The following is a 57043-nucleotide window of genomic DNA, read 5'->3' as shown; positions in this document are numbered from 1 at the left end:
TTGGGGTGAAAGCCGTTTCCACGTGTAATACAAGAAAAACAAATACCTTTCTTACAATAGAAACCTGTCTTTTCATAGGAATTGCGACCTCCACATTTTGCTAATCTTCCGATCCAGTATTTCTTGATCTCTCTGTATTCTTCTTTCTTATTTCCGGATTCGATCATTTCATACCATTTTGCTTTTAATGGCAGGTCAAGGATTTTCATATTAACCATAGTCTAAAAGAGTTGCGGATTCTGTTTGTCGTGAAGGATTTTTTGAACACGTTCAATTTCTTCATCTACTTCACGCTCAATTTGTTTACTTATTCGTAAATCTATCTGTCTCTTATTTTTTAAATATTCTTTTTGGCAACGGCGCATTTCCACCACTTTGTCGAAAAATTCTTTTGGAGTCATAGATTTAAAAGGTATGGAAAAGGCCGCTTTGATGCGGCCTCCCCAGTGTGATTACTTTTTTCCAATCAGAAAGTCTTTCCACAATTCTTTGAATTGTTCTCCAAAGTAAATTGCGATTTCACTTGATTTTACAGCAAGGCGAGAGCCGAAATACGCATTCGAGTACGACCAATCGTTATACGAGTACGCAAAAGCGAGGCCGCAATACGCACCGTTATCCGCATAACCGCCCCAAAGAACCAGCTGATTACGATCCTCTTCGTCCATTTCATCAATTTTTTTCTGATTATAAAGATAAAACCACGGCGTATAACGGTATTCATCTTTAGTAAATCGTGGAAAATCAGGATCGTTGTTCAATGCACGAGCAATTGTGCATAGTTTGATGTAGGCGAGGTGTGCAATATCAGCCACTTCTTCTTTGTGTCCGTCTTCATCCTCAACAAGTAGGCGAACAATAGGTTTTACACCTATTGCTTCACAAGCATCTTCGTAGGTTTTAATATTGTGATAATCTGTATAATCCGGCTTTTGCTTTCCGAATAGGGCTGTTAGAATACTAATTGCTTTAGGACAGTCGTTTGCTTCACTAAAAGCGGCTGTTACCTTTTCTTGTGTGATTTTAAGTTCTGACATAATGTAAATTATTTATTGTTAATACTATATCCGAATAATGCAAAATCTCCCCGGCACGGATCATCCGGGAAAATTGTTTTCATGTAATTGGTTACTTGTTGAACCATTTTCCAGTCCTCTGTTTTGCGTGTTGTTATCCCAAGCTGGTGTGCCATTTTTGCAACATGTGCATCCAATGGTATGTATAATTCTGTCGGGTGAATAATATTCCAAATACCTAAATCCACCGGCGATTTTCGTACTACCCACCGTAGAAACAGACAAATACGCTTGCATGGAGAATCACGCTCCAATTTTGGAATACCTTTTACGCCACCAAAATCTGTTTGTATTTCACGGATAACATTGTTGTAACCCTCATAAAATACTTCCAAATCATCCCATTCCTGATATATGTTGTACAACCGCTGGCAAATGCAGAAGAAGTCATGGTAGGTGAACATACGGTAGAAGGTATTTGTATTTTCTTTGTATTGTTCCCATACTTTGTTCATAATGAAGGCATAAGGAGAATTACCCATTAGATTATCCAAAATTTCTGCTTGCTGCATTATCAGTTTGCGATTCCCGAAAGCTATCCATGAAGTAAGAAAGGCACTGATTTCTATGTCCTTTTTATCATTGTACTTATGTGGAAAAAATATAGGATCATCTTTTATAAAATCAGGTGTTTCAAATTGTTTCGCCCAGTCAAGTAGTTTGTCTCTTAGTTCTTCCATAATATTCTTCTTTCCATTTTTTGAAAGCGGCTTCTTTATCATTTGATTTCATCCTTTGTATGAATGATTGATGGGATTCCAATAATTCTTTGGCCTCTTCATCTCCATTTTCCGATCTTTCAGTTAGATGTTTGATATATTCTCCGTAGAACATTCCAGTGCTGTTATTATTTTGTTCATGGGCTTCATTAATTGAAAGAGAAGAAACAATTTCATCACGCTGTGCATCGTATTCATTTAACCAGCCGAGAATGATATTACCGTCCAGTCTATCGTAAATCTTACCGGAAGCCATAGCATTACGGAAACACAATTTGATTTCCTCCAATTTGAGATAATAGAATCTGTCTATTATTAGATCAGCGGTAAGTGCCACTTGAACATCATTCATCGTTTTTCCAACATTGAAAAAAGACACAAGCTCGTTAATCGCAATTACCAGTATGGCTCTTGCGCCAGCCAATGTGATTTCTTTTCTTATAACGGAGAGTGGTAGGTTAGGAGTGTTGAGAACAGCTTCTTTAATCGAACTTACGTGCAATCCCTTGTAATACTCCGCTTGCAAGGTCAGCAAGTCTTTCAACGCTTTCTTTTCGGTTGCCGGGAGATTGCTGTTGACTTGAATTAAGTTGTTTCCCATACTTGTTAAAATCATTATTAGACCATCTGACTAAACGTTTGGAAACTTCAAATGTACGTTCCTTCTCAAAGCGCATTTTCCGTCCTCCGCATTCAGTCCAATACTCGAAAAAGTCCTTCAACATATCATCAGGATATTTCCCTCTATACATGAGGACTTCACTTCTGAATTTGTCTTTCCTTGCAGAAAGAGAATCCTTATTCATATTCATCTTATGGCCTAATCCGGCCATGAATGCTTGTTCCAATGTTGCATCAGGATGATCCCGACACCACTGGGTTGCTAATTCTTCTGATTTCATTTGATTTATAATTTAGATAACCAATATTTCCATATTCGTGAGGCTACGTGCGCCATCATAACGGGTGGTACACTCATTCCACAGATATAATGTGGGGATTGGTTGAGGAAATGATAATCTTGTGGAAATGTGGATATATTACATACTTCTGACCGTGATAAATATATAGGCTGCTTAAAAGGAATAATTGAGTCTGCATGAGTTGTTAGGGTGTAGCTTACTTTGTTCTCATATAGATATTGTTGATTAAAAAAGCCTCGTTTTCCAGTTTGTTTCTTATAGGCCTCTGCCAAAGCAATATCTCCTGCCACTCTCTGCTCAAATAACTTTCTCATTTTTACACCAATAGGCTTTCCCTTGTAATCCGCATATTCCCCATAATATATTTCCGATTCATTAAATTCCATGTCGATGTATGGCTCAACATTGAAGAGGTCTGAAACTTTTAGGAAATGGACTCCCAAATCATGCCTGATACATATAAAGAATACACGTTCTCTTTTTTGAGGTACTCCCATTTTAGAAGCATCAAGAAGAAAATGCTGACAATAATAACCAGCTTCCTCAAAGTCTTTGTATATACGTCTGACATAATCAATCGCATTCCCTAAAAGAAGTCCTTTCACATTTTCAGCAATAACGACTTTAGGTTTTAAGCGTTTGGCAAGTGCAATAAAATCAAAAAAGAGCGTGTCTAAAACTTGTGTCTTTTGACCTTCCTTGAATTTCTTTTCTTTACCCCACGCATCTTCACGTAATCCCGACATGCTAAATGTACTGCAAGGTGGTGATCCGTCCAATATATCTAAATGGTACAGTTCCTCGGGAAGATTATTCCTTTTCACTAAATCACGAATATCTTCCAAATAACTATACTGGGGATGATGGTTTGTTTCATAGCATTTCATCATTCGTGGATCAATCTCATTACAGCCAATAACATCGTAACCTGCTATTTTGTAACCCATAGTAGAGCCACCGCCACATGCAAAACAAGAAAATACCTTTCCTTTATCTTTAGTAAAAACAGCATCTTCTAAAGACCAGCGATAAGGATAGAGATGTTGTGTATGGGGGGGGGGTAATTACATCTTTCATCATTCCACCTCCCATAATTCAGCTACTCTTTTGAACTCTTCATCAGCCGGAACCGGGCAATCTTTGATCCATTGCATATCTTTTACTTTCCATAACGAAAGGTCTGTGTTGTCAGGAATATGCTTTTTAATATCAGGAAAAAGATTGAGCCGAAGAGATTTACTTTCCATAAGTTCATCTTTGTAATCCAACAAAAAATTATTGGCCTCCAATAAACTATGAACATCATTAACAGAATGTGGAGTGTAAACAACTCCATCGAAGTATCTGATATAATTGGGGAGCATATCAGCCAGTGCCGTATATAGAAATAATTTTCCTTTATTGCCATAGGCCAATTTTTGAACGGTTTTGATACTTTCAGCCAAATTTGCCAGTTTTTCAGGAAACAAAAGTGGTTCTCCACCAGTTATCATGATCTCTTTGTAATTAAAGTGCTCAACAACTGGTAATTTTGAAAAATCCCATGAGTTGTTGCAACACATAGGACATTTGTTCGGACATTTGGTTGTAACCAATAGACGTAACTTTTCCATTTATAATGATATTGTTTGGGTGTATTTCAATTCTCCGGTATATCCACGTGCTTTCAATTCTGCGATAAGTTCCCGTGGAGAAAATTTTGCCAATTCAGGATTGGAATATATTTTCTTCAAATTCCCCCCCCTCCCGGAGTTTTCTTACGGTTTCTGGCATAAACATTACCGCACTCTTTACAATATGTCTGCAATCCATCTTCGGTTGAAGCATTTTTCCAAAACTCACTGACCGGAAGTTCCCGGCCACATTTGCTACATTTTTTTAATTTTTCCATTATTCCTTTTCTTTAATTCTACCATATTCACATATTAGTAAAGCATCCGAAGTTGCCAATGTAACTTTTGCATACGGGAACAGCTGTTGGGCTTTCTTCTTTAAGATGTTTTTCCATTCTGTCTTACCCAATTTGTCTGTATTTCGTAATCCTATAGTTTTTTGCCAAGTTTGTGGAGATACTGTTACTGTCGGAATCCCACAAGCTATCAATCCCATAGTCAGCTGTCCGTAACCTTCTCCAAAAACAAAAGAGGCAGAAGCACTTTGTCCGGTCATGCCATTCACTCGTTCCAAATAACAAACGCTATTTTCTTTGTATATGGAGAGAAAATCTAATAAGTCTTTGGGAGTTGGTGGCATTTTGATACACTCCAATAATTTGTTATTCTCGGTGTCGTACACTACAATTCCACCGTTTTTGCCAACATCTATACCTATGATCCTTCGTTTCATAAATTATACTTTTTTGTTTATAAATCTTTTGAGCTTAATTACATCTTTCTTTCCAAGCCTTAGTGCTTCACTGGTCTTGATGTCAGAAGGTGAAGCTTTACAATTCTCGGTTATCCTTTCAAAATGTCGGATAAAGGATTTTAGGAAATAGTCGGGGATTTCAACTTTCATAATGATTGATTTATGTGGATAAGCCCGGACTCGAACCGGGAACTGTTGCAATCAGGATTTTCGTTTCTGCTTCCGTTTGTACGTATGTCAAGTGTTAATAGCATATTACCTGACTCGTGATGCTATTCGTGCATTTTTACCACAGAAACTAAGCGTCTTCCGATTTCGCCACTTATCCGTTTGCCTCTACAATAGAGGCATTTTACATGAACAAAAAGACTCTTTGTAGTATCTACCGTCGTGGAGCGTATGCAGCGTACTCGACTCGACTTGCAAAGAGAAGAAAAAAGGTGAGGCATGATAGTTCCCGGATAGGCGGTCAAGCCACACCGGGAGAAGCTGATTATTAATCGGGTTGATAATTATTATTTTAGGAATTTAGCAAAAGTCTTGATTGAGCCTTCATTATTACTTTTTAAAGAGGCCAATTCTGTATTTTTAGAAGTTAGTGTAGAAATAACAGATTTATTCTTTTCGATTTCTGCATCAATATCACTATTAAGTGTTTCCAAATCGGCTTTTGCTTGTGCAAATTGAGACAATATCGTATCTCTTCTTTGTTGAAATGTCAGCATATTATTTTGTCATTTTTAAAAATTCAGGAGCAATGCCATATAGAGGTGTCTTCCCGTCCCACTTGTCTATAAATTGTTTATATAAAATCTCACGGGTGAGTCCACGGGACGCAATTAAAGCTTGTTCTGTTTTTAGTTGCTCCAGTTCGTTTTGCTTCTTTTGTTCTTCAATCTTCTGATCAAGTACCGAAATATTAGTGTTTACCTCGTTACGGCTATCTATTTTATCGCGGACAGCTCTTGAAAATTCCAATTGTGCGGAGAAGGTCAACAACTGCAATCCCCGTTTCTCAAATTCTTTATCAACGATCTGTTCCAGTCTCTTTTCAAATACCAATGAACCACCGTCAGCCATCAGACTGTCTGTTTTATGTTTGCGACTTTCTTCTTTGATAAGATCATATATACGTGGCTCCAAAATATTATCTTCTAATGATTGCATAAAGCCATCTTTTCCCGATGGGGTGTCAGCCTTATCAATATGCTTGTTATCAAATACAATATCAATAGCCCTGTTTTTCATTACTTTATAAGAGTAAGTTGGCCGGGCTGTAAACTCTGTATTGTCGGCTGCCTTTAGTGTGACTGGATCAGAAAATTCTCCGCGCTGATCGAATAGCGGAACTTGAAAAAGCTCTGTGCCTAATTCCCATGTAGATACCTTACCGGCAACGATTTTAAAATCTTCTTTCCCTTGTTTGCCGTAGTTCTCCATAAGGACACCGGCATAATTGGGAGCAACTCTTTCGCATGAAGCAAACAAAACAACGGCAAATAGTGCCACAATCAAAAAATCAATCTTTCTTTTCATTTTCTACTTTTTTTTAATGATATTATAAACTATAAATGCTACTGTCAGCATAATTATTGAAATTCCCAACCACGCATTTATGTGATTGAATACGCGGTTGCCAATGAAGAAAGCCGATACGACAAGTACCGGCTTCCAGTATTTCTTTACAGTCTTCATTGTTATTGTTCGATAATGGCAATATCCGGTGCCAATTTACGGATCAACAATAATTGCTCGTCAATGGCCTTGTTGCGTTCCTCTTCCACTATCACTTCTGCACCAGGGGAGCAAAGGGACAATCGAATATTACGCCCGTCCACATCTGCAATGATTTCCACTTCAATCTCTTCTGCAGGGCGACCTTTGAAAATCGGGACAATAAGATTGAATGAGGCCGGAAGATTGGAGTTGACAACTTGGCTGTAATTGTCAGTGCGACTACCGTTGTCTTGTCGGGAGTTTTCCACTTTTGAGTCAATGCTGGCTTTGAAGTTCTTCAAGACTGTTACCAGTTCCATGTTGTATTGTGCATCCTTGAAGAAGGCACGATTCATTTTGAAGAACTTTGAAAGCTGCACCGGTTCCCATGTCTTGCTTGTGTTAATACCAAATTCAAGAAACTTGGGATAGTATTTCAACTCACCTCTTACAGTAGCTTTATTCCTACTGTCAGTTTCATTGGTGACAAGTTTAAGTGTCATTTTCTCCCGATCAACAAGAATATAGCAACGTTTCTGATTGATCTGTTCTTTTTCAGAGATTCTTTTCAAGAGAAATTCATGAACACTTCCAATTGTTCCGGCTAATTCTACCTTATCAGGCTCCAGTACCGGTAACTCATTTTCTTCGTGAAGTTCAATAACTCTAAGGGTTGCTTCGGTCACACCCGGAGCAAAGTTCACTTGCATCTTTTCGTTTTCCATGTTGTTCTACAAATTTTTAGTTCTGTTTTTAAATGATTTGGCTGGTTTGAAGTGTGGAGTATAATGCTCCGCTATGACAATAGTCTCGTTTTTGTGTATGTTACGAGCAACTTTTCGTTTATAGTGTTTGGGTGACAGTGTACCAAAACCTCTGATATAAAGAGTTCTTCCATTAGCTACTGCATCCACGGTTTCCTTCAATGCTGCTTCTATAACTGTTCGGACTTCGCAAATAGCAATACCGGTTGATTCGGCTACTTGCTTGATAAGTTCTTCTTTTCTCATGGCTTATCCCTCCGTACCAGTAGATTCAATGTCCTCGAAGACCGTTTTTTGCATCTCTTGTGCCTCCATCGGACGTTCTTTAACCAAATCGCCATTACCATTGTAATATCCGGTGGTACGGGTGCTACGATCCATAAACTTAAAGCATTCATCCGTAATTTCCTCATAACCACGTTTTATATCGGTAAGCAACGTTTTTTTACGTTCCTTTTTAGGTTTCAGTTTGTCCTTGTATGCTTGCATGAAAGCTTTCTTTTCTTCTTCCAGTGCGGCCATGTCAAGGTCAATATTTGCCAACTCCGTTTTCCGTTCACCCATTTCTTCCTCGCTGAAAGGAGAAGTATAGGTAATTCTTTCAACTGCTGCGCAATTGTCTTCCAACATTTGTCTGCGAAGCAATGGATTCTTATCTTTAAATAGTTCTTTATCCATATCATAAAGGTTTTAAGCCATATCGGGCAGAACCGACAAATGGCTGTGGGTTAGTCCTTATGTTTGCTTTGTGTATATCATCTGTACGATGATTGAATAATCGGGGTAATCCCGTTATTTTGTCATATACAACCAGTTCAGACGATACATAACAAATAAAGCCTTTCAGTCGCTCTTTCAACCATGCGTTCTGATAGGCTCTGCGTTCACGATATTCTTGGTAGCTCATTCCCTTTGGGCGAGCTGTGAGAAGGGGAGTGTAATTTCTCGCCCCCCCCGATTTAGATTTACTCTTTCCCATCAATCAAATTTTTATATTGTTCTTCTGAAACGAACTTGTCGCAGTTCCCATACCAAGTACCATCATTTATCTTGTATGGCCTGACTGTTTTATCCATTTCATTCATAACACCGACTACCGCATTTTCTTTGCTATTATCATCCCATACAATAACAACATCGCCGACAGTCGGGATATATTCAGGCTGTAACTTCTCAAAATTGAAGGAGTAATGTTTTTCTTCCTTCATGGCGGCAAGCATCTTTGCCTTTTCCTCTTCCGTAGCTTTACGGAATCCCTTCATGCCTCCGATACCAGCTTCGGGTGTGAGTCTTACAAAAACTCTGTCACCTTCATCATTGGAAAGAACATAGGCGACAAGGCCGAAAGGTACTTTAATTGCCGGTAAAAAAGAGAGTGGCCTTTCTTCTCTAATTTCAGAGAGAATCATCATGCTGCCCCCTCCGCGATTCGGATTGATAATTACGTCACCGGGGATGAATGTCTCACCCTCAAATTCAAATTTACCCCCCCCCGTAACTTTTTGAGTAGGTTGCATACTTTCTTCTTTCACGATTTTTACCATGTGTCCTTCGGGCACTTCAACTGTTACTGTTCTCATTTTAATTTGATTTTAAACTGGTTATTGTATTCTATGTATTTTTCCGGGCAGGTTGTTTCTATAATTCCGTTCATTGTAGGAATACGAAACAACTTGCCGGATTTATGAAGCTCTTTTTCAAGCTGTTTTGCTTTATGTAAAGCAGCCAAAGAACGTGTTTCATTTTCGATCAGTTCTTTAGCCGCTGTGATACTGTTACTAATTTTTTCACATGAATCCATTACTTGACTTCTTCTGCGTATGGAGTATCGTCTTCCTCAAAATCGTCCGGTTTCTGACCTTGTGCCTTTTTCCAGTCTTCAAACATTTCATCATCCAACTGGCTCTCTGTTTCAAGAACTTTAATCATGGAATCTGAAATGCCGGTTTTGGGCAGGAATTTGAAAGCCCAGTTCACGATTGTTTTTCGAGCCATTTCTTCAAAGTCTGTGTCCCACGGAGATTGCTTGCCTTTCTTGACAGCCTCACTACGACTTTTTATTTCTTCAATACGTGCTTTGGGCATTGCATCGAATTTTACAACACCGGAAGTCAAGACTGCAAAATAGTAGCCTCCAAGAAGATCACCACGTTCTCCGAATACATTGGGTTTGTGGATGATAGTGCCACCGGTACCTTTTGTCATGCTGAACTCGTCATTAGCATAAACCAAATCAGAATAAATATCTTTTACAACGCCGGTGCGGATCAAAATATCAACTTTCCCCATATATGAAGCTTGGAACTTCACTTTGCCTTTGTATGGTACAAGATACCCCAATCTTAGTTCAGGATTGAGTGTCAGACCGGTAAGAGAAACGTTTTTGATTGCTTCGACAAGATGATCGGGATATTGCCGGGCACAGTCAATCAAATAAGGATTATTCAACATTGCCTGCATAGCGAAATTGACTTCACGGGCAAATTGCTGTTCTGTGCCACCAGCTGCTATAAATGCCTTTTTAGGGGAGATAAAACAACTTTCCAATCCTTTCAGTTGTACTGGAAAGGCTGGTGGGGCAGAAGGAACGGGCGGTTGTGGTGTGGAAGGTGTTGGGGAGACCGGTTCTGTTTTTGTTGGTGAAGGAGCATTGTGTTGTTCCATTCCCAAGTTCCCTTGTTGGGGGGATTGATTCTCTGTTTTACTCATTGCTCTTGATTATTATAAAAGTTAAACATCTTGTTCTTTTCAAATGCAGGTGTGTCCGGCACCATTATTCTTCGCCCTTTGAATCCCGGCTGAATAAATATCTGTGCACCGTCAAAATCATTGTTTTGTGTACAGTAAACATGCTGGTCTAACAATTTCTTGAATGCCAATGCACTTGCACCCATTTTCACAATTCCGTCTTCCAAATGGAAAGCCCAGTTAGCTGCACTGACAAATACTGCGTCATAGGGAGCTATCTTTTGTTGCATAACCCAGTAGAACTCCTTCCATACTCCAGTACGTTCATGTTCAAAAAACTGGTAGAAGGCTGCCGAAATACCGTAATGAAATTTGGCAATAGTCCGGTTAACTGTTTCTTCATGAAGATCATCAACCGCCAATGTTTTCCAGTCGACAATTTTCTTGGCCGTTTCCACATCAGGGCGATATTTGAACTTGCATCCTTCGTATTCAACGAAATGGCTGACTTCGGCTTTTCCCCATTTTAATATCTGCCTGATCTGTTTGGAGGTGTCCCGGCAATTATTAAGAAGCTCATAAACCATTGTTTCAACCAATTGTATATCGGTTGTGCTTGTCAATGTTTTACCGGGATTTGATTCTTTGGACTCTATTAGTGCAATCTGATATTTTTGGGTGTCTCGTCCATACGGACAGCCGGTTTTAGGATTTATAGGCGGCTCAAATACAAGAAGGTTGTTTCGCCACTTGTCAAGTTTTCCAGTATTAACAAGGCTTTCCATTGCATCATGGTACAGTGAACCTTTTTCAGAGGCTTCAATACTTATCTCAAATAATTCTGGGTGCAATGCCTTGTATCGGGCAAACTTTGGGGACACCATATAATCTTTAATCTGCGTACTACTTAGGAAATCTTTGAATCTTTCTCCACGGTGGTATTCTTCATTTGGCAGATCGTAAATTGTATCTTCTATATTACTCATATAATGAATTTGGAGTTTTACAAAAAACTCCCTACTTTCGCAAGCAAGGAGCCAATAACTAACTAAAAAACTTATTCATCACTTGTGGATAGTAATTCTTTGTAATTCTGTAATATGTATTCTTTTTCTTTATCTGTAAAAGAATAGGCTTTAGCCATAAATTTCATTGCCATATCCTCATTGTGATCGGAAAGGGGATAATAGTCAGTAGCGAATTTGTAAGTAAGCCTATTCAATCGCTCATACTTAACTTTGACCTCCTTAACCCATCCGCTTATCTCCGAGATGATGCCGGACGCTTCTTGCATCTTTTCGTCATATTCCTTTTGGTCTTTTGCTGCTTGTTCTTTCATAACCTTGTTCTGTGCGGCAAAGTTTGAAATCTTAGCATATAGTTCATCCGAATAAGCCCATCCTGAAATGATGTCAAAATCAGAGTTCCCATTAAACTTGTATTTCTCACTCTTTTTAAGGAACTTGTAATCACTCCCAAGTTTATTCCAATCGTAATCAACCTTTCGCAATGACTTCGCGCTTTTCAGAATTTCAGCAACCTTAGTCGCTTCATTAATGTCAGTAAACGCAAAACCATCCAAAAGCGGAATTGAGAAGTACTGAATATCAGCAGGCTCAATTTCAAATAATTCGGGAATTTTGGGTTTATCCATGATTTTGATACCTTCCTCCATCATGCGGAGTTTAATCAATTTCTGTACATCTTCCTCCGTTAACGCAAGAATCTCTTGATCGGTCATTTCTGTAAATCCTTTCATACTTTTAGCATTTAAAATGTGTTCCCGTCCGCGTTCCGATGGATTGTTGGCCGTAGCTTTTTAGCGGTGACCGCTTCTTGCGAAGCACGGGTATATATATCATTTAAAGTATCTATTCAGTTAAGAATGTATTTATAAACGCCCTACGTTTACTTTGTCATAATATAAGTTGTTTTTGATAACTTAGTGATTCGTGTGCTGCATCTTCTTATTGGCAGTCCGTATTCACACTCTTTTCACTAATCCGCTTTGGCTACTTTGTCGGTCTATTTCGCCCTTTAGATAAGCAGTAAACCTTGTTTTAAGTCTTTATTTGTTCAGACTATACAATATGTCAAAGAACGTTTTGTTAGTTCCCGGAAAGACGGCCAAATCCGTCCGGGATTATTTTCTTTCCATGAATTTTCTCAAAGCTGATTTGGTAAAAATGAGACTCTTGCCATTTTTGGTGTGAGGAATATCATGTATTCGATTGTATAAGGTTTGCAACTTCCATCCGAGAAATACAGCAGCTTGTTTGGCATTCAAATACTCTTCGGTTTCAGCAGTCGCCATTTCAGTTACAGCCTTTCTCACATCATTGCGAATAAACTTGTGCAGTTCTTCTGCAATCATTTTGGCATCTGAACGGTTCATTTCTTTATCGCTTCGATGGTTATCTGATTTTTATCTTTGTCGATGGATATTGAATATCTTTCAACGTCTTCACGGGGATCAGTAAAAGCTAATTGATAGGCGTAGCTTCTTGCATTGACGCAATCCTTGTAAGAATCCAGCTGCATTACTTTGGAAGAACCAGCTTTAATGCTTAGAATATCTTTCTTTGTTACTTTCATATTATTTTCTATTTTATACTTAAATTTTCCACAAAAAATTTGCATAAAAGAAAGCTAACAACTACATTTGCCAATGAGATATGTAGTAAGTGGCTTTTGAAGTCGCCAGCTTTCTTGTTGTTCAAACTTACACTCTTTGTTTGTTTGACGTTGCAAATATACTTCATATTTTCAGAAGTACAATAAAATACTTCTTAAAATTTGTAGTATTTCGTATGTTATAAAACATGTTTTAATGTAAGTTGTTGGTTTATAAAATGTTATACAAGTGAGGTTTGCGTAAAAAGAAAGCTTTCTGAAAAAAAAGTAATGTCGTTCTATTAGTATTGTAATAATTGAAGAAGTAAAAGACGATCTCATTCGGTAAGGTGCTGGATTGCTGCATAGTTAGCCCTTAGACGGTTTCCCGTTTTTGCTATATGCAGCATAAGAAATGTCTCGTTCGTATAAGTACGCCGTTCTTAGCTGGCCGGGCATTAACAAGTTACCCGACTTCCCGGATTTTTCGCTTACTTGTAGCTGTGCAGGCATCCCGGTTTCGTTTGCCTCTCAATATCGCACGCCCTTCGCAGTATTGAGTTGTAAGAGTGTAACCCTCTGTCTCTCCGCTATGCGGCCTACCGCCGATTACACAATGTGGAGAAAAAGAAAATCCGCAAATAGGTAGCAGCTATTTACGGATTTCTATATATAAACTCCAAGTAGGATGTTTAATCAATTTATGTGGTAATACTGCTACTATTACGGATGCAAATATACTACTTAATTTATGAAGTATGCAAGAAGTTGACGATAAAAAATTGAGTGATCTCTCAAAAAGGTTTTTGCAAGCAATTTCATATTGTGGTTTGAGTGGATATAAATTAAAGAAAGACAATATTATATCCAGTGAATCAACCCTTACCAGTATAAAAAAAGGGATTCAGTTGCCAAGTAAAAAAACAATTGATGCTTTTTGTGAGAAGTATGATGTGAGCAGAGCATGGCTATATACTGGAGAAGGTTTGTTTGCAAAGACTCCATCAGGACAAATAGAACCTTCGGAGAAGGATATTAGGGATGCTCTGAAAAATGCAAGAATGCAATCAGACTCTACGATTAGTAAAGTAGCTCCTTATCTTCAAGATATTCTTGTAAAAGTAAAATATGTTCCGATGGATGCTGCGGCTTCATTTGTCGAAAGCTTATATAATACAGCTTATGAAATTGATTCTTATGGTGTCATGCCGGAAGAAGGTGAAGTGCTTGATGATTCTTATATGGTCTTTCAAGTACGTGGTGACAGCATGGAGCCAACTATACCGGACGGAGCTAAAATTCTTGCTCGCAAAATAGAAGAAGGTTTGTGGGAAAGCGCGTCAGGAGTTGTGAGTATTGTATATGGGAAAACACTTTCAGTCAAGCGGATATTAAAAAACAGTCTTTTCTTGGATAATGTGCTGACTTTAAAGGCTGATAACCCCAAGCATGGCCAGTTAGATGTCGAGAGAAGAGAAATAAGGGGGATGTGGCAAGCATTACGCATAATAAGTCAAAAGATTATTTGATATGGAAGAAAGGGCTATTGACAGATTACGAAAATTTGCAAGGTATGCACGTGATAAGGGAGTTGTCAAAGGCGAGAACTCGTTTGAGGCTTATTGTGAATTATCAAATAGATACATTTATAATTCCATAAGGAACGGGAAGGGGGCTATTGGAACTGATATAATAGCTCGTATTGTGGATAAGTTCCCGGAATTGAATGTGAAGTGGCTTTGTACTGGCAAAGGGAATATGATTGAGACGGATATTGATGCGAATGTCAACTACAAAGCAGCTTATGAAGGTGCGATGATGCAGATAGAAGCACTGCATAAAATTATAGAAGAAAATAAGCGGAGATGATATAAATATGATACCATTAATATATTTTTAATAAGTATTTTATTGATTATCAGTATAATAGTAAAATGTGTTAGTCCCGTACGCACCGCTTCTTAAGAAAGTAAAAAAGTCTTTGATTACATTGATAATCAAAGACTTTTTTTTTATGCATTACACGAAACCAAGATCGCTAACAGCTACAGTCTACGACTAAGACTGACGGATATCTTAAACATTCTGTTACCCGCCATCGGACATCAGACCTATAAAGTCATATATAAAAAAGATAATAATTCACTGCATCATCTGGGTTATTCAATTTTAAATAGCACCTTTGCATACATAAAGAAAATAGAATGATATATGAAAGAAGTAATTTTTGTATTATTAAATGAGTTCGCCGACTGGGAAGGCGCATTTATAGCTGCCTGTCTAAATCAGGGTGTTATGCCCGGAAGTCCTGTTCCTTATAAAGTGAAAACCTTGTCTATAACCAAAGAGCCTGTCTCTTCAATAGGGGGATTCAGAGTATTGCCTGATTATGATTTGAAAGATATGCCGGAAGATTATGCAGGTCTGATATTAATTGGCGGCATGAGCTGGTTTTCACCAGAAGCTGAATTAATAGTCCCGCTGGTAGAAAAAGCTATCAAAGATAAGAAAGTGGTTGGCGGAATATGCAATGCTTCCGTTTTCCTTGCTATGCATGGATTTCTCAATAACGTAAAGCATACGAGTAATACAATCGATTATCTGAAACAACATGTCGGAGAGAGATATACAGGTGATTCGAACTACGTTGATCAGCAAGCTGTAAGAGATGGAAAGATCATAACCGCTAACGGAACCGGACAACTGGAATTTTGCAGGGAAATACTATATGCATTAGAAGCTGATACAGCCGAAGCAATAGAAAAAAGTTATCTGTTTTATAAAAACGGATTCTGTCCGGAGTAATAAAAGCAAGGTTAAGTTTAACAATTACCGGATAACTAACATTAGATATAAAAATAGCCTCATACCCAAATAGACAAAACATACGGAGAACATCGGGATAATAAAGTTCCATTTTTCGCTACGTTCCAATATTCCGAATCGTCAGAAGAGATTAATCTTTCCTGACGATTCTTTTCTAAACATCTTCCGCCTACATATTCCCTCTATTATAAATTAATCAGAAAGTTAACCATTTCAGGGTCATAATGGGAGAAGAACAGACTTTCTTTTTTATCGAGTCCGGCAATCTCTTCCATATCCTTTACGGACAAGGTGAAGTCAAATACATCGAAGTTTTCTATCATGCGTTCCTTGCGAGTCGATTTCGGGATAACGATGATATCACGCTGAATAAGAAAGCGCAGAGCTACCTGTGCAACCGATTTTCCATACTGTTCTCCGATTGCTTTCAATACTTCATTAGAGAAGAAATTATTGCGTCCTTCTGCAAATGGCCCCCATGACATGACCTTCGTATCGTATTTCTTCATAATCTCCTGCGGTTTCACTTGCTGGTTGAAGACGTGTGTTTCAACTTGATTCACCGCCGGTTTAATCTCACAAAATTCTGCCAGATCAATGAAACGGTCCGGATAGAAATTGCTGACACCAATGGCACGAGCTTTTCCGGCCTTGTAAGCCTCTTCCATGGCACGGTATGTACCATAGTAATCATTGAAAGGCTGATGAATAAGCAACAAATCAACATAATCACTTTGGAGCTTACGCAAGGATTCGTCAATAGAAGCTTTTGCTTTTTCGTATCCACCGTTCGAAATCCATACTTTCGTTGTGATAAACAGTTCTTCACGTGGTACACCGCATTTCCTGACTGCATTACCCACTCCTTCTTCATTATAATATGCCTGTGCAGTATCAATAGAACGATAACCGACACTAATAGCATCCAGCACACAGCGCTCACACTCTTCAGGAGTTACCTGATATACACCATAGCCTAAAATCGGCATTTCAACACCGTTGTTCAATCTTACTGTTTCCATAAATGCACTATTTTAATTATTAAACTCAATACCTCCATACTTATCAATAACAAGATCAATAGTTGAATTGATTTTATTACAGTACAAAATTAAGGAAGAAACATACATCTGACAGTAGATAAATTACGGGTTGTTCAACCATTATTACTGATTCTATTCAACAGCGAAACTTTCCGACTTAAAGTTACTGTAAAACCTTCCGGAAATCGCTGTAAATTTTAAAACACAATAATCGGGGTCCGTCACTCCTTCGGGATAGTACATCGTATCCCCTTCCTGCCATATCATCTCTTTACTGGCAGGATCGGTCAGCACTTCCATAGTACCGCGCAGCATCACCCCTCTAAAGAACCGCGTATCACAAAAGTAAATACAGGCATGATTGTTCTCACGATATTGGGCCACACGCATTGACGAAGTATTTGTAGTCAGATAAATCGTCTTTATCCCTTCCCTCTTTCGGGGTTGTAACATAGCTTTCATATTAGGAAATCCTTCACTGTCTATGGAACCGATAAAGGCCGTTTTCAGCTTATCAATCATGTTCCCTACTGTTTTTTCCGCATCTCTCATCGTTCAATAATTTTAATTGGTTATTATCTGATGCGAAAGTAGGGATATAGAAGACAATCAGTGCAACAGAAAGAAAGGGAGAAATATCACTTTTTACGGTTTATGCGTTCTTCGATAAAGTAATGGCGTTGTTCCAGTATATTGCCGGAAGCTACGGATAAAATAAGAGACAGTTGAGAAATGAAGTTCAAACGCAATATCCGATATAGGGAAATCTGTATAAGTAAGCAGTCTCTTAGCCTCATCCATTACTTTATTCCGGATATATTGCTTCGCACTAATCCCTTTTGTAGAGGTTACAATCTCATTCAGATAATTCGGGGTAATACAAAGTTTATCCGCATAATATTGAACAGAATGCTGCTCTTTCAGATGGCTCTCAACCAACTTCATAAATTTGTCAATATGGATATTACCAACCTCTTTGGATGTAGTTTCTTCTTCCATATTCACTTTCTTATATTCCCGGTCCAACAACATCAGGACTTCATAAAGTAATGCCCTTAATACATACACATCATTCTGTCTGTACGAATCAATCTCCGTTTTAATATTGTGCAATATCTGAAGGATACGCATATAAAGTTCATCCGGCAACTGTAATTTGGATGATGTCTTTCCCGACTGGAAGAATGAAAGATGCTGCACAAAGAGAGAATCCTTAAAAAGAGAAGATAAAAACTCATCTTCAAAGATCAAAGCATAACCATTGACTATGTGGCGGGTATCCCAGTTCCGAATCTCTCCCGGTTTAGAGAAAAACACATCACGGGAAGCCGCCTCGTTAGTCTGATTATCTATCGAAAACTTGCCCTCCCCTTCTGTGACAAACGTGATATCATAGTAAGTCAGCGTGTGGACAGAACTCTGAGAGAGGAACTTCTTTACGTATTTCAGTTCGACGACATCTATCAAAAGTTCACTTCCATACTTATTCTTATAGAAAGTATATCGGGGAATCAGATTTTTCATTTCAATTACAAAAATAATATTCCTTATCAAATGATCCAAAGACTTTCCGGTTTTGAGAAGCACCGGGGTAAGAATAGACTATTCAACAAGGAATATCTTCAAATATAGAGAATGAGACATTTCTTATTTACAGCTTCCGGCCAGATATCCCAGACTTGTCACATCGGCCCCTAAATAATAAGTAATGTACTTCAAAGGGACTCTGTACAGAATATCGGGAATTTCTGATAATAAAGAAAGGTATCTTTCCCTGATCGTCAGTTTACGTGCATTCACACTCATTTCCTCTTTAAGGTAAAACTGATATTCCATCATCTGACGAATCAGATTGGAAAACGTGATGGACGTTGCACACAATTCCTCGATCTCATCTTCGCTGATGTAATAGGCCACACACCTTGTCAGTGTTTTGACAGAATGCTTACTTGTATTGTAGCACAATATAGCGTCACCTTCGGACAGGAATCTGACGGTTTTGTCCTCTCCCTGCTGGGTAGTAAATGTATGCAGGATACCGGAAACGATAATGTACAAGCTCTGCTCGGGCATTGTAGCAGAAGCAATCGTTTCTCCTTTATCCAGATACACTCTTTCCATGCGAGCCAACAGCTCTTTCACTTCCTTTTCTTCAACCTGATACTCAAAACAGAGTTTCTTCAAATAAGCTTCCATACAAATTGATTTTAGTTAATATATCCACTTAAAACACCTAATTCGACATAGCAGGCATCATGGTGCCTTTCAAATAAACTTTCTTCCGGGTATATCTTAAATACCAGATACAGATCAACAATGAAACCACTGTTGAAAGAGGTGGTGCAAAGCCCATGATAAACAAGGAAGAACTGTCTATCTGACTAAACCAGTACGACAACGGAATCCGGAACAGGAAAGTCGCTATCAGACTGTGAATCATCGGGAACAATGAATTTCCCTGTCCGCTGAAGTAAGAGTTTATACAGAACACAAAACTTACAACGATACAGTCGATACTATATCCCCGCAGATACTCCGCCGCCATTGATACCACCGCCGCATCTTTGGTAAAGAACGCGGTAAGCGTTTCCGGCAGGAATTGTGAATACACACAAACCGATACACCGAAAACAAATGCAATTCCTATCCCCGAAGCCAGACAGCGGTTCATCCGTTGTATAAGTCCGGCTCCGTAGTTCTGTGCCGTCATCGTCGCTACTGCCGATGAGATTGCCATCGGAGGCAGCATGGCAAACACTATAATTTTCTCTACGACACCCAAAGAAGCCGATGCGATCACTCCCATCTGATTGACTATAACGGTGATGATCAGAAACGAGATATTGATCAGCGCATCCTGCAACGCAATAGGCGCTCCCAATGTCATGACTTTCTTGGCCAGGTTCCGGTTCAGCCGGATATCTTTCCGGGTAAACTCAAAATGAAATCCGTGCCGATATAAGAACCAAAGAGAGATCATGAAGCTGACTCCCTGCGCCGTTATGGTGGCAACTGCCGCTCCTGTGGCTCCCAAATGGAAATATCCTACCAGTATAAAATCGAGTACAATATTAATCACACACGCCAGCGCTACAAAATAAAGCGGCGTCTTGGAGTCTCCCAACCCGCGCAAAATACCGCATACGACGTTATATCCTACTATAAACAATATCCCGGCCGAACATACAAGGATGTAACTTTTCGTATCCGCCATCGCCTCTATCGGCGTATGCATTAACTCTGCTATCCGACCATGAAAAACCACCATGACCAAAGTAAGCAGCACCCCGATTATTGAAAACAACCATACAGACGAACCGATGGTGAAAGCTACTTTCTTGTCATCCTTTGCTCCGGTAGCGATGGCAATCAAAACGGTTGTTCCTGTCGTAATGCCAAGAATAATCCCCGTGATTGTCTGCATCACCTGACTGCCGATGGCTACAGCCGCCACACTTGCAGAATCATCGTATTGTCCCACCACAAAAAGGTCGGCCCCGCCATAAAGTGCCTGAAGCACATTGGCAATCAGAAAAGGAACCGCAAATTGCAGTAATACTTTCGGAACACTCCCTTGTGTCAAATTTAACTCCTTCATAGTTTTTCAATACTTACTCCTCTTATCTTACTTGTTACAAAATAAAAAAGTGCCGGACAAGCTGAATGATTCACACCATTCATCTTATCCAGCACTATAATTATCTATTATAGCACCCTCCGATGAGGATTTTCTATGCCTGTCCCTATTTTTGGGGTGCAAATATGGGCTTTGTTTTCATAACTACCAAATTATAATCGATAATTATTTTTTTATGATACCATAAGGTATCAATGTGATACCAATTTCAGACCTACAATGGAGCAAATCAATGTGAAGATGAAGAAAATTCTGCCCCAGCTTGCCGGCTCTTTAAAGAAAAAGATACCGATCAGCACCGTACCGGCGGCACCGATACCGGTCCATATAGCATAAGCCGTACCAACGGGCAATGCTTTGGTAACCCTTATCAGAAGGAGCATACTGACACACAGGGATATCAGCAGTCCGAATGACCACATATATTTCTCTGCTCCTACTACTCTGTTTATTTTTCCCAGACAGAAAGTAAAGACCAATTCAAGGCATCCTGCCAAAATCAAAAGAATCCAATTCATAACACTTCTTTTTTTTGATTGCAAAGGTCATGAATTTCCGGCGCCCTTCATTTTACATTTGTAAAAAAGGGATTTTACAAAGTTTAAAAAATCATCTTATCTTCGCACGGATTCTGCTTAGATTGACCTGTGAGATGCCTAAATAGGAAGCTATAATACCCAATGGCACACGTTGAAGTATATCGGGATATTCGGATATCAGTTCCTGATACCTCTCCAATGAAGTTTTGAATTGCCTTGATATAAACAACTTTTCCGATTTGATGCATTCTCTCTCGGAAAACTTCCGTCCCCAGTTGGCTATATGTATATCTTCCAGATAGAGATTGTGCAATTTATCGACACTGAGTTCATACAGGACACTGTCTTCCAAAAGTTCAATATTCTCATATCCTGCCCGATTATCATGAAGAGTTTGCAGAGGGAAGATTGCATCCCCTTCTTTCCCGAACCAGAAGGTAACCTTCTTATCCGACTGATAGGTATAGGCATGCAGCATCCCTTTCTTCATCAGATAGAACTTAGAGTTTTTATGATTTGCCCGGAACAGATGGAAGCCTTTAGGATAGGCTACTTCGGGAGCATCACTCAGTAAAGCCTCCTTTGAGGCATCCGGCAACTTGTAAATAGAGTCTATGATATCATTTATATCCATAAGCTGTTTTATTTCAATCGTTTTGCTACCCTTTTCAGCATAGAACGGATGATGACTTTATGAAAAGGACGAATAAAGAAGAAGTACAACCGGCCCAGTCGGTTATTGAACTTTACAACGGTCGTGATTGTAAACGTCTGCCCGCCGGGCTCCTTCTCTCCACACCATAATGAAGCATGAAACGTCAGGTGTTTATCGGGCATACCGAAAACAACTTCCTGTGCATTCTGCTCACATATCGTATCGGCAAAGCGCATACCAACTTCCAGACCTAACGGTTTGACTATCGCATTCCTTAACTTCATCAACCCATTCACCCAGCCCGGAGAGTGATTAAAAGCCATATCAAAGAACTCGTCGGAAGTGATTGCTTTTTCACTGACTACGTTCCTTGAAAAAGAATCGCAATAATCTGCCGGAAGATAGCCGGCTATCAAACTGTCTTGGGGTATATTCTGCTCTTTCATCATCTTCGGCCATACCTTAATAGTATGGTTTGCCAAAAGTAGTCACTTTAGACAGACAAACAATGACTTTGCCCGATTTTCTGCTATCACCTCCTGTCTGGACGACAGATATTACTATTACTTATTCACAAACAGAAGGGCATAAATGAATATATACAGCAAGGGCTGCCCTTTTACGGAGCAGCCCTCACCATTCTATTTACATCTCTTGTTTTTAGTCTTCAATCGTACATATACTTACACGATTCCAATCCGGTTCGGTAAACATGTCACCTACGCCCTGACCTTCGGCAGTGATACGAGAAGCATTGATCTTGTATTTATTGACCAGAATAGTCTTTACGGCTTCCGCACGTGCAGCGGCAATTCTTGCATTGACTTCAGCACTACCTTCCGGAGAAGCATACCCCTTGATGACTACTTTTGCATCAGCATATTTCTTCAGATAAGAAGCTACGCGTTCCACATTCGGCAACTGTGAAGCATCAACCGATGATTTACCCTGTCTGAAAGTAATGATAGATTCAGGAACACGGGCAGTTTTCACTACAGTCTCCACCGGAACGACCTTGGTACGGCATTCTTCCAGTTCTTGCTGCAATCCGCTGATTTTTTGGTTGGCGCTGTTGAGTTCGCCGTCCTTATTGTTCACTTGTCCGCGGAGAGCATTGATAGAAGCATTCAAATCGTCGATTTCACCCTGATTGTAAACTCTTACTTCGGTGAAGTAACGGTTTCCTGTACTGCTCTTGAAGTGATAAGTCAGTCCGGCAGTCAGTTCAAATGCTGCATTATTGGCATTGAAACGGCTCTTTGCCTGATTAAAGTCCCCTTGCATATCATATACGATGGCAGGTTTCAGTCCCAATGTCCAGGCCTTGCTTTCGCCTAGATTAAAGTTCAGATTCAATCCGAAACGGGTTGACCATGAGTTCTGGTCGCCATCACCATTCACATAATAATGTAACCATCCCGCACCGGCTACTGCCTCCACTTCAAACAAACGAGGAGTGCCGTTGTAACCAGCAAACAGGTTCATCAGATTCACTTTACCCAACAGGCTGACATCTGAGGCATCAAAAGCTGTTTTACTTGGAGTGGTATTGATATACCCCATACCCTGAAATCCTAAACCGAAGACAGGAGTCAACTGTTTGGAAAGACCAACTCCGAAAGCCGGACGTGCATTCTTAAAGAAAGCGCTGTGAGTGAGAGGAGTGATTGCACCTGCATTTACTTCTACAGACCAATTATCTGCAAACTTTGTACCTTCTACAACAGATTGGGCTTTTGCTGTAAATGCGCCCAATACCATAGCTAATAGAATAATAGATTTCTTCATAATCATACGTTTTAAATTGTAATGTTTCATTTGCTAAATCATTAGAAATGTTTTATTTGCTCATGCCTAACTTTTTAGTTCATCATTTATTTCGTTATTCACTTTAAACAACATACAATATGAATTATTAGTTCACGGAGCAAGAGGCGAATTAACATCTATTTTGTTTCTTAGGAATATTAAAAATAGACCTATAGATGAGATAATGAACATCATACAAGCTAATAACACAGAATATGCAGTGAAAGCAGAGGTACAAAAATAAAATCGGCTGCAATTTCCATCAGCAATTATCGAAAGAAAAACAATAAGGGTCATGATGCAGCAATAAGATGCAGTCCGGTCATAATTTCATTCACGAAGAACAGTAGATACGAAAAATGGATTTCATATTAACAGTTTAAACTTATCCATAAAAAAGAGGTTTCCAGCACAAAGTAGCACTCAAAAAGAGGTTTTACTCCATTCTTTTAAAGAAATGAACGCTCCCTCACCGACCAACGGTCCGTTGGTTTAAAACCAAGGCAGGGTTTCATTTAAAGGAAAGACGCTTACCATTGCTTGTTATAATGCATATAATGATTATTTAGATGCAGAAATATGTCCGAAAGCTGCATATTATTTCATTATTCTATGCACTTTTTTCTCTATTTGATGGAATTTATACTCATCGAGGCCAATGCAATTATTAAAAATGGAACATACATCATATTTATCCTTCCTCCACCAGCCAGCGACTCACGTTGCGTTCTTCCTTGCTGAACTCCGCGCCTATTTTCACCATGCGGCATCCATCAGCCCTCCCAACTACATAGTTACAATTCAAGTCCATTTTTCAGTCCTTCAATATCAGAGTAATCCTCAGCATTAAAATTGAAATTAAGATGCAGTACAGCATGCTCGTTCCATTCAGTTTCATACTGCTCGATGGCTAGTCCTTCAAAAAGTTCTTTCTTTCCACAAAAATACGCTTCCAGTGTGGAAAGCAACAAACTTTTGCCAAAACGACGCGGGCGACTCAGGAAATACGGATTGCCCGTGGAGGCTAGTTCGTAGACAAATGCTGTTTTATCAACATATAAATAACCGTCACGACGAAGTCTTTCAAAACTCTGTATTCCGATAGGAAGATTGCGGCGAAGGCCTTTCAAACGGTCAATGATATCCATAATTTCTTCTCTTTAATAAGTGAGTCCTTTGTAAGGATAACAAATCTTACAGTGAATCGGTTATCCGACAACGGTTTTATTATCCTGCTCTACGAAGTTCCCGACAAACGGGAGATATGCATAGAAAAATTACTTAAGCATAACATCAGCTATTATTACCATAAGTACGTGGATTTCTGTTCTTCAAGGAAAGAAGATACGAAAAAAGGGAACAAGTTACTACATAAACATAGATCACGTTTATTATAAATTCTGTGACCGTTTATTATAAACGTCCCCTTCGTTTATTATAAACTCAAAAATAAAAAATCATGGGAAATGAATTAAAATTATGCAACAAAAAAGGTTGCAAACTCCATAAAGTTTGCAACCTTTGCTCTATATTTATCCTTCTGATCTCTAGAACGAGCTAAAGAAATATGTTATATTAGTCCTAATATTATACCATTTATCATTCGTTTTACACTCATATTTTATCTATTTTTTCATTCATTATTCATTGGTTTCATACTTTCCCGAACTACAAATATACAACATAAAAAAGCATTTGTCAAGTCCCAAACAGATTTTAACCGCCTGCTTTCCGGGAATATGAACGTCTTTGTTATTTTTCCGGAATCACTTCATTCAGGCAGGCTATAGCGTTGAGAGTACGTGGATAGCCGATGTAAGGCAAAAGCTGCGTCACGACAGCCAGCAAAGTATCTTTATTATTACCTACATTGACATTTCCCTGTATGTGCCCTTTCACCTGTGATTCACAGCCTCCCAAGGAAACAAGGATGGAGAACGTCAGTAGTTCCCGTGTCTTCACGTCCAGTCCACCGCGTGTCTGGTAGTCTCCGAAGCAGTTGGCGGAGAGATAACGCTGGATATGCTTTTGGTTTTCGGGAGCATTTTTATGCATTTGGTCGATCCGTTCGCCGAAAATGGATTTCTGCAACGCCAGTCCTTTGTCGAAACGGGTTTCGGCAGAAACGACCGCTTGTCCCTCTAAAGGAAGACGTACACCGTGGGCAAGCAGCGCCTCATTAGTGATGCCGACAAAGTCCATCACTTTAGCCATGCCTGCATAGGCTACTGCCTGGTAAAGGATTTCCTTTATTTCTATCGGAGTAATACCTGCATTGAGAGCGCTTTCAAGCATCATCCGGTATTCGGTCTGTGCCTGTGAGGCAATATTGGATGCCAATGTTACCATGAGCCGGGTTTTAGTATCCAGGTTGCCGTATTGCTGCACCTCCTTTGTGAAATTGCCGAATATTGCATCCAGTTCGGGGTCGGTGGCGCTTAATCCGGTTCCTCCGTTATCTTTCGTAGCTTCGGCATACTGCTGGTCGTCTACCTGTTCCAGCCAAATATTCTTGTTGGTCTGCGGATTGCAGCCGATAGCCAGATGCGAAAACCAACTATCGGGGGCGGCACCGTGCCAATGTTCTATGTCCGGTGCTATTTCAACCACATCACCGGGGAGCAGGCGGCGTGCCGCTTTGCCACGTTCCTGATAATACCCCACACCCCCGACAGCAATGAGGATTTGTCCGCCCGTATGGCTGTGCCAGTTATTTCGGCAGCCGGGTTCAAAAGTAACGTTGGACATGGGTACATTCAAGTCTTTATTACCGGTCAGCGGTGCCAGCCAGGATTCTCCTGTAAAATATTGCTTGAATCCCGTATTTTCCTTTCCCAACGGAAATGCGCTGATGTTCTGAGGTACTTCTTCTTTCTTCATACTCTGTGCATTTATAGATTGCATCGGAATTTGCAGAAATCCGATGACTGTTACAAAAATAAAAAATAATTTTCTCATACTGTGACGTCCATGGTTTATTATTTAAGAACTCTCTGATAATGCAAAGTTAGCTGTTCTGATCCAACTCTTTATAATACAAATTACGGATATAAAAACCAAAATTACAGATTTATAGTACTGCCTATCATTTACTTCATCTTCAGTCCGGGAATGAGTGGCGTAGCATCAATCAGTTCGAGCATCTGCACCATATCAAGTGTACCTTCTTTGTACTTCTTAAAATGAGGTGTGGCAATATGACTCTTATAGGCCGCTTCATCGGCATAGATTTCAAGAATAGTCACGTGGTTGGGGCGTTCTTTCTCCGCTACGGCATACAGTACCAATACGCCCGGTTCCAACCGCATCGAGACTTCGATCTCCTCTTTCAGATAAGCATTGTACTCTTCCAGCCGTTCCGGATCGATTATGATGCGTGACAACCGCACCATATTGTTCTCGGCGGCGGATGGTTCGACCGGTCTGATTACGTTTGCCGAAGCGGTTGCTGCAAACAATAGAAAAATAATCAGTAACTTCTTCATTTTGCTAATTTATTGTCGTTCGAATTTCACTGCCACATTGCCCGGAACGTTCAATGCATCTATTCCGTTACCGTCAATGCGCCCAATCTTTATCAAGTCATTGCTTTGCGACCCGCTTTTACAGAAGATCGCCACATTATTCCACGGCACATAGATTGTAATATCACCGGGCACAGGTGCACAGCCACGGGGCACTCCTGCCGTAGTCAGTGCAGGCGACGGATAGAAAATTTTCTCTGTGATATTATTATAATCATTCAGCGTCACTTCAAGCGGCAGACGTGAAAGAAAGTCCTGCGCCGCGGCATTGTCTTCCATCGTAGCAGTAATGGTACGGTTACCGACTGTAATCTTCACATTCGTAGAAGTAGACGGATAATTGTTTTCCCGACTCGCACCGAGTGTTTCGAGCCATGTCCGTATCCGGTTTCCCATCTGCGAAAGTGTCGAAGAAGTCAGAAGCAATGTTTCGGTGAAAGTGGCACCGGAGCAAAGTGTCCGCGCCTCGTCAACTGATGCAGAGATGCCGCTGCTGCCACTGCTGGCAAAAAGAGCGATACGCTTACCTGCAAGTTTCGAAGCATGATTATGCAGGAATGTCTGCATCGGTGTGGCCATGCTACCGTACCAAATCGGATAGCCGACAAACACGATATCATAGTTGCCGAAATCTTCAACCGAAGTTTTAATCGCCGGATAATTCCCCTGACGGATAGCAGCCAGTTCTTCCTGTGCACGGTTGAGCATCCCATTATAATCGCTTTCATAAGGTGTTTGCGGTTCCACTTCCAGGATATCGCAATCGAGTGTTTGCTGAATCTGTTGCGCCATACGCTCCGTGCTGCCGGTGCGCGAACAGTAAAGTACCAGATATCGCCCGTTACCGCCCGGAATGGGGTTTGTCGGGTTTGTAGAATCGTCCTCGTCTCCACCGTCGGAATTTCCCGGTTGTCCCGGCTGTTCCGGAAGAATCGGATCAGCGTTTGAGCCGTCGCAAGCCGCCATCGGCATCATCGTCAGCATCATCAATGGAATTAATAGAATCTTTTTCATATTACTATCTCTTTTCAATGTTAAATTACCGGTTACAAAGTTACGGGGAATGGTCCAGCCCGGATGTAGACGATTTACGGATATTTATACCCCAATCATGGATTTTGATGGGAGAGTAAAAATTTTAAAGAGAAAAGAATTATATTTGTAACGCATTAAAAAAACAGATTGTGATATGGAAGAGAATACTAAAGAAATGATTGTAATAGACAGCGTTGACCGTTACAACGAAATCTTCGGGCTTGAAACCAGACATCCGTTAGTCAGCATCATCGATCTGGCCAAATCCACTACGTGGCCCACACGTGCGTGGTTTCGTTACGAAGTATATGCACTATACTTGAAAAATGTAAAATGTGGTGATATTAAATATGGGCGCCAATATTACGACTATCAAGACGGAACCATTGTCTGTTTCGCTCCCGGACAAATCACCGACCTGGAAATGCTGCCAAATATTCAACCCAACGCGCATGGTATTCTTTTTCATCCCGACCTTATACGTGGCACTGCGCTCGGACAAGAAATAAAGAAATACTCCTTCTTCTCCTACGAAACCAACGAAGCACTCCACATTTCCGAAGAAGAGCGGCAAACAGTGATGGACTGCCTGCAAAAAATCACCATCGAACTGGAACATTCCATCGACAAACACAGCCGCCGACTAATCTGCGCCAACATAGGATTGCTGCTCGACTACTGTATGCGCTTTTACGAACGCCAGTTCGACACACGAAACGGAGTAAACAAAGACATCATTGTCCGCTTCGAACATCTGCTCAACGAATATTTCGAAGGAGATGCCCCGCAAAACCAAGGGTTGCCATCGGTCAAGTACTTCGCTGATAAAGTATTCCTTTCCGCTAACTATTTTGGCGATATGGTGCGCAAACAAACCGGTAAAACCGTCTCCGAATATATCCAGGATAAAATGATTGAACTGGCAAAAGAACAACTCATGTCTTCGAACAAGACTATGAGCCAAATTGCTTACGAAATCGGATTCCAGTATCCGCAGCACCTTAGCCGGATGTTCAAACGGATTGTGGGGATGACGCCGAATCAATTCCGCTTAACGGGATATTGCCGTTGATTTCATTTTGTTACGTTTCCGGCTAATCAACATCACCCCCAGCAGAATCACCAGCAAACCGGAAAGCTGAACGAAGGTAACTTGCTCATTTCCAAAAGATACTCCTAAAAGGACTGCTATAAAAGGATTGACATAAGCATGTGTACCCACTTCTGCCGCCGGGCGTACTTTCAAGAGCCAGACATACGCCGAATATGCCAGTAAAGAACCAAAAGAAATCAAATAAAGCAAGGAGAACCAGCTTGTGACCGAAACTGTACTCAAATCGGCTTCCCGAACATCTCCGTTCACAACAGCACAAATCCAGAACATCACACTGGCAAAAAGCATTTGCCACGCAGAACCTGCAAAAGCATTCACTTCTTCCTCACGGGAAGAACGGTACTTGGCATACAGTGTTCCCAAAGCCCAGGATATACATCCGAAAACAAGGAGCAAGATACCACGCTCACTTTGCGGATGCAACCATTCTGCATTGAGCTGCTCCGCATAAAGCATTACTACTCCGCCGAAGCCAATCCCTCCGCCTGCTATCGTAAGGGGATTGCGGAAATTAGTACGCCACATGGGGACATCCAAAAGTAAAATCCAAAGTGCCGTAGAAGAAGCTATAATAGCAACGAGGCTACTTGTCAGATAGCGCTGTGCCAGCATAACGACAGCCATATCTACAAACAACAGAACAATACCGCTAACGGCAGAACGCTTTACCAGGCTTTTCTTAAAGATTTGTTCTCCCCGTAAATAACAGATTCCAAGAAGTATCAGCCCTGCAGTCGTAAACCGCAGTGCTCCGAGCAGAAAAGGTGAAAAATCTTTCAAAGCCACCCCTATAAAAAAATAGGTGGAGCCCCAGACTACATAAATGAGGAAATAAGCGATGATAACACCCGGCAAATTCCTCTTTGAGGGATTCTGACTTTTCATATCACTTCTTTTTATTTGTATTTACGGGGAGTGAGAAGGGGAACCTATTAATAAACTGACAATTATTTTATTATTTCAATGCCCGCCTCAATCTGTTTAATCCTTCTATCAACCGCTGTCGCGGACACGCGATGTTAATACGGATAAACCTTTCGCCAGCCTCTCCATACAGATTGCCTTCGTTTACCCAAAGCTTTTCCTTCTCCAACAGAGTTTTCACTATATCCTCCGACGATTGTTTCAAAGCCGAGCAATCTACCCATACTAAGTAGGTACCTTCCAATGGCAGCACCGGAAATTCGGGAAGATATTCATCAAAGTAAGCCCTTAAATAATGGTAGTTGGCAAACAGGTATTGGTTAAGTTCTTCCAGCCATTCTTCCCCGTCATTGTAAGCAGCTATCAAGGCTTCAACGCCAAACGGATTTACATCACAGACTTCATTGATATTGATTGCCTTGTCTATTTGCATTCGTATATCCGTATCAGCAGAAACAATATTGGCAATCTGAAGCCCCGCCAAATTAAAGGCTTTACTAGGCGAGGTGCAAGTAACGGAATGCATCAAAAACTCTTCTGAGACAGATGCAAAAGGGATATAGGTGTGTCCCGGAAAGACAAGTTCGCAATGAATCTCGTCCGCTACTACCCATATATTATTCCGAAGACAGATTTCTCCCAAGCGAGTCAGTTCCTGCTTTGTCCAGACTCTTCCGGCAGGATTGTGCGGATTGCATAATAGCAGGACTTTTACACTCGGGTCAGCCGCCTTCCGTTCCAAATCGATAAAGTCTATCTGATACGTTCCGTTCATGTAAATCAATGGATTTGCAACAACCTCGCATCCGTTATTGCGGATGGAGGAGAAAAAGCAGTTATAGACAGGTGTCTGCACGATTACTTTATCACCGGGAGTTGTCAGCGCCTTGATGACAGCTGACAGGGCCGGTACTACTCCGGTCGTATAAATAATCCATTCTTTTTCAATCTGCCAGCCATGACGTCCGGCAAACCATCTTGTTATCGCCTCATAGTAAGCATCGGGCACACGCACATATCCGAAGATACCATGTTCCACCCGCCTTTTCAGTGCTTCCACCACAGAGGGAGCTGTACGGAAATCCATATCAGCTACCCACATTGGTAATACATCCGCATCTCCGGCAGAATCCCATTTATAGGAATTTGTACCTCTGCGTGGAACAATTTCATCGAAGTTGTACTTCATATATTTCAATCAAAACAAGTCAGTCCGTCCCAAAGTTTCAATTCGCAGTTTCCCGGAGCTTTGAGGTTCTCGTCCAGGATGATTGTCCCGAAACTTTCGGCAACAATGTTTCCCGTACGGGGATTCTTCACGCTGTGAACCGGGCCTTTAATCGTTGCCTTCACACTACTGTGTTCGAAAGCAAGATCGGCATCATCCGCCATTGTGCAGTTTTCCATTATCAGGTCGTGTGCATAACAAAGTGGCTGCGTGCCCGAGATCTTACAATTCACTAAACGTAAGTTTTTAGAATGCCAGCCCAAATATTCACCGTCCAATACAGAATCATATACAGTCACATTCTCCGTATTCCAAAATGCATCCTTCGAATGGATTTCAGCATGGCGGATTTCTACGTTCTTGCAATATTGGAAGGAGTAATTGCCATTCAATACAAAATTCTTGATGCGGATGTCTTCCCCATGTATAAAGAGATAGTCTCCTTTATCTATCTTCACATTGTTCAGTTCTACATTCCGGCAATACCAGAGTGTTTCCAAAGCATTGGGCAACTGTACATTTTCGAGTTCGACTCCGTCCATTTCGCGAAACATCTTCGGTGCTTCCACTAATGTATCCTTCATCTTCAGATTTCTGGAATACCAGAGTGCGGCACGTGCTCCTTCGGTAAAAAGGCAATTTTTAACTACAAAACCGTCATTATGCCAAAACGGATATTTTCCCTCGAAACGACAGTTTACCGCTTCTATATCACTGCACTCTTTCAGTGCCGATTCACCGGCATGAATGGTTACTTCTTCCAAATAAAGCCCGTGGGATGCGAACAAAGGACGTTCGCCTTCGTAATGTGTATTTTTAATTTGTTTCATGATTCGATTGTCTTTTATTTAAATAGTTATCTGTTTTTCCTGTTCATACTTATTTCTTCAGATATTCCTTAAAAAAGGATTCCAATTTATCAAATGGTATAAGCCCCACACGGTCGTAAAGGTCTACATGACCTGCACCAGGTACAATGTACAGTTCTTTGGGGTCGGCAGCCAGTCGGTAGGCATCTTCACTAAATTCGCGTGAGTGGGCATTTTCTCCGGTTATAAAAAGCATAGGACGGGGCGAAATAGTCTCAATATCTTCGAAAGGATAGAAATTCATGAATTTCACGTTGCTTGAAAGTGTAGGGTGTGTGGTAGTTGTCAGGGTTGCTCCTTCGGGAGTAAACTCTCCCCTCTGAGTGCGGTAGAACTCATAAAATTCGCGTTCTATCGGACCAGAGTTTTCTGTTATTTCATGTACAGTGCCGCCAGTATATTTAGTTTCTCCGCCCAGAAATTCCGCATAGCGCTGTTCTGCTGCCTCAGCCATGATTTGTTTCCGTTGTTCCAGAGTCAGCGCATGTTTCAGTCCGTTGCGGCTGGCTGTACCCATGTTGTACATGCTGATGGTTGCAATCGCTTTCAGACGAGGGTCTATCTTGGCCGCACTGATAGCGAAACTTCCGCTGCCACAAATTCCGATTACACCTATATTATTTCGGTCGATGAACGGACGTGTACCCAAAAAATCTACTGCGGCACTGAAATCCTCCGCATATACCTCCGGCAAAACAGCATTGCGCGGCTCACCTTCACTTCCACCCCAGAAGGATAAATCAATGGACAGCGTAACGAAACCACGTTCCGCCATTTTAGTAGCATACAGATTCGCACTCTGTTCCTTGACCGCTCCCATCGGGTGTCCGACAATGATGGCAGGATATTTCTCTCCCTCTTTCATGGTCTTCGGCAAAAACAGGTTGCCGGCTACTTTCATTTTATACTGGTTAGAAAAAGAAACCTTTTCTACCTTTACCCAATCACTTTTATAAAAGTTATCCGCATCAGCCTGTGCGAAAGAAAAACTGGTTCCAAGCATCATAATAAATACAACGGTTAATAATAATATTCGTTTCATATCTCTTACATTTAATTATTAATGAATTGATTGTCTACTTTCTACATTACAAAAATACGGTGAAATAAAGAGAGTGTTTGTAGATGAATTACTGACATTATTACCCCAATTACGGATTATATATTTTTCATCATTCCGTTGCCATATTCATTTTAACTTGTTTCTGTGAATGAGCTACACGAACTCTCAAATAAACAAACACAATACTGGCAATCAGGAAAAACAATGCACCGAATACAGAATAGCGTGTGCCCATTTCCGTGATGAAAGCTCCGCATACGGCTGTACCGATCGTTGTCCCCAAATTGGCAGAAGTCAGAAACATTCCGTTGGCAAAGTCGGGAGCTTCGGGAGCAGCTTCCGCGATCATATATTGCATATTATTACTTGCTATACCTGCCAATACACCTAAAATTAAAATAATGATTACCATAGCTGTAATCCACTCTCCTGTTATAAAGAGACATATATAGGAAACCAGCAATGCAAAAGGCATGATAATAATTGAACGCCGCGCATTTATCGATAATAGTTTTCCGGCAAGTACGTTACCTACAATATTAGCCAGACCATAGACCAATAATACAACACTAATCACACTGTATGATACTTCCGTCACTGTTTTCAGATAGTCCGACATATAACTAAAGAAACCGAACATAGCTCCATTAATCAAGGTGACGGCAATGATAGAGTTCCACATCACCGTTCTCTTCAATACGCTGAGTTGTGCACCATAAGATACTTTCTCCTTTACCGGCATGGAGGGGATAAACAAAATCGTAGCTATAAGAACCAAGGCATTTACAACTGTGAAAAACAGCATTGACATAGAGAATGAGACCTCACTAGCTATAAAGCTGGTCACCGGAACACCCAGCACCATACCGGCAGACACACCGACAAAAACCCTTGAAACAGCCTTTGGAGCCTTTTCCTTGCTGACTGATGCCGCCGCTACTGTAAAAGCCATCGAAACATATACCGGATGAAGAAAGGCGGGAAGTATCCGCGCAACCAATAGTACTGTAAAATTGGTAGTGAGCATGGATATAATATTACTCAGTGTAAACAATCCCAATGCCAGCAACATGACTTTCTTCCGGTTTACTCCCGAAAACAATAACGGAGTGACAGGAGCCGATGCAGCTACCACCAGTGCAAAGATACTCACCGTCCAACCTGCCTGCGGCACCGAGACATCAAAAGTTTCGGCTATTAGAGGCAGGATACCCACTACCCCCATTTCGGTATTTATAATACCAAACACACCGACCGTGAGGATAAATACGAGCAAACCGCCCGAATGAAGTTTTGATTGATTCTTTTGTTCCATATTAAATCTGCTATTTACAATTCCAATCCCATTTTATAGACATTTTCAAGATGTACCTTATCTATTTGCCGTGCCAGCTTTTCGCATCCGGTACAACCGCCGGCACAATATATTCCGACTTCATTCCAACCCAATGCCTGGCTCAGAAGCCGGAAATACTGCTTGGGTTGGTCAAAGGTGTTCTCATTATCGTCACCGGCTGTCATCAGTAATACCGTATCTTTCTGCGGATACTTGTCGTCGGCAGAGATGGCGTAAAGCCTGTCTATAAAAGCTTTTAACTGTGACGTGATTGTCCAGAAATACAAAGGTGAAGCCATGACCACTGTGTCACATTCTGCAAACAAAGGATATATATCCTGCATACCATCCCGAACTGCACATTGATGAGCGAGCCGCTGGCATACGCCGCAACCTCTGCAGCCTTCTATCCGCATACTGCCCAGATATACTTTGGTTACCGAATGTCCCCGTTCCACGAGTCCTTTAATATAAGCGTCGGTCAACCGGTCTGTATTACCGAGTTTTGTCCCCGCGCTCATTATAACAAGTACCTTTTTCATATTTCCACAATGTATTTTTTCTATTGTCCGGGGAAACGGACCATCTGCGGGTTCTTTATCATTCAGAAACCGACAAATCCCCGCCCCGCCTAACAGTAAACTTCCGGTTGCTATCATCGTACTTTTCAAGAAGCCTTTTCTATCCATATTCTTTATATAATTAGTTCCATATACTCAAGGTGATTCGACAGTACAAAGGTCGGAAGAATTAAGTGAAGGGATTGTAGACAGATTACGGGTATAATTACCCCAATTACAGATTATAGGTTTCCATCTTTCTATCACACAAGAACAGATATTATTATAGCATCCTATTTTGCTATTATATAATGATTACGCGTGCGCGATACCTATTACAACAGTATATTCAGGTAAAAAGAATCAAGCTTGCAAAAGAGCATATGGTTGATATAGAGGAAGTCGTATTTTATGTTTTATCAAGCCCATTTTTAGCGGAACTGTAATATAGGTAAAAGAATCCGTAATTCATATACAAACAGATTTCAAATCCGTCAGTATCTTTGCAGTGAAATAAAAATATAGGTATAAACATAAAAAAACAAATTGATATGTATTTAGAAAATATTTACTCTCCCGCAGACGTAAAGAAGTTATCGTTTCAGGAACTGAATGATTTAAGTCATGAAATCCGTGCATCACTCTTACAAAAACTGAGTGCACACGGTGGGCACTTCGGCCCTAACTTCGGAATGGTAGAAGCAACCATTGCCCTGCACTATGTTTTCAATTCGCCGAAAGATAAAATTGTATATGATGTGTCACATCAGAGTTATGTACATAAGATGCTAACCGGACGCAAAGATGCTTTTCTCCATCCTGCTGAATATGATCATGTATCCGGCTACTCAGAACCACAGGAAAGTGAACATGATTTCTTTGTGATCGGTCATACTTCTACTTCTGTCAGCTTGGCAAGCGGACTGGCAAAAGGACGTGACCTGACAGGCGGCAACGAAAATATCATCGCTGTAATAGGCGACGGTTCACTAAGCGGAGGCGAAGCCTTCGAGGGACTGGACTACGTAGCAGAGCTCGGTACTAACATGATTATTATTGTCAATGACAATCAGATGTCCATCGCCGAAAATCACGGAGGCTTATACAAAAATCTGAAAGATTTGCGCGACAGTAACGGTCAATGTGAATGCAATTTCTTCAAAGCGATGGGGCTGGACTATATGTACGTGAATGACGGCAACTGTGTGGAAGCACTGATCGAGGCTTTCTCCAAAGTTAAAGATATACAGCATCCGATAGTAGTCCACATCAATACATTAAAAGGCAAAGGTTACGAACCTGCAGAACAGGACAAGGAGACCTATCACTGGCGTACTCCGTTTGATCTAGAAACCGGAAAATCAAAAATGAACGACGACGCAGAAGATTATAGTGAAGTAACCGCTCAATATCTGCTGAAAAAGATGAAAGAAGACAAGCGTGTAGTTACCATTACTTCGGGCACCCCCGCTGTTTTGGGCTTCACTCCCGACCGTCGTCAGGAAGCAGGCAAGCAGTTTGTAGATGTCGGTATTGCCGAAGAGCATGCAGTGGCACTTGCTTCCGGTATCGCAGCCAATGGCGGAAAACCGGTTTACGGAGTGTACAGCACCTTTATACAACGTTCTTACGACCAGCTATCGCAAGACCTCTGCATCAATAATAATCCGGCAGTTCTGTTGGTATTCTGGGGGACGTTATCCGGTATGAATGATGTAACTCACCTCTGTTTCTTCGATATTCCACTTATCAGCAATATCCCCAATATGGTCTATCTGGCACCTACCTGTAAGGAGGAATATCTCGCCATGCTGGAATGGAGCATCCACCAAAATGAGCATCCGGTAGCTATCCGTGTACCTGCCACAGATGTAATCAGTTGCGGTGAACCGGTGGAATCCGACTATAGCAATCTCAATCGTTATAAAGTCGCCCACCGTGGCTCCAAAGTAGCAATCCTTGCATTAGGCTCCTTCTTCGGATTAGGGCAATCGGTTCTGTCACTGCTGAAAGAAAAAGCCAACATTGATGCCACCCTTATCAATCCCCGCTACATCACAGGTGTGGACAGCGAACTGATGGACGAACTGAAAGCCGACCACGAATTAGTGATTACACTGGAAGACGGAGTTCTGGATGGTGGTTTCGGTGAAAAGATTGCCCGTTACTATGGCGCTACAGATATGAAAGTGCTCAACTACGGAGCTAAAAAAGAATTTGTAGACCGTTATGATATACAGGAACTGCTTCGTGCCAACCATCTGACGGATGAACAGATCGTAGAAGATATCCTATCACTCATTGGCTGATAAGTCAAAACCAGTTCATTATATATTTCATGTAGGTTGATGTATCCGTTCGTTATGGGATCACATCAACCTACATTCATTTTCACTTAAATCCATAATCCCTTCCGATAATTGAGAGGAGTCTGCCCCATATTCCTCTTGAAAAACTTACAGAAACCGGCAGCATCACTAAAGCCAAGCCGGGAAGCAATATCCCCTACCGTAGATTTTGTGGAACTCAGCAAGGTACGGGCTTCCATGATCAGTAACTCATTAATAATCGTATTCACACTTTTTCCCGTTCCGGCACGAACGATACGTGCAAGGTACTGCTCACTGATGGCCAACTTATCCGCATAGAAACTAACGAAATGCTCTTCTCTGAAATTTCGGGTAACAAGCGCATGAAATTCCTGTAAAACATGGTCTTTACGACTGACCTCCTTTTTTATGATAGTCTTACGGGAAAGAAAATCGGCTATATCCAAAAACAAGGCATTGCAAGCCGCCTGTATTCGCCGGAAAAGAAACTGATGTTTTATATTCAGCAAACGCATCAACACTTCCAGTTCATTACGAATGATTTGAGCTTCGTATGCGGTCAGCTGTATGGTATATTGCTTATTCTGCCTCATCGTTGCCAACAGAATAGCCGTTATCTGGGTAAGATAAGAGTCATCTGTCCGCATGGACTCGGAAATGGAGAGGGTGATAAACTTAATATCCGGACTCGAATAAAGATGATCGGTGAGATAATTCGCTCCATGAACAAGCAACATATCAGGCTCTATCACAATAAATTCCCCATTCAGCAAAATCTCGGAACGACCTTCAAGAACGAGTATCATATAAAGTTCACGATTAAAGTAACGTTCGTTTTCCGGATAGCTCCTGTCCTTATATTCACTCATAAAGCAGACTACTTCCTCTTTATAATGAGGAATTTCCGGATGTTCCTTTAACAACTGCCTATTATCAAAAATACGAGATTTTACCATTTATACCTCCTTCTTTTCGACGTAAAAATACAATTTGTTTCGGATATGACAAAAACTGTGTGGAATCGGATAACTTATATCAGACGAAAAAACGGGACCTTTGCATATTCTTCTTTATAGAATGAAGAAAAATACGATTATATAAGATAGTAAGATATGGGAATGAAAGACGTTTTTAAAAGGTATTTGGTATTTGTTATCGGATTGTATTTTCTGGCTGCCGGAATAGTGTTGATTGTGCGTTCTGCATTAGGAACCACACCTATATCCAGCATCAATTATGTGTTAAGCCTGAACAGCCCTTTATCATTAGGAACTTGTACGTTTCTGATCAATATGCTGCTTATCCTGGGACAGTTCTGGGTCATCAGAAAAAATAGGACCCGACAGGACACCATTGAAATACTCCTTCAATTGCCGTTCTCTTTTATCTTTTCGGCATTCATTGATTTTAATATGGCGCTCACCAGTAATCTGCATCCCGACAATTACGGGATGTCAATAGCCTTATTACTCACAGGATGCATGATACAATCCATAGGAGTCGTACTCGAACTCAAACCCAAAGTAGCAATGATGAGCGCAGAGGCTTTTGTAAAATACGCCTCCCGCCGTTATAACAAAGAGTTTGGAAAGTTCAAAGTCTGTTTTGATGTTACGCTGGTCACTCTGGCAGTCATACTCTCTCTCCTGCTTTCACAATGCATCGAAGGTGTTCGCGAGGGGTCTCTTATCGCCGCCTGCATCACCGGATATATCGTCAGCTTCCTGAATCAGAAAATAATGACAAGGAAGACTCTCTACAAATTATTACCTGTATTGAAATAAGTTTTCTCTAGCTCACTACCAGCAACGTTTCCATCTGCCTGACGATATAAGGTTTCCACTGAACCAGAATATCCTCAAAAGAATCATCCTTCTCCAAAAAGAAAGAAGCACTGAGATTCTTTGTCAGGAAAGGAACTGTCAATGCACTATAAAAAGTATAGAATACGAATGGCAAAGGAACTGTTTTCAGTCTCCCGTCATTCATTTCTTCCTGTAAAACATCCATGATTTTATGGAGATATTGTTCCAGGCGCAACTCCTTGATAGTATCGCTTAAATGATTCATATCACGATGCATCTCCCTCACCATGAACAATGGCAAACATGGATTTTCCGTGAATACTTTATAATAAGCATCTACAATTTCACCGATACTCTCGGAGACAGGTTTGTCCTGCTGAATGATTATATCATGTATTTTGGGAATAAAAGAAAGTATGATGTTACCAAAAACGGCCTGAAACATCTTATCCTTCGTCCGGAAATAATAGTGAAGTGCCGGTCTGTTGATACCTACTTTAGCAGCGATATCACTCATACTGGTTTCTGCGAACCCATTCTCTATAAATAGTTCTTTGGCAGCCTCAATTATCTTTTTCTCCAAATCTTCATTATTATTAGTTGTTGTCATAATTCATTGTCGCATTTTTCAGATTATCAATAAACAAAAGCATACGGTTTGTTATGTTTACGTCGCTCACACCACTATCAAAGTCTAAAGATAGCAAATTTATATCCGGATAGAAACTTTTTATACGTTTTTCGACTCCTCTGGATACGATATGATTCGCTATGCAGCCAAAAGGTTGCAAACTCACTACATTGTTCACCCCTTGCCGGGCGTAAGACACGATTTCAGCCGGCAACAACCAGCCTTCACCGAATTGGGCATTCAGCGAAATAACGCTTTTAGCTCCTTCCGCTTCTTCAAAGATATCATTGAAGGGGGCAAAGTAACGGAACTTACTTGCTGTCTCATTTATTTTATCAATCTGTTTCTTTACAAACTTGTAGATCCAGTCGTAAATAAACTCAGGCAACTGTCTGTTTTTTATGTAAGAATCCGTATTGACTTTCCTGTTCACAAACCCCTGCATGAAAAAGTCAGCCAGAATCGGCGGAACCACTTCTATCTTGCGGCCTATCAGCCAATCAATGATCTCTTTTTGTGCGAAAGGATTGAATTTCAAGAAGATTTCTCCTACAATTCCGACTTTAGGAGTATCTACAGCCCTACACACCTCATTAAATTCAGTGATTGCCGATTGCAACAAAGAGTTCAACCCCTTTATGTTTCTTCTCAGTATCACTTCAGGTGCCAGTTGCAGGTATTTATCACGCAGCTTTGCCGATGCACCTGCTTCTTTCTCACGTACCACAGACGCATAATAAAACTTAGCAATGCAATCACTATACAAAACGGCATGAAAAGTTATCGGTACTACTTTCATCCAGTTGACCTTGAACGCGGGCTGGTCATTATCTATGTCACTGCCCACAGAGATAGAGATTACCGGAATATCCGTATATCCGGCATCCACCAACGCCTTTTTTATCAAGGAAATATAGTTGCTGGCACGGCATTGTCCTCCCGTTTGGGTGATGGCTACGGCTATTTTTGAAATATCATATTTCCCGCTTTTAAGTGCTTTTATAATATCGCCGACTATCAGAGTAGCCGGATAACAGACCTCATTATTCGCATACTTCAGCCCCCATTCACTTGAATCATTATCACTGAGAGGAAGGTTTTCCGCATCATAACCGGCTACTTTCATAATAGCAGGAATCAAAGGTGAAATGAACGGAGTAAAGTAAGGAACCAGTATCTTACGGTCACGGTAAGACTTGTCATAGACAGGAACGGTCGTAAAGTCCTTTACATCGCCTTCCGTTCCATCCGCATTCGCAAGTTTGAGGCTTTCAATCATGGAACGTACTCTCAACTTCATTGAACCGATATTATTGATATCATCCAGTTTCAATAAAGTCAGCGATTTGTTATGACGCATCAGCAAATCCCTTACTTCATCCACCAGAAAAGCATCCGGTCCACATCCGAACGAAGTCATCTCTACAAACTGAATATTCTTTCCTTGTGTCGCACACCATTTCGCAGCCTTCAGGATACGGTTCGTATACGCCCATTGAGCAACAAAATGCGCATCACCCGTCGGTATATCCATCTGACGCACCAAATCATCCGTTATCACATTCACTCCCATATCCGAAAGCATATCCGAGACTTTGTGCTGTATCAGAGAATCGGTATGATAAGGACGTCCGGCAAGCATGACAGTCAGAGTCTCTCCCTTTCCAGTCTGCTGCAATATGTTTTTGTTATAATCGACCAATGTATTAATAAAAGAGTGCTGTTCGCTTTCCGCTTTTTGGAATGCTTGCTGAATCGTCCGATCGTCCACGCTCAAACCGCTCAGATATTCACGGCATTGTTTAAACAACAGATTCCGGTCTTTGAAAGTTATTGCAGGGGAATCAACCGATATACCTTCGGACTGCACACTTTTGATAACCTCCGAATAACCTGTCACAATCGGACAATTATAACTGTTTTGTTCCATCCCTTTTCTTTCGAAAATAACAAAAGGCATAAAAATCCGGTCGACCTTCTTTTCTATCAAGTCCTGAACATGACTATGTACCAGCTTAGCCGGAAAGCAGATATTGTCCGACATCACCATACGCGCATTGTGCTCATACTTTCTGAAATTGGACGGATCAGACAAACAGACTTGTATGCCACAGGAAGTGAAAAGAGTGTGCCAGAATGGATATTCCTCGTACATATTCAGACATCGGGGGATTCCGATAATCTGCTCGGGTGCTGCAATCTCTGCGCTGCGATGAAACAAAAGCTCTTCTTTTTGCCGATAGACATTCAGACCTTTCCGGTTACTGCTCTCTCCATTCGTGAAAACTTTCTCGCACCTGTTTCCCGAATAATAACTTTTGCCGCTTTCGAACTCGTAACGAATGACCAGACAACGATTATCGCAACTCTTGCAATATAAAGAACGTGCCGAATATTGAGCTTTATTGATAATCTCATCCAATGATACGGACTCCCCCTGATGTTTCATCGCATATAATGCACATCCGAATGCTCCCATCAATTCGGGTGTATCACACCTTGCCACTTCCGCTCCCGAGAGAAGTTCAATGGCACGGACCACCGCATCATTGCGCATGGTGCCTCCCTGCACAACAATATCTTTTCCCAAAACAGATATATCTTTCAGTTTCAACACCTTATACAGGCAATTCTTGACAACGGAATATGCCAGTCCGGCGGCAATATCATTGATCGTTGCCCCCTCCCTGAGTACCTGTTTCACTTTTGAGTTCATAAAAACGGTGCACCTTGTTCCCAAATCACACGGTGCTTCCGAATGGCAGGCTGCCAGAGAAAACTCTTGTGCCGAATACCCCAGAGATTTAGCAAACGTTTCAAGAAAAGAACCACATCCGGAAGAGCATGCTTCATTAATCTCCATCCGGTCAATCACGCCATTATTCACAAAAATAACCTTCATATCCTGTCCGCCGATATCGAGGATAAAAGACACATCCTTGTTCAGATAATGCGCTGCCATATAATGGGCGATCGTTTCGATAATCCCCGAATGAAGCTGAAAGGCAGACCTGATAAGGTCTTCCCCATATCCGGTAGAACAGCTTCCTTTTATATTGAGTACGGCATTCTGCTTCAAACATTCATCGTTCAACTGATTCAGCCCCTCTTCCACAGCTTTTATCGGATTGCCGCCATTAATATTATAATAAGAATACAGAAGCCTTGAATCTTCATCCAGTACAACAATCTTTGTCGTAGTAGAACCTGAATCGATGCCGATAAAGACATCCTGTGTTCCGGCTTTCAAGCCGGAAGATATCATCTTATGACGGGATATTCTTTCTTTCCATGCTTCATATTCTTCATTACTTGCAAAAACAGGTTCCAACCCTGTTGAAGCAAGGTTACCGTTACCGTTTAAAGTAGTGTCAATCTTATCGATCAAATGGGACAGTTTACAGTAATCCTCTTTATCAAGATGAAATAGAGCAGCACCTAGTGCAGGGAGCAAAGTGCCGTTGGCCGGCAGTATGATCTCTTTTTCATCGAGGGACAAATAATCAATGAAGGCTTTCCGCAGTGCCGGAATGAAGGTTAACGGACCACCGCAAAACAATACGGGAGTTGTAATATCGCAACCGTGCGCCAGCGTCACTACCGTTTGAACTGCTACCGCACGAAAGATGGAAGCCGCAATATTCTCACGACTTACATTTTTAGCTATCAGATTCTGAATATCCGTTTTACAGAAAACGCCACAACGGGAGGCAATAGGATATACCTGTGTCGCATTCATGGCAAGTTGATTCAATTCATCAATATTCACTCCCAGTATAATCGCCATCTGGTCAATAAAAGCGCCCGTCCCTCCTGCGCAATTGCCGTTCATACGCAAATCGGTCGCTTCGGCATCCTTAAAGAAGACGACTTTCGCATCTTCTCCTCCGATGTCTATCATAGAAGTCACATGAGAATAATCCTTTTGTATCGCTTTCGCTGCCGCAACAACCTCCTGTACAAACGGCAACGAACATTTCTCTGAAATTCCCATTCCGATAGAGCCTGTTATCCTCACGGAAATATCTTTATCTCCGATTTCAGATAACAGCTCTTTCAAGAATGATAGAATTGTCTCTTTTGCTTTCGCATTGTGTCTCTCGTACTTTGAAAATAATAGATTATCATTTTCATCGACGGCAACTAACTTCGCCGTCGTTGAACCTACATCAATTCCTATTTTAATCATGTTCTACACTATGTTCCCCTTAGTTTGACACTATTGTCAAACACAAAAGTAAGAATAAGTTGGACACATCATTTCAATAAGCTCTTTTTTTCGGTTCTTTTAACACAAACAAACGATGTCTATTTCTTCCGGCTATCTATTTCTTTAAGCAATTCATCTACAGCCATTTTGAGTTGCGTGTCCTCTCCTTTCACTACCGTCTCCGGGCTGTTGGCAACTTTGATATCAGGTTCCAGCTGAGTATTTTCCAGATAACTGCCATCCGGTAGGCGATAGCCGATGATAGGAATCCCAAATACTAATGAAGGGTCCTGCAAAGTTTCCCAAGATACACTTGTCATAGTTCCCGGGACAGGCATACCTACCAGTTTTCCAATGTTCTGATGCTTGTACACCCACGGAGTGCCATGCGCATTCGAATAATTGGCTTCACACTGCAACATAATAGAAGGCTTGTTCCAGCGACGACTTGGCATATCACAGGCTTCACGTCCGCGTACCACCTGAGTGAAATATTTCTGACCACTGAAAAGAATTTCAATATCTTCATGCAGACGACCGCCTCCGTTAAAACGGGTATCGATCACAATTCCGTCACAGTTATTGTATTTTCCCAGAATATCCGAGTAAACAGTACGGAAACTGCCATCTCCCATAGATTGAATATGAACGTATCCCAAACGACCGCCGGACCATTTCTCCACATCCTCAGCACGTTGTTTCACCCAACGTTTATATAATAAGCCATTAAGCTGTCCGCTTGTGACAGGTTTTACCACTTCTTCCCAACGTTCCTTATTCTGTGGGTTGTACAGCGAAACCAGTGTTTTTTTCCCTGCCTTATTATTCAAAAGATCAGTGATGTCCTTATCCGGAGTTATTTCTTCCCCGTTGATTTTTTCTATAATGCACCCTGCCTTTACTTTGGTACGGGAATGATCGAACGGGCCTTTCTCTACGATTTCAGCAATCTGCATACCTTTTCCCAGATAATTCCAGTCAAACAATAAGCCCAGATTAGAGGTTACATCCCCATTGCCCCTCGGAGAATAGCGCCCTCCGGTATGCGAAACATTCAGTTCACCTAACCATTCGCTCAGTAATTCTGCAAAATCATAGTTATTATCAATATGCGGCAGAAATTTACGATAGGCAGCTGTCATGGCATCCCAGTCCACTCCGTGCATATTAAGATTGTAGAAACGTTTTTGATGTTGTTTATATACATGATCGAACATTGCCTCACGTTCGGCTGCCAAATCCATTTTCATTTCAGCCTGATAACTGATAGATTTCAGAGCATCTGACTTTGCGTCCATTTTCTGCATATTTCTGCTTCCCAGCAAGAAGATATCTCCTTTTTTATCCAGCATCAGTGATGACCAGCCGGAATTAAGTTTATGGAGACGCTTCGTATCTTTTTCACGAAGATTTATTTTCCAAAGGTCATACCCCTCTTCGAAAGCTGAGAAGTAATACAGATTTTCTCCATCTTTTGAAAGAATGGCACTACCTAAATCAGAAGAGTTAGGAGTCAGGCGTACAATACGGTCCTCAATACCGCTGAGTTCCACAACAATATCTTTCTTGTCTGCCTTGTCTTCTTCGGTATCCTCCTTATCTCCTTCTTTGTCTGCCTTTTCCTTTTTAGACTTACTTCCGTCCTTTTTCTTATCACCGTCTTTCTCCTTTGCTTTCTTCTGCTCCTTTTCAAATTCTTTGAGCAGTTCGAAATCCTCTTTACTCAAACGATAACGGTCGTAAGCATCCTGATTCAAGAATACCAGCATCACATCCTGTTGTGATCCCCAGGAAGCATGCGCACGCATACCATAACGTTCGGTCTGAAACAGAATGGCATTCCCATCCAGCACCCAACGTGGAGAGCCGCTAATATAACCGCTGTTAGTCAGATTAGTGATAGTACCTCCCTGCGCGCTGACAATGCCGATATCCGAATAGGGATCATGACGATTGCCGATAAACTCAAGCGTAAACCACTTGCCATCGGGCGACCATTCGTAGTCGAATCCGCCTCCTGTATTGTACCATGTAGAACCGTCTGTCACCTGACGTACTTTTTTGGTTTTCAGATTGAGTACCATCAACCGGTTACGGTCTTCGATAAAAGCCAGTTCCTTACCATCCGGAGAGTATTGCGGGTAAGCACGTTCTATGGTTTTGGAGGGAAGCAATACTTCTTCTTCAATGAGAGTGGCGTTAGGGAAATTCGCCTCTTCTTTACGAGCTATCTTAGCAGTATAAAGTTGCCAGTTGCCGGTCCGCTCGCTGGCGTAAACCAGTGTACGGTTGTCGGGAGCAAAAGATACACCGGCTTCCTTTGCCGGAGTATTTGTTATTTGCTTGGTCGTAGCATAATCGGTTGAAGTCACAAAAACATCACCTCGCACAATAAAAGCCACCTGCTTACCATCCGGAGACACAGAAGCGGAAGTCGCACCCTGAGAAAATCTGAGAGTGGCAATCTCTTTTTCATCATCACGCACAAGATCAACATTTACTTTCTTTGGGCGGGCATTGGGCTCTTGTGTATAAAGTTCTCCGTCATACGTATAGCACAAAGTTCCTTTATCGCTGATTGACAAGAAACGCACCGGATGCGTGCGGAAAGTGGTGATGGCTTTCACTTCCTGCGGAGTGTTCAGGGCAAAGTTATATACATTAAATGAACCGCCATTGCGCTCACTTAGAAAATAAACCGAATTACCATCCGGTGCATATACCGGATTACGGTCTTCTCCTTCCCGATTGGTCAGATTGGTATGTTTTCCGGTCGAAGCATCGTATAGCCAAACGTCTCTTGTTATAGATGAGGTATGGTGTTTTCTCCATTCATCTTCAAAACCTTTACGGTCCTGATAAAGGAAGTTTTTTCCCGATTTATCAAAGCATACCCATTCGGCAGGAGTAGCCAACACTTGTTCGGTACGTCCTCCGGTAACCGGAACTTTATATAATTCCGTCATGGCTCCGGTAGGAAAAAGGGCACTTTGCGCAGGGTCCTGAATGGAGGCGGAGAAAAGTACAAATTTACCATCCGGAGTGAAAGCCGAAGGAATCTCCGAGGCAGAATGATAAGTCAACCGACGTGCAGTTCCTCCATCGGCAGGCATGATAAAGAGATCGAAGTTCCCATTCCGGTCGCTGGCAAACGCGATTTGTTTACCATCTGGCGACCAGACGGGATTAGCCTCATAAGAAGCTTGTGTTGTTAATTGGGTAGCGGTTCCCCCTTGAACGGGGACTTTGTAAATGTCGCCTTTATAACAAAAGACGATTTCCTTTCCGTCCGGTGAGATACGTGCATCACGCATCCACAAAGGAGTAATAGCATAGCTGGATAATGCAGTCAGTACCAGCGCTAAAGAGATGATTATTTTCTTCATATTATTGTATGTTTATATATTTATTCTATATTCCTTGTTTCATGAGAAGACCGTATTTCTAGTTAGTTTAAGTCACTTCCGATATTTTAGCGATTTTTTCCATGTGACTGCTGTCTGTTCCACAACACCCACCAAATATTTTAAGATGACAATCAGATTTCAACTTTAAAATAGCTTCACTCAGATCGGTTGCCGAAGAAGTATGTAAATGATTTGCTCCATCCAATTCTTTATATGACAATTGGGAAGTATTTGCTTGTATACCCCAAAAGCGAGATTTTACCGTTTGTGTTTGATTGAACTTATGAGAAAGTGCTTCGTAAACAATATCAGGATGAACACAATTTGTCATATAGCACACAGGTTTGTTAGACACATGATTATCAATGCAATGTATGGCATCATCAATGGTATGCCCATCTATCAGTTTTCCGTCTCTTTGAATCGTAAAGCTGATAATATAAGGAATATCCGTATCAGACATAGCGACTGCCATCCCGATAGCTTCCGTCAATACAGGCATAATACCTGCATATAAAAAATCAACTTTGGCAGATTTAAACAAACCGGCCTGCCAACTATGGAAGTCTATTGCCTCTTCCAGATTTAGAGCCTCTTCGCCAGTGTATGCATCTCCCTTACATCCCATCAAACCACCGATATACATATCTACATTTGCTGCTTCTTTTATGGAACGAAGAAAATCCACATTATCTGCAATAATGGATTCATTGTATCCAGCCATATAAATCCGTTCTTTATTGGCCCTTCTTGTTGGAGTTGTTGCAAGAAATGGTAGTTGATACCTATATGCAATATCAATATATTCATTCCATAGCGTTTCTAATGCCAGTCTACCTTTCTGCTGATAGACTAAGTCAGCCATTGCAACAGTACCACTGATATCCAAATCAAACTCCCTTTTTAGTCGCTCGCCTAAAGCACCTTCCATTAATATAAAGGGATAAGAATCTATGCAGTCTTTAAAATTCATCCAGTTTGTTTTTATATATTCTTGTTTAGTCGTCTCAGATAATTATAACAGAGAATCCGTCTGAATCAATTTCCCTGTATGGTTATAAAATATTCTGTCTCCAAAATCCTTATAGAAGAAAGCATATTTATCTACTCCCGTACAATGGCAGACACCTATCTTTTGAGGTAAATATTCGTGCAAATAATCAGCAATAACCTGATATTTGGATTCTTCTGCATTATGAACATGAAATCCACCTAAAAGCAAATTACAGGGGAGTTCCGGAAATGCCGTTCTTACAGTCCGCAATATATTTGTAATACCCCGGTGGGAACAGGCACTTAAAATGGAAAGTCCTTCAGGCTCAACCAGTACCATAGCTAACTCGTCCGGAAAGGTATCGGGGACTCTAGAACCATCTTCCTTTTGAATCCAAAATCGTTCAAAATGTGTATCCTTCCGGTCTATAATATCCACAGAGGGAAAAAGAAATACTCCGGGAACCAGTTCAGTCAACTCATCAATAAAACGAAAACGAGAAAGATCAAGCGAGCGTGTATATTTCATTCCATTCTCACGTTCATCCTTGAATTTAGGAAAAAACACTTCGCGTTTGCAAACAACCGTTGCTTCGGCATTTAGTTCAAGAAAATGGCGTAGTCCACCCGTATGGTCACTGTGACCATGAGATAATACTAAATAATCTACTTTTTGCAAGTCAATATTCAATAACCGGGCGTTACGGATAAATAAATCAGAAGCTCCCGTATCAAAAAGTAATCTGTTTTCCGGTGTCTCAATATAGAGGGAAAGACCATGTTCTGCCTGCAATTTACGTCCATAGACACAATTTTCGACAAGAGTCGTTATTTTATAGTTCATGTGGTTTGGTTCTTAATCAAATACTACGAAATAAAAAGTTCTGCTACAAAATTATAATAATTCTACGGCAGAACAAGTAATCAATCAATTTAAATCGACTGTAAGGGTAAAAGATTTTGTTTCAGGCTTCTATTGCCGAATTATTCATTTTGTAGTTTGAATACAAATAATTACTTTTACATCCATATCAAACCCTTTAAATAAAGAATCAAAATGGAGAAAGAAGCAAAAGGTAAAGTAAATACAGTTCAGATACAGTACTATCAATCTCCATGCGGGAAATTGATACTCGGTTCTTTCGAGAACAAGCTCTGTATGTGTGACTGGGTGGTGAGTGAAGAACGCAGAGCAACAATCGATAAACGAATACAAAAAGCGCTAAATGCTCAGTACGCAATAGAAAACTCTGAAGTGATAACGCAAACGATCAGTCAGCTAGATGAGTATTTTTCCCGTCAAAGGACTACGTTTGATATTCCTCTGCTTCTTGTCGGGACAGAGTTTCAAAAGAGTGTATGGAATGAATTATTAAACATTCCCTACGGAACAACGATATCTTATGCTCAATTATCACAGAGACTGGATAATCCTAAAGCTATCCGCGCGGTAGCCTCTTCGAATGGAGCAAATTCTATTTCAATACTTATTCCTTGTCACAGGGTGATCGGCAGTGATCATAAACTGACCGGATATGCCGGTGGTCTTGTAGCTAAAAAGACTTTATTGGAACTGGAATCGAACGAAAGAAGATTATTGTAACAGAATCATTAAACTAAACTTCTCTCATTAAATCCAGACAAAAATATGGTGTCACTATCCCATTACTATAGTGTCACTATCATACTGCTTTAGTGTCACTATCCTACAGGTATAGCGTCACTATATACTCAGCATAGTGACACCATCCTGAAAGGTTGTTATATAAGACGGGAAATGTTTACCTAAAGCGAACGTTTACACCATTTTTCCCATCTCATAGGCTTCCTGCATGTAGGGAGTATCTTTTATTTCTCCTACCTTCCAGGCACCTATTCCATAAATCACTCCTTTTTCCTGCGGATTTTCCAGACAATCAAGGAAGCCACGGAAACCATCAATCGTACGTTCCATCATCCCCTTATCATTCTCCGCCGCTGCAATAATGAAATAAAATTCCTTATTCGTTATTTCCGTATAACGCGCACAACAACGGTCAATCATAATCTTCATCTGTCCACACATCGTATAGAAATAAACAGGTGTTGCCATTACGATGACATCAGCAGCAATCATTTTCTCTACAATTCCTGCGGCATCATCTTTCTGGGGGCAGGGTTTGCCATACATGCTGCAAACACTACATCCCGTACAAGGATGAATTGCTTTCTCTTTCAGAAAAATCTTTTCTACTTCATTGCCTGTTTCGAGGACACCTTTCATAAATTCGTCACAAAGCATATCAGAATTACCGCCCTTTCGGGGGCTGGACGAAATAATCAGAACTTTTTTAGCCATAACTTTATTACTTTTATTTTTTGAATTTCATTAATCAGCTTTTTCACTCTGCAAAAATAGACAATTTATCATATAGCAAATGTAGATAAATTACAGAGATGTGTACCCTAATTACTGATTCAAACATTTTCTGCCATTTTTACTTTTTATCAATATCCTTTTCATCTCATCCATAATCGGTCTTTCGGCGGCACAAACATAAAAAAAGATTTTCTCTGCCCATATATAATTCATATCTTTGCCCATGATACGAACAACATAATGCAATGAAAAAAATACAACTGACCAACGCACATAAAGAAAAATTATTTCAAATCCCTTTATTTCGGGATTTACCTCTGAACATTAAGGAATCTCTGTTGGACAAACTGGATTTCGTTATCTATGCAGCGGATAAAAAAGAAATAGTTGTTACGCAAGGTACACCTTGCAACAAACTATATGTGTTATTGGAAGGAAAACTACGCACGGATATCATTGACGGATTGGGGAACGAAGTGATGATTGAGTATATCATCGCACCACGTACCTTTGCCACCCCTCACCTTTTCAATTCAAACAATACGTTGCCAGCTACTTTTACTGCTTTGGAAGACAGCGTGGTACTCATGGCAACCAAAGATTCCACTTTTAAAGTCATCAGTCAGGACCCGCAGGTGTTGCACAATTTTCTTTGCATCGCCGGAAATTGCAATATATGTACCGTATCACGTTTGAAACCTCTGTCGCGCAAGACTGTACGCGAAAGGTTTATTGTTTACTTATTCGAACATAAGAAAAAAGATTCTCTGACTGTAGAGATCATGCATACCCAGTCACAGCTTGCCGAGTATCTGAATGTATCACGTCCTGCTTTATCCAAAGAAATCAATAAGATAATCAAGGAAGGACTGATCACAATGGAAGGAAAAAAGATCGAGATTCTGAATAAAATGGCGCTGGAGAAATACTTATAATAAAAAGAAAGTGGCACAGCCTAAATTTAATGCTGTGCCACTTTTTATATTCTATCAACGGTTTAATCTGAATCCTAGCTAGGTTTCAATTACCATTTTGTAAAAAACACTTTCGGGTTGATATTGACAGATACCCATCCCCAGTCTTGCCAACTCTTATGATTTCCACCTTTCACAGCATCCATCGTCTTCGTTCCAAGCATAAAAGAATAACCGGCAGAGAGTTTCACATCTTTCATTACAGACCAATTGATCTGATAGTCAACTTCCGAACCGAGTGACTTCTTCAAATCTTCTTTAAAATCTACTTCAGTAGCAGTAGCAAAATAATGATAATTGAGTTCCATATCTACCTTGGCAGATGCACGAAAACGAGCCCCAAGACGACCATCTATTAATCCGGGAGCAAATCCTTTGTTGAATGCAGAAGCGTAGAAATAATCCATGCTGCCATAGAATTTATGATGCGTCCCATAAAGAGGGTCAAAAGCCTTAAATTTACTACTACCTTCTTCATTTCCGCTCAAATAATCAAAACTTACAACCATTCCCCATGTCTTATTGAACGCATAAGCTGCCGTAGCACTTGCCATAAAAGCGGAAACGCTCTCGGCATCCTTGTTCTTACCTGTTTGGTAGTAGAAAGCGCCATCCAGGTTCCATCCGCTATTTTTATATGTAAGATAAGTTCCCATCGTTTGCAAGTAGCGGGTATGAGAATCTTGAGTGAGCTGATTCCCTGTCTCTAATCCTAAATTCATAAACAGTAAAGAAGCCCCGAACGGAATCTTATCTGCTTTATAGTGATACCACACAGTCTGCATATTCTTGTAAGGCTGACCAATAGAAGAATTGTAATAAGTACCACCTGCCGTTTTTTCATCATTCTGGTTGAAAGCCAGAATAGCATGTATTTCATTATTCTTATTGGCATATCCCAGTTTCAACGCATCATGATAACGGCCTGCCACATTCCAGTCCAGTCCGCCCAAAATACGTTCATCATCATAAATTAACGTCTGACGACCTAACTGTGCAAAGAAGCCTTTTCCAAAATCCAGCTTTGCCCATGCCTCATTCAAGATAAAGCGACCATTCTTGTCAATCTGCGGATCTTGTCCCCATACTCCGACATGCTGTGCCGACATCTTGATTTCAAGGTCCGAACGCTTGTAGTCCAGTGACAAACGGGCACGGTTATTAATAAATGATGCAGCCTTCTGCCCTTCATTGCGAGGGACTAAAGCACCGTTTCGATACTCCGCACGAGGTCTGATTTGCATAGACATCGAAAATTCATTTTCCTTCTCCGTAGTTTGTGTGTATGCCATGCTTGGCAATAGCATAAGAACGAATGACCAATAAAATGTTTTCATTGATATTTCAATTTAAGTTATAAGTATGTACACTAACTCCTTGTGCCGATGGAAGATAATTGATTCCATACCAACACATTTGTAATAAGACAAATGATACTAACAGAATGACTAATGCCGGACGACTCTTCAACGGTCTGCCCAGTCTGAAATGGATATATACCAGATAGGAGAACCAAGTAGCTGCCGCCCATGTCTCTTTCGGGTCCCAAGCCCAGTAGTGCCCCCATGCTTCCTTCGCCCAGATAGCTCCCGTCAGCATTCCCAATGTCATAAATGCCAAGCCTACATAAGTCAGGTTATCGCATAAGTCCATCTCTTTCCGTTCAATATCCTTCTTTTTGAACCAAAGCAGATAAACAGCCATGACCACCGCAGCTCCCAACATCGCATAAGCAAACATATAGACTATGACATGAGGGGCAAACCACGGACTTTGCAAAGCAGGCATCAGCGTTTTATTGTGAATCTCCGGTTTAAAGATATTGATACAGATAAATACCAGTGAGAGAATGCAACTGAAACTAAGAATCCATTTATATTTCCAACGCACGTACGTTATCAAACCAGCCAATGGAAGGAAGAAAGAATACCACAGACGTGTCTCTCCCATCGTCCGCATCGGAGGACGTTCCAGAGAAATCCACATACCGAGGATAAAACTGAAAAAGATGACCAGCCCCAACAAGGTAAATCCATAGGTCCATACCGGCTTCTTTCCTTTCCAGGCAGCAAACGCGCCCAAGCTCCAGCAAATCAATGCGGCTATCGCAAACCATATAAAATGTTCCCAACTCATTCCTTGTCCTCCTCTTTCCTCTTTTGTGCATTGACAAACAGACAAATTGCTCCGAGCATCATCATGATGATCCCTGCATATACTACAGGCAACCACGGGTCGCGAACCAGCTCAAAGACGCTGATATCGCTCCAGCGACCTTTCGACTCATCATAACTAAGCTGATAAATTTTCCATCCTGCTATCTCCATCGGACGATTTACTTCAATCGTACTTTCCGTTATCGTTCCTTCCTGTGTGTAGACTTTTACTTCCGATGCAAAACGTTGCGGTTCCCGTTCCGGCATCACCAGGCTCGTCAGAGAGTCGAGACGCAATGCCTTATAAGGAAAGAGAAAACTACCACAGCTCACCCACCCTTCTTTCGCCTGTTGGTTCTTTCGGTTGACGGCCTTCAGATACGCTGCATATGTCGCTCCCATCGAATGGAAATCTGTAAATTTCAATGTGTCTTCTGTAGCTACGGAGGCAGCCATCGGAATAGACTGCTCGACAAACAAGTCCCAATCCAGCAGACTGCCCTCGGAAACTCCGTCTTCAAGCAGTAAATGCACAGGAGACTTTTCGGGGAGTACTCCCCCCGTTTCATTGTCAATCAGCATCAGTTTCGGAGGATATTCATCAATCGTAAAATCCTTCAGTTCGATAGCCAACGGAAGTTCTATCAATTTTCCTTTATCATCGGTAGCCCTCCATTCCGCGTTTCCCATTCGGGTAGTCATCTTCAAGCGTTGCATATCGGCATTTCCCAAAGTAGCCGTAATCAATGCCACGAACAATCCTACGTGATTGAGAAGAAAGGATAGTCTGCCAATCCTGAATGGAAAGCTGGCACGGAGTATGGTCAATCCCAATGCAGTGACCATCCAAAAGTAAAGCAGGACGAAAGTCCAGGACGAAATCATCTGTGAAAATCCCAGTATATCATTGGAAGCGTGACCGGAAGGAGCCTGCCGGATAAGTCCCATGATCACCGTCATGCCGACTACCCATACCAAGGAAGAAACGGCAGCGGAATAATGGCTCAACCATCCAAACAGATACACACGTTTACGAAGAAGGTGCATGGCTACCAGCGCAATGATATAAACCACTAACACAATCACATTGACCGGACAGGCAAACAGGCTCCAGTTGATGGCTCCCACTGCCATTTGCAGCAAAATACCTATCACCAGTAATCCCGCACCAATCACCAGCCCTTCTTTATAACTCCACGGTTTGCTCCACATATATCCCTATTTTACTTTTGTGCCAGACGTCCGTTTGCCTTTGCCTTCTCCAGCCATGCCGGAACGGTCGTTTTCAGGAATTTCTCCTTAGCAGCTCTTTCAGCATCCATATCAAGACCGATATATTTCTGCGCTTTGGCCTTCGTTGAAATGTCCGGCATCGGAACGTCTTCCGTATACCCATGCTTCGCTAAAACTTTGGATACAGCCAGACGAGCCTGCAAAGCACGGTCCAAACCATGAGAAAGAATTCTCTGAATCTCCTGCGGTGCATGGAAAGAACCTCCATGTGATGCCACACCGAAGTCCCAACGCCATTGTGCCTGACGAATCAATGCAAGCACATCTTTCATCTGATCTTCTGTAGCACCCTTATCCCAGGCAAATTTTGCTTCGATATGCGCCTTTGCCAGTTCCTGTTCCAGACGGTTACGGATTTCATTTGCCTTGCGCTGACGCTCGTACACATTTTTACGTAATGTTTCTTCACTCTCACGATGACAAGTCTGACAGGTGCGGTCAATCATTGCCAATGGGCTCTGAATGTGATGATCACTGAATTTCACGCCCCCTTCGCTCTTATAAGGCATATGACAATCGGCACAAGAAACGCCCCTTTGTCCGTGAATACCCATCTGAGCAATTTCATAGTCGGGATGCTGGGCTTTCAAGATCGGAGTACGGCTTAACTTATGAATGTAATCATAGAAACCTGCCTCATCATAATATGCTTCCATGTCTTCTACAGTGAAACCTTTATCCCACGGGAAAGTCAGATATTTACCGTCACCCTTGAAGTAATATTCTACGTGGCACTGCGCACAGACCAATGAACGCATTTCCTGTGGAGTAGCTTTTGTGATATCTTTTCCCTGACGCTGGAAAGCTTCAATCAATGCCGGACGGCTGATATGAAGATTCATTGTTTCCGGATCGTGACAGTCGGAACAGCCGATCGGATTCACGATTTCATCACCAAAGGCAGCCCATTTGTTATTATAGAAAGAATCGACTCCCAATGCTTCCATCATGCGGGGAACATCCGGACTCTTACAAGTCCAGCAAGTAGAAGGCTGAGGACCATCGTGCGGACCTGCAGGAGAACCGGTACGAAGTGACGCCGTGATATCCTCGATAGCATGCATATGTCCGCGCGGAGTGGAATAGTCTTTTGAGAATGCATATCCTGCCCACAGAATAACCATTTCCGGACGTTTTTCCAAAGCATCAACAGCGACATTGCCATTAAACTCGCTTTCAAAATCAGTCTTTGCCGTTTCCGTCCAAGTCTGATATTCGCGGGGAAAATTATCTTTAAACAGTTCGTTGCGTGCTTCAATACCTTTAATGACAGTTTTGCGGTTACTAAAGATACTGGCGACTTCCGCCCTCCTCTCCATCAACGCAGAAACACATAATCCTAAAACAAAAACAACGACCATTGAACCTCCGAACAACAGCCATCCTTGCCATGATTTTAATTTCTTTTCCATTGTATATCGGTTTTATTATTTTATTACGTAGTTATGCATATGCTTATTCCTTATTATTAACCATCTTCCGAAGCCATTCCGGTACGGGTGATTCGGGAAGAGGGACGATAGCTGCCGGAGTAGCGGACAGCGAATTCTTACCACCGTGAGGTACATCCCGATGACAGTCCCAGCAAGCCTTTCCTTCTCCCACCATAGACATCATATAATCTATCTTTCCTGTTTTTACAAACTCCGTATTCAGTTGCGTATGGCAACGGATACAGTTATTCATAATCACCTGCGAACTGGCCTCGTGGGCCTGTATCACCTGTGGCTCGCTTTTGGCGAGAAATGCAGCTACGTGCTTCATACCATCCATTCCTTTGAATGTCCATTTCTTTACAATGTTCTCGTGAGGAACATGGCAATCGTTACAGGTAGCATCCCGTGCATGTGAACTGTG

At 41.2% G+C, this 57043-nt stretch carries 62 protein-coding genes and 1 pseudogene (2 of these 63 cut by a window edge); 9 read left to right on the top strand and 54 right to left on the bottom strand.

Annotated features, from left to right (window positions below; all coding sequences use genetic code 11):
* The 10 genes from KTR07_RS09445 to KTR07_RS09400 all read right to left on the bottom strand — a co-directional run.
* Positions 1-167 carry the beginning of a hypothetical protein gene (locus KTR07_RS09445; RefSeq protein ID WP_007846634.1) on the bottom strand. 199 nt of this gene lie to the left of the window's left edge, so 167 of the gene's 366 nt are visible here — the first part of the coding sequence; its start codon is at positions 165-167; its stop codon lies beyond the left edge, outside the window.
* Between the two features lie 54 nt (positions 168-221).
* Positions 222-401, bottom strand: a complete 180-nt coding sequence (locus tag KTR07_RS09440) for a hypothetical protein (protein ID WP_007846636.1) — start codon at positions 399-401, stop codon at positions 222-224.
* Positions 402-452: 51 nt separating this feature from the next.
* Positions 453-1037: a hypothetical protein gene (locus KTR07_RS09435; protein ID WP_217315357.1), complete on the bottom strand. Its 585-nt coding sequence runs from the start codon at positions 1035-1037 to the stop codon at positions 453-455.
* A gap of 8 nt (positions 1038-1045) precedes the next feature.
* Positions 1046-1756: a TIGR02757 family protein gene (locus KTR07_RS09430; protein WP_007846638.1), complete on the bottom strand. Its 711-nt coding sequence runs from the start codon at positions 1754-1756 to the stop codon at positions 1046-1048.
* Positions 1728-2396 carry a hypothetical protein gene (locus tag KTR07_RS09425; protein WP_117700611.1) on the bottom strand — a complete coding sequence of 223 codons (669 nt, stop codon included), beginning with the start codon at positions 2394-2396 and terminating at the stop codon, positions 1728-1730. Before KTR07_RS09425 ends, KTR07_RS09430 begins: the two co-directional genes overlap by 29 nt.
* A complete protein-coding gene (locus KTR07_RS09420; protein WP_007846640.1) occupies positions 2278-2697 on the bottom strand; it encodes a hypothetical protein in 420 nt (139 codons plus the stop codon). The genes KTR07_RS09425 and KTR07_RS09420 overlap by 119 nt, the downstream gene beginning before the upstream one ends.
* Positions 2698-2702: 5 nt before the next feature.
* Complete coding sequence (locus KTR07_RS09415; RefSeq protein ID WP_007846641.1) at positions 2703-3665, bottom strand: DNA cytosine methyltransferase; 963 nt, start codon at positions 3663-3665, stop codon at positions 2703-2705.
* Between the two features lie 129 nt (positions 3666-3794).
* Complete coding sequence (locus KTR07_RS09410; protein ID WP_005794323.1) at positions 3795-4331, bottom strand: hypothetical protein; 537 nt, start codon at positions 4329-4331, stop codon at positions 3795-3797.
* Between the two features lie 116 nt (positions 4332-4447).
* A complete protein-coding gene (locus tag KTR07_RS09405) occupies positions 4448-4609 on the bottom strand; it encodes a hypothetical protein (protein WP_005794321.1) in 162 nt (53 codons plus the stop codon).
* Positions 4609-5064 carry a hypothetical protein gene (locus KTR07_RS09400; protein WP_005794319.1) on the bottom strand — a complete coding sequence of 152 codons (456 nt, stop codon included), beginning with the start codon at positions 5062-5064 and terminating at the stop codon, positions 4609-4611. Before KTR07_RS09400 ends, KTR07_RS09405 begins: the two co-directional genes overlap by 1 nt.
* A 377-nt stretch (positions 5065-5441) precedes the next feature.
* On the opposite strand from KTR07_RS09400, the gene KTR07_RS09395 reads away from it, so the two are divergent.
* Positions 5442-5585 carry a hypothetical protein gene (locus KTR07_RS09395; RefSeq protein ID WP_155520064.1) on the top strand — a complete coding sequence of 48 codons (144 nt, stop codon included), beginning with the start codon at positions 5442-5444 and terminating at the stop codon, positions 5583-5585.
* Between the two features lie 15 nt (positions 5586-5600).
* Here the strand turns inward: KTR07_RS09395 and KTR07_RS09390 are convergent, their stop codons facing one another.
* The 13 genes from KTR07_RS09390 to KTR07_RS09330 form a co-directional block, all read right to left on the bottom strand.
* Positions 5601-5810, bottom strand: a complete 210-nt coding sequence (locus tag KTR07_RS09390) for a hypothetical protein (RefSeq protein ID WP_004326707.1) — start codon at positions 5808-5810, stop codon at positions 5601-5603.
* A 1-nt stretch (position 5811) separates the two neighbouring features.
* Positions 5812-6621 carry a hypothetical protein gene (locus KTR07_RS09385; protein WP_004326706.1) on the bottom strand — a complete coding sequence of 270 codons (810 nt, stop codon included), beginning with the start codon at positions 6619-6621 and terminating at the stop codon, positions 5812-5814.
* A 161-nt stretch (positions 6622-6782) separates the two neighbouring features.
* Positions 6783-7526, bottom strand: a complete 744-nt coding sequence (locus KTR07_RS09380) for a hypothetical protein (RefSeq protein WP_007846642.1) — start codon at positions 7524-7526, stop codon at positions 6783-6785.
* Positions 7527-7532: 6 nt separating this feature from the next.
* On the bottom strand, positions 7533-7811 hold the full coding sequence (locus KTR07_RS09375; protein WP_004326704.1) for an HU family DNA-binding protein: 279 nt from the start codon (positions 7809-7811) through the stop codon (positions 7533-7535).
* Positions 7812-7814: 3 nt separating this feature from the next.
* Positions 7815-8243 carry a hypothetical protein gene (locus tag KTR07_RS09370; protein WP_008673371.1) on the bottom strand — a complete coding sequence of 143 codons (429 nt, stop codon included), beginning with the start codon at positions 8241-8243 and terminating at the stop codon, positions 7815-7817.
* Position 8244: 1 nt separating this feature from the next.
* Entirely contained in the window at positions 8245-8544 is a 300-nt protein-coding gene (locus tag KTR07_RS09365; protein WP_007854448.1) for a hypothetical protein, read from the bottom strand.
* On the bottom strand, positions 8531-9145 hold the full coding sequence (locus tag KTR07_RS09360) for a hypothetical protein (RefSeq protein WP_217291303.1): 615 nt from the start codon (positions 9143-9145) through the stop codon (positions 8531-8533). Before KTR07_RS09360 ends, KTR07_RS09365 begins: the two co-directional genes overlap by 14 nt.
* Complete coding sequence (locus KTR07_RS09355) at positions 9142-9366, bottom strand: hypothetical protein (RefSeq protein ID WP_004326701.1); 225 nt, start codon at positions 9364-9366, stop codon at positions 9142-9144. Before KTR07_RS09355 ends, KTR07_RS09360 begins: the two co-directional genes overlap by 4 nt.
* Positions 9366-10274, bottom strand: coding sequence for a recombinase RecT (locus KTR07_RS09350; RefSeq protein ID WP_004326700.1), 909 nt, complete (start codon positions 10272-10274; stop codon positions 9366-9368). The genes KTR07_RS09355 and KTR07_RS09350 overlap by 1 nt, the downstream gene beginning before the upstream one ends.
* Positions 10271-11239 carry a PD-(D/E)XK nuclease-like domain-containing protein gene (locus tag KTR07_RS09345; protein ID WP_007846646.1) on the bottom strand — a complete coding sequence of 323 codons (969 nt, stop codon included), beginning with the start codon at positions 11237-11239 and terminating at the stop codon, positions 10271-10273. Before KTR07_RS09345 ends, KTR07_RS09350 begins: the two co-directional genes overlap by 4 nt.
* 71 nt (positions 11240-11310) lie before the next feature.
* Complete coding sequence (locus tag KTR07_RS09340; RefSeq protein WP_007846647.1) at positions 11311-12012, bottom strand: hypothetical protein; 702 nt, start codon at positions 12010-12012, stop codon at positions 11311-11313.
* A gap of 384 nt (positions 12013-12396) precedes the next feature.
* Positions 12397-12648 (bottom strand): helix-turn-helix domain-containing protein, encoded by a 252-nt coding sequence (locus tag KTR07_RS09335; protein ID WP_004326697.1) that lies wholly within the window; start codon positions 12646-12648, stop codon positions 12397-12399.
* Entirely contained in the window at positions 12645-12848 is a 204-nt protein-coding gene (locus tag KTR07_RS09330; protein ID WP_004326696.1) for a hypothetical protein, read from the bottom strand. Before KTR07_RS09330 ends, KTR07_RS09335 begins: the two co-directional genes overlap by 4 nt.
* Positions 12849-13624: 776 nt before the next feature.
* Between KTR07_RS09330 and KTR07_RS09325 the strand changes: the two genes are divergently transcribed.
* From KTR07_RS09325 to KTR07_RS09315, 3 genes are all read left to right on the top strand, one after another.
* Positions 13625-14395 (top strand): LexA family transcriptional regulator, encoded by a 771-nt coding sequence (locus KTR07_RS09325; protein WP_007846648.1) that lies wholly within the window; start codon positions 13625-13627, stop codon positions 14393-14395.
* 1 nt (position 14396) lies between these two features.
* The gene (locus KTR07_RS09320) at positions 14397-14735 is read left to right on the top strand and encodes a hypothetical protein (RefSeq protein ID WP_004326694.1); all 339 of its coding nucleotides are present in this window, start codon (positions 14397-14399) and stop codon (positions 14733-14735) included.
* A gap of 342 nt (positions 14736-15077) precedes the next feature.
* The gene (locus tag KTR07_RS09315) at positions 15078-15671 is read left to right on the top strand and encodes a type 1 glutamine amidotransferase family protein (RefSeq protein WP_008764908.1); all 594 of its coding nucleotides are present in this window, start codon (positions 15078-15080) and stop codon (positions 15669-15671) included.
* A 206-nt stretch (positions 15672-15877) separates the two neighbouring features.
* Here the strand turns inward: KTR07_RS09315 and KTR07_RS09310 are convergent, their stop codons facing one another.
* From KTR07_RS09310 to KTR07_RS09250, 13 genes and pseudogenes are all read right to left on the bottom strand, one after another.
* Entirely contained in the window at positions 15878-16714 is an 837-nt protein-coding gene (locus tag KTR07_RS09310; RefSeq protein WP_011107747.1) for an aldo/keto reductase, read from the bottom strand.
* Between the two features lie 153 nt (positions 16715-16867).
* Positions 16868-17287 (bottom strand): pyridoxamine 5'-phosphate oxidase family protein, encoded by a 420-nt coding sequence (locus KTR07_RS09305; protein WP_008764905.1) that lies wholly within the window; start codon positions 17285-17287, stop codon positions 16868-16870.
* A gap of 93 nt (positions 17288-17380) precedes the next feature.
* Complete coding sequence (locus KTR07_RS09300; protein ID WP_008764904.1) at positions 17381-18259, bottom strand: AraC family transcriptional regulator; 879 nt, start codon at positions 18257-18259, stop codon at positions 17381-17383.
* Between the two features lie 123 nt (positions 18260-18382).
* The gene (locus KTR07_RS09295) at positions 18383-18931 is read right to left on the bottom strand and encodes a Crp/Fnr family transcriptional regulator (RefSeq protein WP_008764903.1); all 549 of its coding nucleotides are present in this window, start codon (positions 18929-18931) and stop codon (positions 18383-18385) included.
* A 37-nt stretch (positions 18932-18968) separates the two neighbouring features.
* Positions 18969-20333 carry an MATE family efflux transporter gene (locus KTR07_RS09290; RefSeq protein WP_062694849.1) on the bottom strand — a complete coding sequence of 455 codons (1365 nt, stop codon included), beginning with the start codon at positions 20331-20333 and terminating at the stop codon, positions 18969-18971.
* A gap of 230 nt (positions 20334-20563) precedes the next feature.
* A complete protein-coding gene (locus tag KTR07_RS09285; protein ID WP_008764901.1) occupies positions 20564-20890 on the bottom strand; it encodes a multidrug efflux SMR transporter in 327 nt (108 codons plus the stop codon).
* A gap of 91 nt (positions 20891-20981) precedes the next feature.
* The gene (locus tag KTR07_RS09280; protein ID WP_008764900.1) at positions 20982-21545 is read right to left on the bottom strand and encodes a Crp/Fnr family transcriptional regulator; all 564 of its coding nucleotides are present in this window, start codon (positions 21543-21545) and stop codon (positions 20982-20984) included.
* An 8-nt stretch (positions 21546-21553) separates the two neighbouring features.
* Entirely contained in the window at positions 21554-22015 is a 462-nt protein-coding gene (locus KTR07_RS09275; protein ID WP_008764899.1) for a DUF2867 domain-containing protein, read from the bottom strand.
* Positions 22016-22226: 211 nt separating this feature from the next.
* Positions 22227-23360, bottom strand: a complete 1134-nt coding sequence (locus tag KTR07_RS09270) for an OmpA family protein (protein ID WP_172461650.1) — start codon at positions 23358-23360, stop codon at positions 22227-22229.
* Positions 23361-24175: 815 nt separating this feature from the next.
* Positions 24176-24523, bottom strand: a pseudogene (locus tag KTR07_RS09265) (AAA family ATPase); the annotation flags it as partial.
* A gap of 604 nt (positions 24524-25127) precedes the next feature.
* Positions 25128-26333 carry a carboxymuconolactone decarboxylase family protein gene (locus tag KTR07_RS09260; protein WP_011107750.1) on the bottom strand — a complete coding sequence of 402 codons (1206 nt, stop codon included), beginning with the start codon at positions 26331-26333 and terminating at the stop codon, positions 25128-25130.
* A 131-nt stretch (positions 26334-26464) separates the two neighbouring features.
* Positions 26465-26860, bottom strand: coding sequence for a putative quinol monooxygenase (locus KTR07_RS09255; RefSeq protein ID WP_008764895.1), 396 nt, complete (start codon positions 26858-26860; stop codon positions 26465-26467).
* A 9-nt stretch (positions 26861-26869) separates the two neighbouring features.
* A complete protein-coding gene (locus tag KTR07_RS09250) occupies positions 26870-27913 on the bottom strand; it encodes a cyclophilin-like fold protein (RefSeq protein ID WP_011107751.1) in 1044 nt (347 codons plus the stop codon).
* A 175-nt stretch (positions 27914-28088) separates the two neighbouring features.
* On the opposite strand from KTR07_RS09250, the gene KTR07_RS09245 reads away from it, so the two are divergent.
* A complete protein-coding gene (locus KTR07_RS09245; RefSeq protein ID WP_008764893.1) occupies positions 28089-29006 on the top strand; it encodes an AraC family transcriptional regulator in 918 nt (305 codons plus the stop codon).
* Here KTR07_RS09245 and KTR07_RS09240 read toward each other — a convergent pair.
* The 6 genes from KTR07_RS09240 to KTR07_RS09215 all read right to left on the bottom strand — a co-directional run bounded on the left by KTR07_RS09240 (position 28986) and on the right by KTR07_RS09215 (position 35157).
* Positions 28986-29933, bottom strand: a complete 948-nt coding sequence (locus KTR07_RS09240) for an EamA family transporter (RefSeq protein ID WP_008764892.1) — start codon at positions 29931-29933, stop codon at positions 28986-28988. The two genes, KTR07_RS09245 and KTR07_RS09240, sit on opposite strands and share 21 nt — an antisense overlap.
* 70 nt (positions 29934-30003) lie before the next feature.
* Complete coding sequence (locus tag KTR07_RS09235; RefSeq protein ID WP_008764891.1) at positions 30004-31161, bottom strand: MalY/PatB family protein; 1158 nt, start codon at positions 31159-31161, stop codon at positions 30004-30006.
* 5 nt (positions 31162-31166) lie between these two features.
* Entirely contained in the window at positions 31167-32030 is an 864-nt protein-coding gene (locus tag KTR07_RS09230; protein ID WP_008764890.1) for a DUF3737 family protein, read from the bottom strand.
* Between the two features lie 49 nt (positions 32031-32079).
* Complete coding sequence (locus tag KTR07_RS09225; RefSeq protein ID WP_008764889.1) at positions 32080-33111, bottom strand: alpha/beta hydrolase; 1032 nt, start codon at positions 33109-33111, stop codon at positions 32080-32082.
* A 130-nt stretch (positions 33112-33241) separates the two neighbouring features.
* Positions 33242-34447 carry an MFS transporter gene (locus KTR07_RS09220; RefSeq protein ID WP_113748367.1) on the bottom strand — a complete coding sequence of 402 codons (1206 nt, stop codon included), beginning with the start codon at positions 34445-34447 and terminating at the stop codon, positions 33242-33244.
* Positions 34448-34461: 14 nt separating this feature from the next.
* Positions 34462-35157: a flavodoxin family protein gene (locus KTR07_RS09215; protein WP_008764887.1), complete on the bottom strand. Its 696-nt coding sequence runs from the start codon at positions 35155-35157 to the stop codon at positions 34462-34464.
* A gap of 422 nt (positions 35158-35579) precedes the next feature.
* On the opposite strand from KTR07_RS09215, the gene KTR07_RS09210 reads away from it, so the two are divergent.
* Positions 35580-37337, top strand: coding sequence for a 1-deoxy-D-xylulose-5-phosphate synthase (locus tag KTR07_RS09210; RefSeq protein ID WP_008764886.1), 1758 nt, complete (start codon positions 35580-35582; stop codon positions 37335-37337).
* Between the two features lie 86 nt (positions 37338-37423).
* Here the strand turns inward: KTR07_RS09210 and KTR07_RS09205 are convergent, their stop codons facing one another.
* Positions 37424-38314 (bottom strand): AraC family transcriptional regulator, encoded by an 891-nt coding sequence (locus KTR07_RS09205; protein WP_008764885.1) that lies wholly within the window; start codon positions 38312-38314, stop codon positions 37424-37426.
* A gap of 156 nt (positions 38315-38470) precedes the next feature.
* Between KTR07_RS09205 and KTR07_RS09200 the strand changes: the two genes are divergently transcribed.
* A complete protein-coding gene (locus KTR07_RS09200) occupies positions 38471-39142 on the top strand; it encodes a YitT family protein (protein ID WP_008764884.1) in 672 nt (223 codons plus the stop codon).
* Positions 39143-39149: 7 nt separating this feature from the next.
* On the opposite strand, the gene KTR07_RS09195 is transcribed toward KTR07_RS09200, so the two are convergent.
* The 5 genes from KTR07_RS09195 to KTR07_RS09175 all read right to left on the bottom strand — a co-directional run bounded on the left by KTR07_RS09195 (position 39150) and on the right by KTR07_RS09175 (position 49248).
* Entirely contained in the window at positions 39150-39773 is a 624-nt protein-coding gene (locus tag KTR07_RS09195) for a TetR/AcrR family transcriptional regulator (RefSeq protein ID WP_008764883.1), read from the bottom strand.
* Complete coding sequence (locus KTR07_RS09190; protein WP_113748366.1) at positions 39760-43983, bottom strand: acyl-CoA dehydratase activase; 4224 nt, start codon at positions 43981-43983, stop codon at positions 39760-39762. The genes KTR07_RS09195 and KTR07_RS09190 overlap by 14 nt, the downstream gene beginning before the upstream one ends.
* A gap of 119 nt (positions 43984-44102) precedes the next feature.
* Positions 44103-47390 (bottom strand): S41 family peptidase, encoded by a 3288-nt coding sequence (locus KTR07_RS09185; RefSeq protein WP_062694847.1) that lies wholly within the window; start codon positions 47388-47390, stop codon positions 44103-44105.
* Between the two features lie 67 nt (positions 47391-47457).
* Positions 47458-48384, bottom strand: a complete 927-nt coding sequence (locus KTR07_RS09180; protein ID WP_113748365.1) for a homocysteine S-methyltransferase family protein — start codon at positions 48382-48384, stop codon at positions 47458-47460.
* Positions 48385-48426: 42 nt separating this feature from the next.
* The gene (locus KTR07_RS09175) at positions 48427-49248 is read right to left on the bottom strand and encodes an MBL fold metallo-hydrolase (protein WP_008764880.1); all 822 of its coding nucleotides are present in this window, start codon (positions 49246-49248) and stop codon (positions 48427-48429) included.
* Between the two features lie 213 nt (positions 49249-49461).
* Here KTR07_RS09175 and KTR07_RS09170 point away from each other — a divergent pair, with 213 nt between their 5' ends.
* Positions 49462-50007, top strand: a complete 546-nt coding sequence (locus tag KTR07_RS09170) for a methylated-DNA--[protein]-cysteine S-methyltransferase (protein WP_008764879.1) — start codon at positions 49462-49464, stop codon at positions 50005-50007.
* Positions 50008-50202: 195 nt separating this feature from the next.
* Here the strand turns inward: KTR07_RS09170 and KTR07_RS09165 are convergent, their stop codons facing one another.
* Positions 50203-50742 carry a flavodoxin family protein gene (locus KTR07_RS09165; protein WP_008762364.1) on the bottom strand — a complete coding sequence of 180 codons (540 nt, stop codon included), beginning with the start codon at positions 50740-50742 and terminating at the stop codon, positions 50203-50205.
* A gap of 266 nt (positions 50743-51008) precedes the next feature.
* On the opposite strand from KTR07_RS09165, the gene KTR07_RS09160 reads away from it, so the two are divergent.
* Entirely contained in the window at positions 51009-51698 is a 690-nt protein-coding gene (locus KTR07_RS09160) for a Crp/Fnr family transcriptional regulator (RefSeq protein WP_008762363.1), read from the top strand.
* Positions 51699-51787: 89 nt separating this feature from the next.
* Here the strand turns inward: KTR07_RS09160 and KTR07_RS09155 are convergent, their stop codons facing one another.
* The 5 genes in view from KTR07_RS09155 to nrfH are tightly spaced (at most 43 nt apart) and all read right to left on the bottom strand, a layout consistent with a single transcriptional unit that may run on beyond the window.
* Positions 51788-53074, bottom strand: a complete 1287-nt coding sequence (locus tag KTR07_RS09155; protein ID WP_022471012.1) for an alginate export family protein — start codon at positions 53072-53074, stop codon at positions 51788-51790.
* 7 nt (positions 53075-53081) lie between these two features.
* On the bottom strand, positions 53082-53873 hold the full coding sequence (locus tag KTR07_RS09150) for a cytochrome c biogenesis protein (RefSeq protein ID WP_008764877.1): 792 nt from the start codon (positions 53871-53873) through the stop codon (positions 53082-53084).
* On the bottom strand, positions 53870-55105 hold the full coding sequence (locus tag KTR07_RS09145) for a cytochrome c biogenesis protein ResB (RefSeq protein WP_008764876.1): 1236 nt from the start codon (positions 55103-55105) through the stop codon (positions 53870-53872). Before KTR07_RS09145 ends, KTR07_RS09150 begins: the two co-directional genes overlap by 4 nt.
* 11 nt (positions 55106-55116) lie before the next feature.
* Complete coding sequence (gene nrfA / locus KTR07_RS09140) at positions 55117-56598, bottom strand: ammonia-forming cytochrome c nitrite reductase (RefSeq protein WP_008764875.1); 1482 nt, start codon at positions 56596-56598, stop codon at positions 55117-55119.
* Between the two features lie 43 nt (positions 56599-56641).
* Positions 56642-57043, bottom strand: partial view of a cytochrome c nitrite reductase small subunit gene (gene nrfH, locus KTR07_RS09135; protein ID WP_008764874.1) — the 3' portion only. Its footprint extends 195 nt past the window's final position; only the last 402 of its 597 coding nucleotides appear in the window; the start codon falls outside the window, past its right edge; the stop codon is at positions 56642-56644.

The sequence above is a fragment of the Bacteroides sp. MSK.20.82 genome (assembly GCF_019052485.1).
Taxonomy (GTDB): domain Bacteria; phylum Bacteroidota; class Bacteroidia; order Bacteroidales; family Bacteroidaceae; genus Bacteroides; species Bacteroides thetaiotaomicron.
Note: the sequence above shows the minus strand (reverse complement) of the source record. Positions and strands in the feature narration are given on the sequence as shown.

Coding starts and splice junctions, on each gene's coding strand:
- KTR07_RS09345 (WP_007846646.1), bottom strand. CDS start 11,239: ATGAGTAATATAGAAGATACAATTTACGATCTGCCAAATGAAGAATAC.
- KTR07_RS09425 (WP_117700611.1), bottom strand. CDS start 2,396: ATGGGAAACAACTTAATTCAAGTCAACAGCAATCTCCCGGCAACCGAA.
- KTR07_RS09165 (WP_008762364.1), bottom strand. CDS start 50,742: ATGGCTAAAAAAGTTCTGATTATTTCGTCCAGCCCCCGAAAGGGCGGT.
- KTR07_RS09315 (WP_008764908.1), top strand. CDS start 15,078: ATGAAAGAAGTAATTTTTGTATTATTAAATGAGTTCGCCGACTGGGAA.
- KTR07_RS09255 (WP_008764895.1), bottom strand. CDS start 26,860: ATGAAGAAGTTACTGATTATTTTTCTATTGTTTGCAGCAACCGCTTCG.
- KTR07_RS09335 (WP_004326697.1), bottom strand. CDS start 12,648: ATGAACCGTTCAGATGCCAAAATGATTGCAGAAGAACTGCACAAGTTT.
- KTR07_RS09410 (WP_005794323.1), bottom strand. CDS start 4,331: ATGGAAAAGTTACGTCTATTGGTTACAACCAAATGTCCGAACAAATGT.
- KTR07_RS09385 (WP_004326706.1), bottom strand. CDS start 6,621: ATGAAAAGAAAGATTGATTTTTTGATTGTGGCACTATTTGCCGTTGTT.
- KTR07_RS09290 (WP_062694849.1), bottom strand. CDS start 20,333: ATGAAGGAGTTAAATTTGACACAAGGGAGTGTTCCGAAAGTATTACTG.
- KTR07_RS09300 (WP_008764904.1), bottom strand. CDS start 18,259: ATGAAAAATCTGATTCCCCGATATACTTTCTATAAGAATAAGTATGGA.
- KTR07_RS09260 (WP_011107750.1), bottom strand. CDS start 26,333: ATGAGAAAATTATTTTTTATTTTTGTAACAGTCATCGGATTTCTGCAA.
- KTR07_RS09295 (WP_008764903.1), bottom strand. CDS start 18,931: ATGGAAGCTTATTTGAAGAAACTCTGTTTTGAGTATCAGGTTGAAGAA.
- KTR07_RS09150 (WP_008764877.1), bottom strand. CDS start 53,873: ATGAGTTGGGAACATTTTATATGGTTTGCGATAGCCGCATTGATTTGC.
- KTR07_RS09400 (WP_005794319.1), bottom strand. CDS start 5,064: ATGAAACGAAGGATCATAGGTATAGATGTTGGCAAAAACGGTGGAATT.
- KTR07_RS09250 (WP_011107751.1), bottom strand. CDS start 27,913: ATGAAAAAGATTCTATTAATTCCATTGATGATGCTGACGATGATGCCG.
- KTR07_RS09310 (WP_011107747.1), bottom strand. CDS start 16,714: ATGGAAACAGTAAGATTGAACAACGGTGTTGAAATGCCGATTTTAGGC.
- KTR07_RS09370 (WP_008673371.1), bottom strand. CDS start 8,243: ATGGATAAAGAACTATTTAAAGATAAGAATCCATTGCTTCGCAGACAA.
- KTR07_RS09415 (WP_007846641.1), bottom strand. CDS start 3,665: ATGGGTTACAAAATAGCAGGTTACGATGTTATTGGCTGTAATGAGATT.
- KTR07_RS09380 (WP_007846642.1), bottom strand. CDS start 7,526: ATGGAAAACGAAAAGATGCAAGTGAACTTTGCTCCGGGTGTGACCGAA.
- KTR07_RS09320 (WP_004326694.1), top strand. CDS start 14,397: ATGGAAGAAAGGGCTATTGACAGATTACGAAAATTTGCAAGGTATGCA.
- KTR07_RS09405 (WP_005794321.1), bottom strand. CDS start 4,609: ATGGAAAAATTAAAAAAATGTAGCAAATGTGGCCGGGAACTTCCGGTC.
- KTR07_RS09245 (WP_008764893.1), top strand. CDS start 28,089: ATGGAAGAGAATACTAAAGAAATGATTGTAATAGACAGCGTTGACCGT.
- KTR07_RS09350 (WP_004326700.1), bottom strand. CDS start 10,274: ATGAGTAAAACAGAGAATCAATCCCCCCAACAAGGGAACTTGGGAATG.
- nrfA (WP_008764875.1), bottom strand. CDS start 56,598: ATGGAAAAGAAATTAAAATCATGGCAAGGATGGCTGTTGTTCGGAGGT.
- KTR07_RS09160 (WP_008762363.1), top strand. CDS start 51,009: ATGAAAAAAATACAACTGACCAACGCACATAAAGAAAAATTATTTCAA.
- KTR07_RS09175 (WP_008764880.1), bottom strand. CDS start 49,248: ATGAACTATAAAATAACGACTCTTGTCGAAAATTGTGTCTATGGACGT.
- KTR07_RS09280 (WP_008764900.1), bottom strand. CDS start 21,545: ATGGATATAAATGATATCATAGACTCTATTTACAAGTTGCCGGATGCC.
- KTR07_RS09420 (WP_007846640.1), bottom strand. CDS start 2,697: ATGAAATCAGAAGAATTAGCAACCCAGTGGTGTCGGGATCATCCTGAT.
- KTR07_RS09325 (WP_007846648.1), top strand. CDS start 13,625: ATGCAAGAAGTTGACGATAAAAAATTGAGTGATCTCTCAAAAAGGTTT.
- KTR07_RS09305 (WP_008764905.1), bottom strand. CDS start 17,287: ATGAGAGATGCGGAAAAAACAGTAGGGAACATGATTGATAAGCTGAAA.
- KTR07_RS09240 (WP_008764892.1), bottom strand. CDS start 29,933: ATGAAAAGTCAGAATCCCTCAAAGAGGAATTTGCCGGGTGTTATCATC.
- KTR07_RS09230 (WP_008764890.1), bottom strand. CDS start 32,030: ATGAAACAAATTAAAAATACACATTACGAAGGCGAACGTCCTTTGTTC.
- KTR07_RS09435 (WP_217315357.1), bottom strand. CDS start 1,037: ATGTCAGAACTTAAAATCACACAAGAAAAGGTAACAGCCGCTTTTAGT.
- KTR07_RS09225 (WP_008764889.1), bottom strand. CDS start 33,111: ATGAAACGAATATTATTATTAACCGTTGTATTTATTATGATGCTTGGA.
- KTR07_RS09205 (WP_008764885.1), bottom strand. CDS start 38,314: ATGGTAAAATCTCGTATTTTTGATAATAGGCAGTTGTTAAAGGAACAT.
- KTR07_RS09285 (WP_008764901.1), bottom strand. CDS start 20,890: ATGAATTGGATTCTTTTGATTTTGGCAGGATGCCTTGAATTGGTCTTT.
- KTR07_RS09220 (WP_113748367.1), bottom strand. CDS start 34,447: ATGGAACAAAAGAATCAATCAAAACTTCATTCGGGCGGTTTGCTCGTA.
- KTR07_RS09355 (WP_004326701.1), bottom strand. CDS start 9,366: ATGGATTCATGTGAAAAAATTAGTAACAGTATCACAGCGGCTAAAGAA.
- KTR07_RS09275 (WP_008764899.1), bottom strand. CDS start 22,015: ATGATGAAAGAGCAGAATATACCCCAAGACAGTTTGATAGCCGGCTAT.
- KTR07_RS09180 (WP_113748365.1), bottom strand. CDS start 48,384: ATGAATTTTAAAGACTGCATAGATTCTTATCCCTTTATATTAATGGAA.
- KTR07_RS09145 (WP_008764876.1), bottom strand. CDS start 55,105: ATGTGGAGCAAACCGTGGAGTTATAAAGAAGGGCTGGTGATTGGTGCG.
- KTR07_RS09170 (WP_008764879.1), top strand. CDS start 49,462: ATGGAGAAAGAAGCAAAAGGTAAAGTAAATACAGTTCAGATACAGTAC.
- KTR07_RS09215 (WP_008764887.1), bottom strand. CDS start 35,157: ATGGATAGAAAAGGCTTCTTGAAAAGTACGATGATAGCAACCGGAAGT.
- KTR07_RS09360 (WP_217291303.1), bottom strand. CDS start 9,145: ATGAGAACAGTAACAGTTGAAGTGCCCGAAGGACACATGGTAAAAATC.
- KTR07_RS09340 (WP_007846647.1), bottom strand. CDS start 12,012: ATGAAAGGATTTACAGAAATGACCGATCAAGAGATTCTTGCGTTAACG.
- KTR07_RS09440 (WP_007846636.1), bottom strand. CDS start 401: ATGACTCCAAAAGAATTTTTCGACAAAGTGGTGGAAATGCGCCGTTGC.
- KTR07_RS09375 (WP_004326704.1), bottom strand. CDS start 7,811: ATGAGAAAAGAAGAACTTATCAAGCAAGTAGCCGAATCAACCGGTATT.
- KTR07_RS09365 (WP_007854448.1), bottom strand. CDS start 8,544: ATGGGAAAGAGTAAATCTAAATCGGGGGGGGCGAGAAATTACACTCCC.
- KTR07_RS09210 (WP_008764886.1), top strand. CDS start 35,580: ATGTATTTAGAAAATATTTACTCTCCCGCAGACGTAAAGAAGTTATCG.
- KTR07_RS09190 (WP_113748366.1), bottom strand. CDS start 43,983: ATGATTAAAATAGGAATTGATGTAGGTTCAACGACGGCGAAGTTAGTT.
- KTR07_RS09330 (WP_004326696.1), bottom strand. CDS start 12,848: ATGAAAGTAACAAAGAAAGATATTCTAAGCATTAAAGCTGGTTCTTCC.
- KTR07_RS09270 (WP_172461650.1), bottom strand. CDS start 23,360: ATGATTATGAAGAAATCTATTATTCTATTAGCTATGGTATTGGGCGCA.
- KTR07_RS09430 (WP_007846638.1), bottom strand. CDS start 1,756: ATGGAAGAACTAAGAGACAAACTACTTGACTGGGCGAAACAATTTGAA.
- KTR07_RS09235 (WP_008764891.1), bottom strand. CDS start 31,161: ATGAAGTACAACTTCGATGAAATTGTTCCACGCAGAGGTACAAATTCC.
- KTR07_RS09195 (WP_008764883.1), bottom strand. CDS start 39,773: ATGACAACAACTAATAATAATGAAGATTTGGAGAAAAAGATAATTGAG.
- KTR07_RS09155 (WP_022471012.1), bottom strand. CDS start 53,074: ATGAAAACATTTTATTGGTCATTCGTTCTTATGCTATTGCCAAGCATG.
- KTR07_RS09390 (WP_004326707.1), bottom strand. CDS start 5,810: ATGCTGACATTTCAACAAAGAAGAGATACGATATTGTCTCAATTTGCA.
- KTR07_RS09200 (WP_008764884.1), top strand. CDS start 38,471: ATGGGAATGAAAGACGTTTTTAAAAGGTATTTGGTATTTGTTATCGGA.
- KTR07_RS09395 (WP_155520064.1), top strand. CDS start 5,442: ATGAACAAAAAGACTCTTTGTAGTATCTACCGTCGTGGAGCGTATGCA.
- KTR07_RS09185 (WP_062694847.1), bottom strand. CDS start 47,390: ATGAAGAAAATAATCATCTCTTTAGCGCTGGTACTGACTGCATTATCC.